The 56,275-nt window shown below is 58.8% G+C and carries 59 protein-coding genes (2 of these 59 only partly in view); 33 read left to right on the top strand and 26 right to left on the bottom strand.

Annotation, left to right across the window (positions count from 1 at the left end; all coding sequences use genetic code 11):
• The 3 genes from IEX75_RS08595 to IEX75_RS08605 form a co-directional block, all read right to left on the bottom strand.
• Window positions 1-153, bottom strand: partial view of a DNA topoisomerase I gene (locus IEX75_RS08595; protein WP_188793801.1) — the start only. The gene continues 2,316 nt to the left of window position 1, outside the view; 153 of the gene's 2,469 nt are visible here — the first part of the coding sequence; the start codon lies at window positions 151-153; the stop codon falls past the left edge of the window.
• A gap of 124 nt (window positions 154-277) precedes the next feature.
• Entirely contained in the window at window positions 278-1,423 is a 1,146-nt protein-coding gene (gene dprA, locus IEX75_RS08600) for a DNA-processing protein DprA (RefSeq protein ID WP_188793802.1), read from the bottom strand.
• Window positions 1,424-1,505: 82 nt separating this feature from the next.
• Entirely contained in the window at window positions 1,506-2,654 is a 1,149-nt protein-coding gene (locus IEX75_RS08605) for a LysM peptidoglycan-binding domain-containing protein (RefSeq protein ID WP_188793803.1), read from the bottom strand.
• Window positions 2,655-2,843: 189 nt separating this feature from the next.
• Here IEX75_RS08605 and def point away from each other — a divergent pair, with 189 nt between their 5' ends.
• The 5 genes from def (at window position 2,844) to IEX75_RS08630 (ending at window position 8,350) form a co-directional block, all read left to right on the top strand.
• Entirely contained in the window at window positions 2,844-3,353 is a 510-nt protein-coding gene (gene def / locus IEX75_RS08610; RefSeq protein ID WP_188793804.1) for a peptide deformylase, read from the top strand.
• A complete protein-coding gene (gene fmt / locus IEX75_RS08615; protein WP_188793805.1) occupies window positions 3,350-4,276 on the top strand; it encodes a methionyl-tRNA formyltransferase in 927 nt (308 codons plus the stop codon). Before def ends, fmt begins: the two co-directional genes overlap by 4 nt.
• Entirely contained in the window at window positions 4,273-5,568 is a 1,296-nt protein-coding gene (gene rsmB / locus IEX75_RS08620; RefSeq protein ID WP_188793806.1) for a 16S rRNA (cytosine(967)-C(5))-methyltransferase RsmB, read from the top strand. Before fmt ends, rsmB begins: the two co-directional genes overlap by 4 nt.
• Window positions 5,569-5,640: 72 nt before the next feature.
• Window positions 5,641-7,401: an ArnT family glycosyltransferase gene (locus tag IEX75_RS08625; protein WP_188793807.1), complete on the top strand. Its 1,761-nt coding sequence runs from the start codon at window positions 5,641-5,643 to the stop codon at window positions 7,399-7,401.
• Window positions 7,388-8,350, top strand: coding sequence for a glycosyltransferase (locus IEX75_RS08630; RefSeq protein ID WP_188793808.1), 963 nt, complete (start codon window positions 7,388-7,390; stop codon window positions 8,348-8,350). Before IEX75_RS08625 ends, IEX75_RS08630 begins: the two co-directional genes overlap by 14 nt.
• Window positions 8,351-8,422: 72 nt before the next feature.
• Here IEX75_RS08630 and IEX75_RS08635 read toward each other — a convergent pair whose 3' ends face one another.
• Genes IEX75_RS08635 through IEX75_RS08645 form a run of 3 tightly spaced genes read right to left on the bottom strand, consistent with a single transcriptional unit; the run spans window position 8,423 to window position 11,354 of the window.
• Window positions 8,423-9,253: a glycosyltransferase family 2 protein gene (locus IEX75_RS08635; RefSeq protein ID WP_188793809.1), complete on the bottom strand. Its 831-nt coding sequence runs from the start codon at window positions 9,251-9,253 to the stop codon at window positions 8,423-8,425.
• On the bottom strand, window positions 9,250-10,458 hold the full coding sequence (locus IEX75_RS08640; RefSeq protein ID WP_188793810.1) for an O-antigen ligase family protein: 1,209 nt from the start codon (window positions 10,456-10,458) through the stop codon (window positions 9,250-9,252). Before IEX75_RS08640 ends, IEX75_RS08635 begins: the two co-directional genes overlap by 4 nt.
• Window positions 10,455-11,354 carry a glycosyltransferase family 2 protein gene (locus IEX75_RS08645; protein ID WP_188793811.1) on the bottom strand — a complete coding sequence of 300 codons (900 nt, stop codon included), beginning with the start codon at window positions 11,352-11,354 and terminating at the stop codon, window positions 10,455-10,457. Before IEX75_RS08645 ends, IEX75_RS08640 begins: the two co-directional genes overlap by 4 nt.
• A gap of 230 nt (window positions 11,355-11,584) precedes the next feature.
• On the opposite strand from IEX75_RS08645, the gene IEX75_RS08650 reads away from it, so the two are divergent.
• The 4 genes from IEX75_RS08650 to IEX75_RS08665 all read left to right on the top strand — a co-directional run bounded on the left by IEX75_RS08650 (window position 11,585) and on the right by IEX75_RS08665 (window position 15,663).
• Window positions 11,585-12,403: a glycosyltransferase family 2 protein gene (locus IEX75_RS08650; RefSeq protein ID WP_188793812.1), complete on the top strand. Its 819-nt coding sequence runs from the start codon at window positions 11,585-11,587 to the stop codon at window positions 12,401-12,403.
• Between the two features lies 1 nt (window position 12,404).
• Window positions 12,405-13,430 (top strand): CDP-glycerol glycerophosphotransferase family protein, encoded by a 1,026-nt coding sequence (locus IEX75_RS08655; protein WP_188793813.1) that lies wholly within the window; start codon window positions 12,405-12,407, stop codon window positions 13,428-13,430.
• A 173-nt stretch (window positions 13,431-13,603) separates the two neighbouring features.
• Window positions 13,604-15,337 carry an ArnT family glycosyltransferase gene (locus IEX75_RS08660; protein WP_188793814.1) on the top strand — a complete coding sequence of 578 codons (1,734 nt, stop codon included), beginning with the start codon at window positions 13,604-13,606 and terminating at the stop codon, window positions 15,335-15,337.
• A complete protein-coding gene (locus IEX75_RS08665) occupies window positions 15,334-15,663 on the top strand; it encodes a tetratricopeptide repeat protein (protein ID WP_188793815.1) in 330 nt (109 codons plus the stop codon). Before IEX75_RS08660 ends, IEX75_RS08665 begins: the two co-directional genes overlap by 4 nt.
• 181 nt (window positions 15,664-15,844) lie before the next feature.
• Here the strand turns inward: IEX75_RS08665 and IEX75_RS08670 are convergent, their stop codons facing one another.
• Window positions 15,845-16,723: an LpxL/LpxP family acyltransferase gene (locus tag IEX75_RS08670; RefSeq protein WP_188794389.1), complete on the bottom strand. Its 879-nt coding sequence runs from the start codon at window positions 16,721-16,723 to the stop codon at window positions 15,845-15,847.
• Window positions 16,724-16,945: 222 nt separating this feature from the next.
• Here IEX75_RS08670 and dtd point away from each other — a divergent pair, with 222 nt between their 5' ends.
• Both dtd and rpoD read left to right on the top strand, forming a co-directional pair.
• Complete coding sequence (gene dtd / locus IEX75_RS08675; protein ID WP_188793816.1) at window positions 16,946-17,386, top strand: D-aminoacyl-tRNA deacylase; 441 nt, start codon at window positions 16,946-16,948, stop codon at window positions 17,384-17,386.
• Window positions 17,387-17,549: 163 nt separating this feature from the next.
• Complete coding sequence (gene rpoD / locus IEX75_RS08680; protein WP_188793817.1) at window positions 17,550-19,415, top strand: RNA polymerase sigma factor RpoD; 1,866 nt, start codon at window positions 17,550-17,552, stop codon at window positions 19,413-19,415.
• Window positions 19,416-20,004: 589 nt separating this feature from the next.
• On the opposite strand, the gene IEX75_RS08685 is transcribed toward rpoD, so the two are convergent.
• Window positions 20,005-20,376: a SnoaL-like domain-containing protein gene (locus IEX75_RS08685; RefSeq protein ID WP_188793818.1), complete on the bottom strand. Its 372-nt coding sequence runs from the start codon at window positions 20,374-20,376 to the stop codon at window positions 20,005-20,007.
• Between the two features lie 660 nt (window positions 20,377-21,036).
• Here IEX75_RS08685 and IEX75_RS08690 point away from each other — a divergent pair.
• Window positions 21,037-21,657, top strand: coding sequence for an MrcB family domain-containing protein (locus IEX75_RS08690; RefSeq protein WP_229720700.1), 621 nt, complete (start codon window positions 21,037-21,039; stop codon window positions 21,655-21,657).
• Between the two features lie 391 nt (window positions 21,658-22,048).
• Entirely contained in the window at window positions 22,049-23,125 is a 1,077-nt protein-coding gene (locus tag IEX75_RS08695; RefSeq protein ID WP_188793819.1) for a hypothetical protein, read from the top strand.
• 151 nt (window positions 23,126-23,276) lie between these two features.
• Here the strand turns inward: IEX75_RS08695 and IEX75_RS08700 are convergent, their stop codons facing one another.
• Complete coding sequence (locus IEX75_RS08700) at window positions 23,277-24,002, bottom strand: DUF4365 domain-containing protein (protein WP_188793820.1); 726 nt, start codon at window positions 24,000-24,002, stop codon at window positions 23,277-23,279.
• 677 nt (window positions 24,003-24,679) lie between these two features.
• Here IEX75_RS08700 and IEX75_RS08705 point away from each other — a divergent pair.
• From IEX75_RS08705 to IEX75_RS08715, 3 genes are all read left to right on the top strand, one after another.
• Window positions 24,680-25,789 carry a ComEC/Rec2 family competence protein gene (locus IEX75_RS08705; protein ID WP_188793821.1) on the top strand — a complete coding sequence of 370 codons (1,110 nt, stop codon included), beginning with the start codon at window positions 24,680-24,682 and terminating at the stop codon, window positions 25,787-25,789.
• Between the two features lie 70 nt (window positions 25,790-25,859).
• Window positions 25,860-26,600 (top strand): hypothetical protein, encoded by a 741-nt coding sequence (locus IEX75_RS08710; protein ID WP_188793822.1) that lies wholly within the window; start codon window positions 25,860-25,862, stop codon window positions 26,598-26,600.
• A 25-nt stretch (window positions 26,601-26,625) separates the two neighbouring features.
• Window positions 26,626-26,895 (top strand): hypothetical protein, encoded by a 270-nt coding sequence (locus IEX75_RS08715; RefSeq protein WP_188793823.1) that lies wholly within the window; start codon window positions 26,626-26,628, stop codon window positions 26,893-26,895.
• A 21-nt stretch (window positions 26,896-26,916) separates the two neighbouring features.
• Here IEX75_RS08715 and IEX75_RS08720 read toward each other — a convergent pair whose 3' ends face one another.
• The 3 genes from IEX75_RS08720 to IEX75_RS08730 form a co-directional block, all read right to left on the bottom strand.
• Window positions 26,917-27,201, bottom strand: a complete 285-nt coding sequence (locus IEX75_RS08720) for a hypothetical protein (protein WP_188793824.1) — start codon at window positions 27,199-27,201, stop codon at window positions 26,917-26,919.
• 515 nt (window positions 27,202-27,716) lie between these two features.
• Window positions 27,717-28,073, bottom strand: a complete 357-nt coding sequence (locus IEX75_RS08725) for a DUF1428 domain-containing protein (RefSeq protein WP_188793825.1) — start codon at window positions 28,071-28,073, stop codon at window positions 27,717-27,719.
• 309 nt (window positions 28,074-28,382) lie between these two features.
• Window positions 28,383-29,453 (bottom strand): twin-arginine translocation signal domain-containing protein, encoded by a 1,071-nt coding sequence (locus IEX75_RS08730; RefSeq protein ID WP_188793826.1) that lies wholly within the window; start codon window positions 29,451-29,453, stop codon window positions 28,383-28,385.
• A gap of 146 nt (window positions 29,454-29,599) precedes the next feature.
• Between IEX75_RS08730 and IEX75_RS08735 the strand changes: the two genes are divergently transcribed.
• Window positions 29,600-30,400, top strand: coding sequence for an AraC family transcriptional regulator (locus tag IEX75_RS08735; protein ID WP_188793827.1), 801 nt, complete (start codon window positions 29,600-29,602; stop codon window positions 30,398-30,400).
• A gap of 161 nt (window positions 30,401-30,561) precedes the next feature.
• On the opposite strand, the gene IEX75_RS08740 is transcribed toward IEX75_RS08735, so the two are convergent.
• Window positions 30,562-31,305 (bottom strand): hypothetical protein, encoded by a 744-nt coding sequence (locus IEX75_RS08740; protein WP_229720702.1) that lies wholly within the window; start codon window positions 31,303-31,305, stop codon window positions 30,562-30,564.
• 130 nt (window positions 31,306-31,435) lie between these two features.
• Here IEX75_RS08740 and IEX75_RS08745 point away from each other — a divergent pair, with 130 nt between their 5' ends.
• Window positions 31,436-32,005 carry a TetR/AcrR family transcriptional regulator gene (locus IEX75_RS08745; RefSeq protein WP_188793828.1) on the top strand — a complete coding sequence of 190 codons (570 nt, stop codon included), beginning with the start codon at window positions 31,436-31,438 and terminating at the stop codon, window positions 32,003-32,005.
• A 123-nt stretch (window positions 32,006-32,128) separates the two neighbouring features.
• Here IEX75_RS08745 and IEX75_RS08750 read toward each other — a convergent pair whose 3' ends face one another.
• From IEX75_RS08750 to IEX75_RS08760, 3 genes are all read right to left on the bottom strand, one after another.
• Window positions 32,129-33,181, bottom strand: coding sequence for a hypothetical protein (locus IEX75_RS08750; protein ID WP_188793829.1), 1,053 nt, complete (start codon window positions 33,179-33,181; stop codon window positions 32,129-32,131).
• A gap of 366 nt (window positions 33,182-33,547) precedes the next feature.
• Window positions 33,548-34,735, bottom strand: coding sequence for a zinc-ribbon domain-containing protein (locus tag IEX75_RS08755; RefSeq protein WP_188793830.1), 1,188 nt, complete (start codon window positions 34,733-34,735; stop codon window positions 33,548-33,550).
• Between the two features lie 10 nt (window positions 34,736-34,745).
• On the bottom strand, window positions 34,746-35,399 hold the full coding sequence (locus IEX75_RS08760; protein ID WP_188793831.1) for a helix-turn-helix domain-containing protein: 654 nt from the start codon (window positions 35,397-35,399) through the stop codon (window positions 34,746-34,748).
• Window positions 35,400-35,852: 453 nt separating this feature from the next.
• Between IEX75_RS08760 and IEX75_RS08765 the strand changes: the two genes are divergently transcribed.
• From IEX75_RS08765 to IEX75_RS08780, 4 genes are all read left to right on the top strand, one after another.
• Window positions 35,853-36,227, top strand: a complete 375-nt coding sequence (locus IEX75_RS08765) for a DUF2946 domain-containing protein (protein ID WP_268236465.1) — start codon at window positions 35,853-35,855, stop codon at window positions 36,225-36,227.
• A 360-nt stretch (window positions 36,228-36,587) separates the two neighbouring features.
• Window positions 36,588-37,502, top strand: coding sequence for a transporter (locus IEX75_RS08770; RefSeq protein ID WP_229720703.1), 915 nt, complete (start codon window positions 36,588-36,590; stop codon window positions 37,500-37,502).
• Window positions 37,503-37,579: 77 nt separating this feature from the next.
• The gene (locus tag IEX75_RS08775; RefSeq protein ID WP_188793834.1) at window positions 37,580-38,107 is read left to right on the top strand and encodes a peroxiredoxin family protein; all 528 of its coding nucleotides are present in this window, start codon (window positions 37,580-37,582) and stop codon (window positions 38,105-38,107) included.
• 428 nt (window positions 38,108-38,535) lie between these two features.
• On the top strand, window positions 38,536-39,204 hold the full coding sequence (locus tag IEX75_RS08780; RefSeq protein ID WP_188793835.1) for a hypothetical protein: 669 nt from the start codon (window positions 38,536-38,538) through the stop codon (window positions 39,202-39,204).
• Window positions 39,205-39,452: 248 nt separating this feature from the next.
• Here IEX75_RS08780 and IEX75_RS08785 read toward each other — a convergent pair whose 3' ends face one another.
• From IEX75_RS08785 to IEX75_RS08805, 5 genes are all read right to left on the bottom strand, one after another.
• On the bottom strand, window positions 39,453-39,725 hold the full coding sequence (locus IEX75_RS08785) for an XAC0095 family protein (RefSeq protein ID WP_188793836.1): 273 nt from the start codon (window positions 39,723-39,725) through the stop codon (window positions 39,453-39,455).
• A 442-nt stretch (window positions 39,726-40,167) separates the two neighbouring features.
• Window positions 40,168-40,896 carry a carbonic anhydrase gene (locus tag IEX75_RS08790; RefSeq protein ID WP_188793837.1) on the bottom strand — a complete coding sequence of 243 codons (729 nt, stop codon included), beginning with the start codon at window positions 40,894-40,896 and terminating at the stop codon, window positions 40,168-40,170.
• A gap of 385 nt (window positions 40,897-41,281) precedes the next feature.
• Window positions 41,282-41,947 (bottom strand): DUF3313 domain-containing protein, encoded by a 666-nt coding sequence (locus IEX75_RS08795; RefSeq protein ID WP_188793838.1) that lies wholly within the window; start codon window positions 41,945-41,947, stop codon window positions 41,282-41,284.
• 19 nt (window positions 41,948-41,966) lie between these two features.
• A complete protein-coding gene (locus IEX75_RS08800; protein ID WP_188793839.1) occupies window positions 41,967-42,281 on the bottom strand; it encodes a hypothetical protein in 315 nt (104 codons plus the stop codon).
• Window positions 42,282-42,347: 66 nt separating this feature from the next.
• Window positions 42,348-43,181, bottom strand: a complete 834-nt coding sequence (locus IEX75_RS08805) for a sterol desaturase family protein (RefSeq protein ID WP_229720704.1) — start codon at window positions 43,179-43,181, stop codon at window positions 42,348-42,350.
• Window positions 43,182-43,420: 239 nt separating this feature from the next.
• On the opposite strand from IEX75_RS08805, the gene IEX75_RS08810 reads away from it, so the two are divergent.
• The 4 genes from IEX75_RS08810 (at window position 43,421) to IEX75_RS08825 (ending at window position 47,107) form a co-directional block, all read left to right on the top strand.
• A complete protein-coding gene (locus IEX75_RS08810) occupies window positions 43,421-44,143 on the top strand; it encodes a response regulator (protein WP_479725504.1) in 723 nt (240 codons plus the stop codon).
• Entirely contained in the window at window positions 44,136-45,470 is a 1,335-nt protein-coding gene (locus IEX75_RS08815) for an ATP-binding protein (protein WP_188793841.1), read from the top strand. The genes IEX75_RS08810 and IEX75_RS08815 overlap by 8 nt, the downstream gene beginning before the upstream one ends.
• Window positions 45,471-45,598: 128 nt before the next feature.
• Window positions 45,599-45,886: an EF-hand domain-containing protein gene (locus tag IEX75_RS08820; protein ID WP_188793842.1), complete on the top strand. Its 288-nt coding sequence runs from the start codon at window positions 45,599-45,601 to the stop codon at window positions 45,884-45,886.
• Window positions 45,887-46,402: 516 nt separating this feature from the next.
• Window positions 46,403-47,107 (top strand): hypothetical protein, encoded by a 705-nt coding sequence (locus IEX75_RS08825; protein WP_188793843.1) that lies wholly within the window; start codon window positions 46,403-46,405, stop codon window positions 47,105-47,107.
• Between the two features lie 79 nt (window positions 47,108-47,186).
• Here IEX75_RS08825 and IEX75_RS08830 read toward each other — a convergent pair whose 3' ends face one another.
• The 3 genes from IEX75_RS08830 to IEX75_RS08840 form a co-directional block, all read right to left on the bottom strand.
• Complete coding sequence (locus IEX75_RS08830) at window positions 47,187-48,017, bottom strand: alpha/beta fold hydrolase (protein WP_188793844.1); 831 nt, start codon at window positions 48,015-48,017, stop codon at window positions 47,187-47,189.
• A 246-nt stretch (window positions 48,018-48,263) separates the two neighbouring features.
• Window positions 48,264-48,905: a DUF6348 family protein gene (locus IEX75_RS08835; RefSeq protein WP_188793845.1), complete on the bottom strand. Its 642-nt coding sequence runs from the start codon at window positions 48,903-48,905 to the stop codon at window positions 48,264-48,266.
• A 61-nt stretch (window positions 48,906-48,966) separates the two neighbouring features.
• Window positions 48,967-49,854 (bottom strand): LysR family transcriptional regulator, encoded by an 888-nt coding sequence (locus IEX75_RS08840; RefSeq protein WP_188793846.1) that lies wholly within the window; start codon window positions 49,852-49,854, stop codon window positions 48,967-48,969.
• A 195-nt stretch (window positions 49,855-50,049) separates the two neighbouring features.
• On the opposite strand from IEX75_RS08840, the gene IEX75_RS08845 reads away from it, so the two are divergent.
• Complete coding sequence (locus IEX75_RS08845) at window positions 50,050-50,445, top strand: DOPA 4,5-dioxygenase family protein (protein WP_188793847.1); 396 nt, start codon at window positions 50,050-50,052, stop codon at window positions 50,443-50,445.
• Window positions 50,446-50,619: 174 nt separating this feature from the next.
• On the opposite strand, the gene IEX75_RS08850 is transcribed toward IEX75_RS08845, so the two are convergent.
• Complete coding sequence (locus IEX75_RS08850; protein WP_188793848.1) at window positions 50,620-50,808, bottom strand: hypothetical protein; 189 nt, start codon at window positions 50,806-50,808, stop codon at window positions 50,620-50,622.
• Between the two features lie 150 nt (window positions 50,809-50,958).
• On the opposite strand from IEX75_RS08850, the gene IEX75_RS08855 reads away from it, so the two are divergent.
• The 6 genes from IEX75_RS08855 (at window position 50,959) to IEX75_RS08880 (ending at window position 55,889) form a co-directional block, all read left to right on the top strand.
• A complete protein-coding gene (locus tag IEX75_RS08855) occupies window positions 50,959-51,411 on the top strand; it encodes a YkgJ family cysteine cluster protein (protein WP_308422115.1) in 453 nt (150 codons plus the stop codon).
• 12 nt (window positions 51,412-51,423) lie between these two features.
• Window positions 51,424-51,657, top strand: a complete 234-nt coding sequence (locus IEX75_RS08860) for a hypothetical protein (protein ID WP_188794423.1) — start codon at window positions 51,424-51,426, stop codon at window positions 51,655-51,657.
• A 218-nt stretch (window positions 51,658-51,875) separates the two neighbouring features.
• Window positions 51,876-52,364: a YaiI/YqxD family protein gene (locus tag IEX75_RS08865; protein WP_188793849.1), complete on the top strand. Its 489-nt coding sequence runs from the start codon at window positions 51,876-51,878 to the stop codon at window positions 52,362-52,364.
• 66 nt (window positions 52,365-52,430) lie between these two features.
• Window positions 52,431-53,810 (top strand): ATP-dependent RNA helicase DbpA, encoded by a 1,380-nt coding sequence (gene dbpA / locus IEX75_RS08870; RefSeq protein ID WP_188793850.1) that lies wholly within the window; start codon window positions 52,431-52,433, stop codon window positions 53,808-53,810.
• Between the two features lie 373 nt (window positions 53,811-54,183).
• A complete protein-coding gene (locus IEX75_RS08875; RefSeq protein WP_188793851.1) occupies window positions 54,184-55,131 on the top strand; it encodes an ABC transporter ATP-binding protein in 948 nt (315 codons plus the stop codon).
• Window positions 55,128-55,889 carry an ABC transporter permease gene (locus IEX75_RS08880; RefSeq protein ID WP_188793852.1) on the top strand — a complete coding sequence of 254 codons (762 nt, stop codon included), beginning with the start codon at window positions 55,128-55,130 and terminating at the stop codon, window positions 55,887-55,889. Before IEX75_RS08875 ends, IEX75_RS08880 begins: the two co-directional genes overlap by 4 nt.
• A gap of 74 nt (window positions 55,890-55,963) precedes the next feature.
• Here IEX75_RS08880 and IEX75_RS08885 read toward each other — a convergent pair whose 3' ends face one another.
• Window positions 55,964-56,275: the 3' portion of a GNAT family N-acetyltransferase gene (locus IEX75_RS08885; RefSeq protein WP_188793853.1), read on the bottom strand. 159 nt of this gene lie beyond the right edge of the window; only the last 312 of its 471 coding nucleotides appear in the window; the start codon falls outside the window, past its right edge — the gene reads right to left on this strand; the stop codon is at window positions 55,964-55,966.

Below are 56,275 nucleotides of genomic sequence, written 5' to 3' on the forward strand. Positions count from 1 at the left end.
GGCGAAGTTGTGCTCGGTGTCGACCGCGCCCTCTTTGGGCAGCAGGTCGCGCACATGGCCGTAGGAGGCCAGGACCTGGAAGTCCTTGCCGAGGTATTTGTTGATCGTCTTGGCCTTGGCCGGCGACTCGACGATGAGCAGATTCTTTGCCATGTGGCGTGGGGTTCCCAAGTTCCTTCTGCAGCCGTTCCTGAACGGCCGCCTTTTTATAGTTGGAAGCACGCCGGCTTGATGGCTGTCAAGCTGGCGTGCGTGAAAACGCGGCGTAGCCCGCCTTTCAGATGCCCGGCAGCCGTTGATAACGGCCCCCCGGCAGCCCCTCCACGCAGCCCTCCAGCTCCAGCATGAGCAGCATGGATGACAACTCGGCGGCACTTTGCCCAGTACGTTCCGCCAGCTCATCCAGCGCCAGGGGATCGTGGCCGAGCACCTGCAGCAGCTGCCGGTACTCCGGATCGTCGCGCCAGCCGCCTGCCGCCGCCCTGGCGGTTCCGGTGGCGGCCGGCGGCGACCGTTCCAGGCGTTGAGCCAGTTCGGCACCAAGCGCCCGGGCGGCGGGAACCAGGGTTTCAGCAACTTCAACGGCGCTCTCGACCAGCCGCGCACCATCCCGGATCAGGCGGTGGCAGCCTCGGGCGAGCGGATTATGGATGGAACCGGGCACGGCGAACACCTCCCGCCCCTGCTCGCCAGCCAACCGGGCAGTGATCAGGGAGCCCGACTGCATCCCCGCCTCGATCACCAGCGTGCCCAGCGACAAACCGGCGATGATGCGGTTGCGGCGCGGAAAATGGTCCGCCCGCGCCGCCGTGCCAGGTGGAAACTCGCTGACCAACACGCCTTGCGCCTCTATGCGGGCAGACAATTCGCGATGCTTGCGCGGATAGACCAGATCCGGTCCCGTGCCAATCACGGCAACGGTAGGCTGAGCGGCCGCCAGCGCTGCCTCATGCGCCGCGCCGTCGATGCCATCGGCCAGGCCGCTGGTCACCACGAACCCGGCTTGCGCCAAATAACGAGCGAAGGCCTGGGCGTTGGTTTTACCCGCCGTGCTCGCGCTACGTGCGCCTACGATCGCGACCTGCGGGTGCAGCAGCAGGCTGGTATCACCGGCGACGAACAGCGCAGCTGGCGGCTGCGGGATGGTTTCCAGCTGGGGCGGGAAGTCCGCCTCCGTGCAACGCAGCAGCCGATGATTCGATTCTCTCAGCCAAGCCAGGTCCGCCGCGATGCGCACTTCATCGGGCCGCTCCAACCACGCCTGCGCTTTGGGATCCAGCACCGAGGAGTGACGCCTCAGTTGCGCCACCACGTCGTCGATACGCCCGTTCGCGGCGACTAGACGCTCACGCAATCCACCCGGCCCCAATCCCGGCGTACGCAGGGCCACCAACCAGTCGCGCAGTTCCGCTTGCTCGTTCATGCGGCGAGTCTACGCGAGGCCGAAAACAACGACGGCGCGGGATATCCGCGCCGTCGTGTGAGCTTAGTCGGGAACGTCTGCCTTACTCGGGCAACTGGATCCGCGCGCCCTTCTGCACGGGCTTGAGCCCATCCATCACCAGACCGTAGCTCACGCGATCGAAGGTACGGAACACCATCACGTGGCCGACGTACTCGTCGGGCAATTTCACCCACGTGTGGCTGTCGCGCATCCAGCTGCTGTGGTTCACATCGTCCGGTACTTTTTCGCCCGGCTGCCACAACGAGAAGGTCATGCCGTTGTCCACGCCATCCTTCGAGCCAACCGACAGCACCACCACGTCGTACGGGCCGACCTGGCTCAGACGCTCCTGCGCAAAGGCGATCACACGACCGTTTTCCGGCAGCGTTTTGGGCGGATGCGGGTAGTAATACGGATCGTACGGATTGTCGTCGACCGGCATCAGGCGATCGCCGGCGCGAACTTCCATGGTTGAGTTCAGCAGCAGCAGCGTGGCCGGATCGCCGCTGCGCAAGACCTCAGCCTCGCCGATGACGGTCACTTCCATCCCCAGCGTCTTGCCACGGAACGTGTGATTGGGCGTGACGTTGCCAAGGTCGGTGGCCCATTCCTCCATCCACGGCGTATCCGTGGTGGCCACGTCGGCATCGGCGATGTTGGCCGCCATCTCGTCGCTTTGCTTGGCCTCGTCACCACCATAGGTGCGGAACACATGGGTGGGGCGCACGATCGCCCAGCGCTGGCCGGGCTGCGCATTGAGCTTGCGCACGTAGATATTCTGACCCGCCGTGCCGGTGAGATCGGCTTGCTCGAAGCCCATCACGTACGGCGCATCCTTCACTTGGCTCGGATCGACCACGCGCGAGTCTTTCAGGAACTGCTTGATCGCATCGAGCGGCAGAGCGGGAATCGCCTCGCCTTCGTGATGCACCGACGGCTCCAGACGCAGCGACGGTCCGCCGTTGACGAAGGAGAGATCGAGCACGTCACCCGGATAGATCAGGTGCGGGTTGTGAACCTGCGGATTGGCCTGCCAGATTTCCGGCCACAGCCACGGCTTGGACAGGAAGCGAGCGGAAATGCTCCAGAGGGTGTCACCACGACGTACGGTGTAGCTGTCGGGGTGATCGGCACGAAGCTGTGCGCCGGCCGCATATACGGCCACAGTGACCAGCATGCCGGCCAGCAGCCCGATGGACTTTCTGATCATAAACGGGAATCCCCCTCCCCCTACGCTCGGGCGAGTGTAACCGAAGCATTAACCCAAGCAACACGTGTTAGTTGGCAAATTCGCGCACCGGCAACAACTTGGAACGCGTACAATATCCATATTCTAGACCGCGGCCGGGCTGGCTTTTTACCAATTCGCCCGCATTTCCGGCGTCTGAGGTAAGTATCCATGTCCGTCCTGACCATTCTTGAATTTCCCGACCCGCGACTGCGCACCAAGGCCGCGCCGGTCACCGAGTTCGACGCTTCATTGAAGCAGTTCATCGATGACATGTTCGAGACGATGTACGACGCCAACGGCGTAGGCCTGGCCGCCACCCAGGTGAACGTGCACAAGCGCGTACTGGTAGCCGACATGAGCGATGAGCGCAACCAGCCGCTCGCACTGATCAATCCGGAGATCCTGGAAAAGGATGGCACCCAGGTCTACCAGGAAGGCTGCCTGTCCTTCCCCGGTATTTTTGCCGACGTCACTCGCGCGTTGAAGGTGAAAGTGCGTGCGCATGACGTGGAAGGCAAAACCTTCGAGCTGGAAGTGGAGGGTCCGTTGGCCGTGTGCATCCAGCATGAGATGGATCATCTGGCCGGCAAGGTGTTCGTCGACTATCTGTCGCCGCTGAAGCGCTCGATCCTGCTCAAGCGCCTGGAGAAACAGCGCAAGCAGGCTGCGACTGCGTGAGAGTCGTTTTTGCGGGTACCCCCGAATTTTCCGTCCTTTGCCTCGAAGCCTGCCGCGCCAGCGGCGTCGAGGTGGTCGCTGTCTATACGCAACCTGATCGTCCTGCCGGCCGTGGGCGCAAGCTCACACCCAGCCCCGTGAAACAGGCGGCGCTGGCCGCGAACATTCCGGTTGAACAGCCTGAATCACTGAAGACCGTGGAAGCGCGCGCCACGCTGGAAGCCTATCGGCCGGACCTGATGGTGGTCGTGGCCTACGGCTTGATTCTTTCGCGCAAGGTGCTGGCCATACCACGCCTTGGCTGCTGGAACGTACACGCGAGCCTCTTGCCGCGCTGGCGTGGTGCCGCGCCGATTCAACGCGCGATTCTTGCCGGCGACAGCGAATCCGGCGTCGACCTGATGCAGATGGAAGCCGGCCTCGATACCGGTCCGGTGCTGCTCGAACGCCGCACCCCGATCACGCGCGAGGACACCGGTGGTTCGCTGCACGATCGGTTGTCTTTATTAGGTGCCGACGTGCTTGCCGAAGGTCTGCGTCGCACGCTCGCCGGTGAAACCTTGCAAGTCACGCCACAGTCGGACGACGGCGTGATGTATGCGCACAAGTTGGAAAAGGCCGAAGCGCGGCTCGATTTCTCGCGTTCGGCATTGGCACTCGAACGACAAGTGCATGCGTTCGATCCCTGGCCCGTGGCGGAAGGCGACATCGCTGGCGAGAACGTGCGTATCTGGGTAGCACACGCTCTCGACCAACCACATCACACCGCATCCGGCAGCGTGATCGCCGCGCAACGCGACGGCATCGACGTTGCCTGCGGCGAAGGCGTATTGCGCATCACCGCCCTGCAACGCGCCGGCGGCAAACGCATCACCGCCGCCGATTACCTCAACGCCCGCCCCGAACTGCGCAGCAACCGATGAACGACACGCGTGCCCTCGCCGCGCAGGCGCTGGCGGATATTGCATTGCGTGGCGTATCGCTGCGAGAGGCGTTGGATCGACGCGCACCGAAGCTTCACGATCCACGTGATCGAGCCTTGTTGACGGCACTATTGAGCGACGGCGCGCGCTGGTGGCTGCGCTTCGACGCCGCGCTCGATCGCCTGCTCGATAAGTCGTTGCGCCGCAAGGAACCCGAAGTCCATGCGCTGCTGGTGGTCGGTCTGGTGCAGCTGGAAGTCCTCCAATTACAGGATTACGCCGCCGTCGCCGCCACCGTGGAAGCAGCACGCGCGCTCAATCGCCCGCGTCTGGCTGGACTCGTCAACGCGGTACTGCGCCGCTGGCAACGTGAGCGAACCACACTGCTCGCCGACCTGGATGCGCAACCGCACACCCGCTACGCCATACCCCCGTGGCTGGTGCAAGCCATCACCACCGATTGGCCCACGCAAGCCGATGCCGTGTTTGCCGATAGCGATCGCGAGCCGCCGTTGATGCTGCGCGCGAATCGCCGCCGCACATCACGCGATGCACTGATCGAACAACTTCGCGCCGCCGGCTACACCGCTGATGCGCATTCCTGGCTGGCCGATGGCATCGTGCTGCCGCATAGCAGCGACGTCACGCGCATGCCTGGTTTTGCGCAAGGTCTGTTTGCGGTGCAGGATGGCGCCGCGCAGGTGTCGGCGGATCTGGTCGACGTGCACGATGGCCAACGCGTGCTGGATGCGTGCGCGGCACCGGGTGGCAAAGCCTGTCATCTGCTGGAACGTGCCGACATTGCATTGACCGCAGTGGAATTCGACGGCACGCGTGCCGCGCGCATTCGCCAGAATTTCGAAAGACTCGGCCTGCAGGCGGAGCTGTGCATTGGCGACGCAGCCGATCCTGCCGCATGGTGGGACGGTAAGCCGTTCGACCGCATCCTGATCGACGCCCCGTGTTCTGCCACCGGCGTACTGCGCCGCCGCCCGGACGTGCGCCTGCATCGACGCGCCAGCGATATCGAGGCCTTGGTCGCGCAACAACAACGCATGCTTGCTGCACTGTGGCCGTTGCTTGCGCCGGGAGGGCGGCTCGTTTACGTCACCTGTTCGTTGTTGCGCGCGGAGAATGAAGCGGTGATCGCGTCATTCCTGGCGGGTCGCGATGACGCGCATGTCGTGCCGGTGTCATTGCCCGTCGGTCAAACTGCTGCAGTCGGCTGGCAGATCCTGCCCGGCGATGGCGATCTCGACGGCATGTACTATGCCGTGCTTGAACGTCGCTGACCTTCGCCTTTCTCGCGGCAAGCTCACGCTCCAACGAGCCTTTTAAAAAAGTCACGCAGGTATATGGGATCTATGGCCAGTGCAGCCCCTCACCCCGCCCCTCCCTCCAGAGGGGAGAGGGAGCAGAGTTCGGACCGCCGAAACTTCTGGCTCCTTGCCTTCTTCGCCATTCTCATCCTCAGCGTCGGCATCGGCCTGCGCGATCCCTGGCCATCCGACGAACCCCGCTACACCCTCGCCGCCAAACAAATGGTGGAAAGCGGCGACTGGCTGTTTCCCCACCGCGGCGTCGAACTCTACGCCGACAAGCCACCGATGCTGATGTGGCTGGAGGCCGCCAGCTTCGAAGTGGTACGCAGCTGGCGCGTCGCCTTCATCCTGCCGTCGATTCTCGCTGCGCTAGGTACGCTGTGGTGCATCTACGACCTAGGCCAACGCTTGTGGAACCCCAGGGTCGGCCGATATGCGGCGTTGGGTGCATTGATGTGCATCCAGTTCGTGTTCCAGGCCAAGCGCGCGCAGATCGATCCGCTCGTGGTGTTCTTCATCACCGCGGCGAACTGGGGACTGCTGCGCCATCTTTTGTGCGGCCCGGACTGGCGGCTGTATTGGTTCGGTTGCTTCTGCGCGGGCCTTGGCGTGATCACCAAAGGCGTCGGCTTTCTCGCTGTGCTGATGCTGTTGCCTTACGTGTGGGCGGTGTTGCGTCGCTGGGACGGCATCGCCGCGATCGATAACGGCAAGTGGTGGCGCTGGCTGCTCGGTCTGGTGTTCTTGCTGTTGGCCATCGATCTCTGGTTGATCCCCATGCTGCTGGCAGCACGTGCCCACGCCAGCGATCCGGTTTACGCAGCATACGTCCACAACATTCTGTTCAAGCAAACCGCGCACCGCTACGCCAACGCCTGGCATCACATCCATGGACCGTTCTTCTATTTGCCATTGATGGTCTACAACTGGCTCCCGCTGTCGCTCACTTACCCCGGCACGCTGCCGCGTTGGTGGCAAGCGTTGAAGGCGAAAGACGCGCGCATCCTGCTACCGCTGGGCTGGATCGTGCTGGTGTTCCTGTTCTTCAGCGCTTCGGGCGGCAAGCGCGATGTGTATATCTTGCCGATCGTGCCGATGCTGGCGCTGATCACGGCACCGTATCTGGACGAGATGCTCGCGAAACGCTGGCTGCGCTGGCTCGGCGCGATCTTCTTGTTGCTGATCGGCAGCTGCATGCTAGGCCTTGGCATCTATGCGCTGGCCACACATCCCGCGTTCGCCACCAAGCTTGCCTACGACCGCGGCTTCGAAGGCCCGGCGGATAGCCTGTGGTGGATGTGTATCGTGATTGGTGCTGCGCAATGGTTGGCGCTCGCGATCTTCCGTCTGCGCCGCGTGCACTGTGCCGTGGCCGGCGGCATGTTCGCGTTGTGGATGGTGTGGGGTTTGTGGGGCTATCCCTTGCTCAACGACAGCAGTTCGTCGGTCGGATTGATGGATCGCGTCGCCGCGCACGTGGGTCCGCACGATGACATCGGCCTGGTCGATTGGAAAGAGCAGAACATGCTGATGCTCGATCGCCATGCCACCGACTTCGGCTTCAGCACACCGACTTCGCAGCAATTCATGCTCGGCGTGCAATGGCAAGCCGCAGCGCCAGCCACGCGCTGGCTGTTCGTGCAGGAACCGGCCATGGGCCAGTGCGTGGATCGCAGCAAGGCCATCGACGTCGGCCATGCAAATCGGCGCGACTGGTGGCTGTTCAAGGCCGACGCCGTGATTCCGAACTGCATCCCGAAGAATTCCGACGAAGCGCCGGAGCCGGAAGATGCCGCATCCTGATCGCTGCCAGCTGATCGCACGCGACAACGGCGCCGGCCTCAGCCGTGACCTGCCGCTATTGGCCCATGCGTTGCAACGCGCAGGATGCTCGACGCATATCACCGGCCTGCCGCACCGCGGACGTTTCGCCGAGTGGCTGACACGCATGCAACTCGCGCGCAAGCCGCATGCGTTTGATGTGAACGTGATGCTGGAACGCATTCGTCCGGAATTTCTTCGCGCCGCCAAACGCAGCGTGCTGATTCCGAACCCGGAATATTTCCGGCCGCAAGACAAAGCTGCACTGCCGCTGATGGATGCCGTGTGGGTGAAAACGCGGCATGCGGAACGTCTATTCCAGGCCCTCGGTGCGAACACCCGCTATATCGGCTTCACCAGCGCGGATCGCTACGATGCGAACGTCTTGCGCCAGCATGCTTTTTTTCATGGCCCCGGACGCAGCGGCAACAAAGGCACGCAGGCGTTGCTGGCGCTATGGCGCAAGCATCCGGAGTGGCCGATGCTGACCGTGGCATGGCGCCGCAAGCGGGTGGAAATCGAGCCATTGCCCGCGAACGTGACGCTGATTCGCGAACATCTGAGTGATGCCGAATACCGTCGCCTGCAGAACGAGCATCGGTTTCATCTGTGCCCATCGCAAACCGAAGGGTTTGGCCATTACGTGGTAGAAGCCATGAGCTGCCACGCGGTGGTGGTGACGCTGGATGCCGAGCCGATGAACGAATTGGTGACCGGCGCGCGCGGCGTACTGGTCGCTGCACATGTGATCGGCACGCAGGATCTGGCGACGACTTATGGTTTTACGGAAGTAGCGATGGAAGCGGCGATTGAGCGTTGCCTGAGCATGGATGTGGCGACGGCCGAGCATGTGGGTCATGCGGCGCGGGCCTGGTATGAGCGCAATCATGCGGGGTTTGCGGATCGTTTGCGGGAAGCATTGCACTCGTAGGTTGGGGTGCAAACCCCAACATCTCCCATGCACACGTCTATCCCCATGTTGGGGTTTTCACCCCAACCTACATCAGTGCTCAGCAAACTCCGCCAAATGCCGATCAATCCCCAACTCACACCGCACCAGCTTCCGCTCGATGCTCTCATGCAGCAGGCGATTGTTCGGCAAGCTCGGATCGTTCACATCTTCCTGCGCCCGCGAGTTGTGCTCGAAATGCATCGCTAACGCGCACCATTTCAATGCGCGACGACGCAAACCGGCATTCTCCAATCGCACCGCCAGATCACGATCTTCCGCACCATAGCCTTCCATGCGCTCATCGAAACCGTTGACGCGCAGCAGGTCCTCGCGCCAGAAACTCATATTGCAGCTCATCACGCGGCCGCCGCTGCGCGAACGCGACTTCCAACGCGCAAGCAACAGGGAACGAAACGCATACAATCGCTTGGTCCCATCGAACTCGTGGAAATTCGCCTTCACCCATGGGGCGTATACCGGCTTGCCGCCCGCGAGCAGGCGCTGGCTTTCAGCGTGATTGGCCTTCAAGCGTCCGCCCTGCAGGAAGAAGCCGCGCTCAGCCAGCATCAGATGGTCCGCGATGAAATCCGGATGGATCATCATGTCGCCATCAAGCAGCACGATGTACTCGCCCTTGCTCGCGGCGATGCCACGATTGCGCGCACGCGCGGCACGAAATCCCAAGTCTTCTTGCCAGATGTGCTTCAACGGCACGGGAAAAGTCTCGCGCGCCCGCGCGATTACTGCCGCCGTCTCGGGGCCGGAACCATCATCGGCAATCAACACCTCATCCGGCAGCCGCGTTTGCGCAGCGACGCTTTCCAGCGTGCGCGCGAGCGCTGTCGGCCAGTTGTAAGTGATGATGATCAGCGAGACTTTCATGCATCGCGTGCCGCACGTCGGCCCAGCATGGTACTCAAGGCCAGCGGCAGCCAGGTGATCAGCCAGCCCGGGCGCGGGCTGTCGAGCAGATGCGGCAGATCGAATTGCACCGCCACCGAGCCGAACACCCATAAGCCGAGCACGAGCAGGCCAAACGTTTCATGTCGATGGCGCCAGGCGCGCCAGCCCACCGCCAGCCAGATGCCTGCCCACAGCAGCAACGCCGGTGCGCCCAGTTCGATCGCAATCTGCGCAAACATGTTGTGCGCGTGATCCAGCGTTTCATCGCCCGCCTGGATGGAGAAAGCCGTGCCCTGTCCCAGCCCGCGCAAAGGATGTTGCAGGAACAGCTCCAGCGACTTGGCGAAAATCTGTGGCCGCAGCGACCAGCCGCGTTCCATCAACACTTCAAAGCCCAGCGCCACGCCGAGCGCGCCCATCAGGCAGATCACGCCGGCATAGATCCATGCACGGCGCCCACCCTGGCATACCACCATCACCATCAGCGCCACGAACAGCGCCGCCCACGCACTGCGCGTAAAGGTAAGCAGCACGAACAAGGCCAGCACGCCCACCGCCATCCACTTCGCGACCAGCCAGCCCCAATGTTCGATACGCCAGGCCCACAACCAGATCAGCGCAGCCCCCATGCCGGCTGCGGCAAGGTTCGCATTGGCCATCACGCCCATACCGATCAGGCGTCCGTCAGTGGGTGGATGCAACGCAAAATCCACCATATTCACGATCGCCATGGCCGCCAGCACGAAACCGCAGCCGGTCAGCAACCAGCGCGTGCGCTGTTCGTTGCCGCCGAATACCCATTGGCACGCGATCAGGAACAACAGCAGACTGAGGTTGCGTGCCGCCTCGTCGCCGCGATGCGGCGCGTGGCTCCATGACAAGGAAATCCAACCCCAGGCCAGCAGTGCGATCACCCAGGGCATCAGTGGCAAGCGGCAAAACTCGATCAGGCGCCGCGGGCGCATGGCGACCAACACCAGCGTGGGCAGCCACAGCGTCAGCGCCAGTACCGCCTGATAGGTCTTGCTGGGGTTGTAGGAAACACCAGCCGGCATCACCGCCATGCCGATGATCAGCCAGGCCATTCCCACGACCAGCAGGTGCCGGATCCAGCCCACAGCCTTGCTGTCACCCGCTTCGCTCCATGCCTCCAGCCACACGGCGTCGCGCGAGGGAGCCGTCATGCGTGTTCGCTCCGCGGCGCGCGTAGATCCATCGCCGGCGAGCGGACGAAATCTGCCAAATGAGCGTCGAGACCGAATTCACTGCGCACGAGGTGCTGTTCCTTGCTGGCAAACAAAAGCTTGTTATTGGGTAATTCTGGATCGGCCGGGTCCATGGTCGACACCGACTTGTGTTCCAGGTGCAGCGCCAGGGCCGCGAACTTGATCTGCGATCGACGCAAGCCCGCGTTGCGCAGCCGGATGTCGATCTCCAGATCTTCGCTGCCGTAGCCGTGCATGCGTTCGTCGTAGCCGTTGACGCGGACCAGGTCTTCGCGCCAGAAGCTCACGTTGCAGCCCATCGGATGACCGGTGGAGCGCGACTTGATCTTCGCCAGCCACGGCAGGCGCAAGGTATGGTGACGGCGGCCGAAGTGCCACGTGCTGCGATCTTTCTCATCCCGGAAATACGCATCAACGAACCAGCCGAAACGCGGTTGACCACCGCCAATCAGGCGTGCCGTCTCCGCCACCGTGGTACGAATGCGCGTGCCCTGCAGAAAACGTCCTGGCTGCGCCAGGCTCAGGTGATCTTCCACAAAGCGTGGATGCGCCAGCATGTCGCCATCGAGCTGGATGATGTAGTCGCTGCGCGCGGCGGCAATGGCGCGATTGAGGATGCGTGACTTGCGGAATCCTTCGTCCGGTTGCCACACATGGCGCAGCGGCACGGGAAATGTCTTGGCAATCGCATGCATCACCTCGGCGGTGTCTTCGCGCGAGCCGTCGTCAGCGACGATCACTTCATCCGGCAGGCGGCTTTGCCCGGCCAGGCTCCGCAGCGAGAGGGCCAGGGCCTCCTTCCAGTTATAGGTGGAGACCATGACGGTCACGCTGGCCACGGCTGATTTGGGCATGACGATCTACTATCCAAAGAAGAATCACGAACGCCGATGCATCATTTCGCCATGCGGCCCGGCACATTTCGAGCGCACAGGAGGCCATGTTGATCCGCCGTTCGCGTGGCGCGCATCTTAACGTACCCCGCCGCACCGGAACGAAACGTGTGCGGAACGTGGCGGCCCTGGCCGTGATGCTCTTCACGTCCCCGGCCCTGGACGGTGCAGATGCCCGCTAGAATGCGCCGATGGCGTCCCTACTCCCGTTCACGCTCGTTGTGATCACCCGCAACGAGGCGCAAAAAATCGCGCGCTGCCTCGACAGCGTGCCCTTCGCCGCGGAAAAGCTGGTGGTCGACAGCGGCAGCACCGACGACACGGTGGCGATCGCCCGCGCCCACGGCGCGCGCGTGGTGCACCAGGACTGGCTGGGCTTCGGCCCGCAGCGCAACCTCGCCGCCACGCAGTGCAGCCACCCTTGGATTCTTGCGCTGGATGCCGACGAGTACCTCACGCCGGAACTGGCCGACGAACTGCAACGCCGCCTCCCTGCCTTGATGGAAAGCGACGCAGCCGCGGTAATCCTGCGCCGGCACCTGATCTACATGGGCAAGCCGATGCGCTGGTACCGCCCGGCCGTCGGCGAAAAGATGGCGCGCGTCTATCATCGCGACCGCGCCCGCTGGAGTGACGTGCGCGTGCACGAATCGCTGCAGTTCACAGGTGCATCGGTCACCTTCCAGGCACCATTCCTGCACGACAACAACCCCAGCCTGGTGGAGAAGCAGCTCAAGGTGCTGCTGTACTCCGAACTGAAATGCCGCGACTGGATGGACAAGAACAAATCCACCCGCATGTGGCAGACACCGTTCGTGTTCGCGCTGGCGTTCTTCAAGGATTACGTGCTGCGCCTGGGGTTCCTCGACGGCTGGCGCGGCTATGCGATTGCGCAAACCGCCGCCAGCTACGCCGCATATAAACGTATGCGCTACTACGAAATGCGCATGAACCCTGAATCCCGCGACACCGCTGCGGCTGCTCTTACCCGCAGCGGACTGGATCACTGAGATGCCCAAGCATTACTTGCTCTACGGCTCGGAACGCTACGCGCTGGCCATCCTGCGCCCGGTGCAAGATGCGATCCGCGCGCGCGGTGACGAAGCCGCCTGGTTTTTCGACGGCCCTGGCGCGGAAGATCTGGTCGCGGGCGAGCGTCTGCTGAGCGTGCAGGAAGTGCGTCAATGGAAACCGATCGCGGTGATCACTCCAGGCAATCATCTGCCGCACTTCTTTCCAGGCGCGAAGGTGGAAGTGTTCCACGGCTTCAACGCCGGCAAGCCCAGGCACATCTATATCCGCGGCTTCTTCGACCTGTATTGCACCACCGGTCCGCGCGACACCCAGGCATTCGGCGCACTGGCGCAAAAGCTCGGCCACTTCGCCGTGATCGAAACCGGCTGGCCCAAGCTCGATCCTTTCATGAAAGAAATGAGCGGCCCGGTACCACCGGTGCGCACGCCGCCGGTGATTCTCTATCACTCGACCTTCTCGCCTTCCTGGAGCGCGGCGGAAACCTTGTACGAAGAAGTGAAGCGTCTGTCGCGCGACGGTCGCTGGCACTGGATCGTGTCCTTCCATCCCAAGATGGATCCGAACACGGTGGCAAAGTACAAGGCGCTGCAGAACGAGTACCTGACGTTCGCCGAAAACGACAACATCCTCGAGCTGTTCCCGCAGGTCGACATGATGTGCTCGGATACCTCCTCTGCATTGAGCGAATTTCTGCTGACCGGCAAGCCGGTGGTGACGTTCAACAACCGCGCGCCAGGCCCGCAGTTGATCGACATCCACGATGCCGCCGAATTCGAGCCGGCTGTCGAACGCGCCTTGTCGCGTCCGCCGGCATTGATGCAGGCGATCCAGGCCTTCGGTGAAGCGATCCATCCGTATCACGATGGGCGCTCCAGTGAACGTGTACTGGATGCGATTGATGCGTTCGTTGCCAAGGGTGGGCGCAATCGCAAACGGAAGCCGCGCAACTGGTGGCGGAAGTTCAAGCTGCGCAAGCGGATTGGTTATTGGGGACCGGCCTGACTCTCCGATGTAGGTTGGGGTGAGGCGCAGCCGAACCCCAACAGCACCATGCTTGATCGCGCTGGAAGTTGGGGTTCGGCTGCGCCTCACCCCAACCTACACAGCCTTCGGATAAGGGCTGCGAAACCCGATCCGGCTAGAATCCAGCCCACCATCAAGCAAAGTCACCTACCGTGCCAACACCCAACACCTACCGCCGCTCCGAAGCCCTGCGCAGCCTGTGGCCCTGGCTGCCGCTCTGGACCGTGGTGGCGCTGGTGGCGATCTTCTCGCACGGACCGATGCCGCTGTTCTCCACCCGCACCCTCGCCGTGGCATGGGAGATGTGGCAGGGACATCAATGGCTGGTACCGCACATCAACGGCGAGCCCTACAGCGAAAAAGTGCCGCTGCTGTTCTGGCTGATCCATGCCGGCTGGTTTGTGTTCGGCGTAAACGACGTTTGGCCGCGCGTACTGGAAGTGATTTTCGGCGGCGTGCAATTGGTGCAGTTGTCGATCCTCGCACGCCGCCTGTTTCCCACTCGTCCGTGGGTGGAAAAAGCCGCGCCGTGGATGCTGCTGGCGTTGTCTTATGCCTTCCTGTTCGGCCTGCAGATCATGTACGAGGTGCTGCTGGCCAACTGCGTGCTGGGCGCCTTGCTATGCCTGACACCCACGCTACGCCGCGCCGAACCGCGCTGGCTGCTGTTTGGCCTGCTGACCGGTGCAGGCCTGCTCACCAAGGGCCCGGTGATGCTGCTGCATATCGTATTTCCGTGGCTGCTCGGACCGCTGTGGAACGATTGGGCGCGTGAGCATCGCGCGCGCTGGTACGGGCGCGGCGTGCTGGCCGTGCTGCTTGGTTTCGCCATGTTGGTGGCGTGGGCGATTCCTGCGGGCTTTGCGGGCGGCGAGGCCTACCAGCATCGCCTGTTCTTCACTCAGACTGCCGGGCGCGTCGTAAATGGCACGCAGCAGTCGCAATCGTTGCAAAGCCACCCGCACTGGTTCGGCTGGTACGTGGTATGGCTGCCGATGCTGTTGTTCCCGTTCACCGGCTGGCCGCGCGCATGGGTAGCAATCGGTACCTTGCGCAAGCCGTTCGACAGCGGCATCCGCTTTGCACTGTGCTGGTTGCTGCCGTCGTTCGTGTTGTTTTCGGTGATCAGCGGCAAGCAGTGGTACTACCTGCTGCCGGAGTTTGGCGGCTGGATGCTGTTGCTCGCCGGCGCCATCGCCATCCTGCGCGACCAGCGCGTGAAACTGGCTGAAAATAACTGGCTGGGCAGCTGGCCGCTCGGGGTGGGCAGCATCCTGTTTGCCGGCGCGCTGTTTGCGCTGCCATACATCACATCTAGCCACTCGTTCCATAACGAATGGGTAGACGGTGCCGCGCCATACAGCCGTACCTTCAGCGTGGCCTTCCTGCTGCTTGGTTGCCTGCTGCTGGTGCGCGGACGTGGCGAAATGCGTCGCGTAGCGGTTGCCGGCCTGCTCGGCGCACTCGCGCTCAACACCTTGTTCACGCTGACGCTGTGGCACAAGTACGACCTGAGTCCTACCACTGCGTTGATTTCATCCGCACAAGCTCAAGGCCATATCGTCGCTTACGAAGGCAACTACGAAGGCCAGTTCCACTTCGCCGGGCGACTGGCCCAGCCGATCAAGGAACTGCACGATGGCATGGCGTTGCAGGCGTTTGCCAAGCAACACCCGGATGGCCTGATCATCACTCACCCCGACAAACTGGACGCCGCAGCACTGCGCTATGCACTGCTGGCGCAACCGTTCCGTTCGGCCTGGGTCGTCGTGTGGTCGGCACCGACGGTGGCCATGCTGCAGGCGGGCCGCACACCACCAGAACCGGCACAGCCACCACGTGTTTTCCCGGCGCCCACGCCATTGCAATACGTCCCGCAGTCGTGAATGCCTCGCTGATCGATAGCTTGCGTGCGCAGTGTGGTGGCCCTCGTGATGGGGCGTTGTTGCGGTTTTCCTTAGGTAATGCATTGCTCGGTGCGGGGGATCACGCTGCGGCGATTGAGGAATTTCGGCGCGCGGTGTCGTTCGATCCCAACTATTCCGCTGCGTGGAAATTACTGGGCAAGGCTTGCCTGGCCTTGCACGATGAAGCAGGTGCTGTTGAAGCATGGCGGCAAGGCATTGGCGTTGCGCAGCAGCGGGGCGACAAGCAGGCTGAGAAAGAAATGACCGTGTTTCTGCGCCGTGTTGAGCAAAAAGGCAAAGGCTAGCCGGAAGCCTGTTATCGCCTCACCGTCATTCCGGCGAAAGCCGGAATCCAGTCGAAACATGACGTGCGCAGCACACAACACAAAGGTTTTGTGTGCTTCGCACTGTGTATTCAAACTGGATTCCGGCTTTCGCCGGAATGACGGTGGGGCGGAAAAATGGCAGCGCCCCGAACAACCACCCTCAATACGGACTCGGCCGGTTATCCGCCGAATACCGCTTGTAATGCCACTGATACTGCGCGAACGCGAGATTCACACAGTTCTCCACGCCACGATTGAGCGCTGCGCACGCGCACGGCAAATCCGCATCATCCAAACCTGCCGGCGCCGGCAGAAAGTGGATGCGATACCCCTCGCCACGCGGCAGGCGTTCCGCAAACGCAAACAACACCGTGGCGCCGGTACGCGCCGCCAGGCGCGGCAACAGCACCATCGTCATCGCCTCGCGTCCGAAGAACGGAGCAAATTCGCCTTCCCCTGCGCGCGGCTTCTGATCCGGCAAGATGCCTACCGTGCCGCCGGCCGCCAGCCGCTTGTACAGCGCACGCACACCGGCCCCCTCCGCCCGCACCTGCTCCGGCGCCAAGGCACCACGCACTTTGCGCAACAGCGCCTCCACCGCGGCAATGCGCGGCGGGCGATACAGGATGGCCATCGAGGTCTTGCGACACAGCCAGTAATTGAGCAGTTCCCAGCAACCCAGGTGCGGCGCGGCGATGATCACGCCTTTACCGGATGCCAGCGCCGCATCGAACAGCGCCTCCCCGCGCACCTCCTTCACCAGGCCAAGCGCACGTTCCGCACCCGCGCCCCAGATCTTCACGATCTCAGTGATCGACTTGCCACCCTCCACCAACGCCTCACGCACCAACGCAGTCCGCGCCTGCTCGTCGAGCTCCGGCTTCACGATGCCCAGATTCACTGCCGTGTAGCGCGCCATCTTCCCGCCGCGACGCAACGCCAGCCGCCCGAGCAGCGCACCCAACCTCTGCAGCCAGCGCAACGGCAGCAGGCCGAACAGGCGCAGTAGCAGATAGACGAGGTAAATGTCGGGACGCATGGAAGTGGTGTGCATGGCGGGCGAACGCGTAAGGGTAAAGGGCAAGCCGCGATTCAGCGACAGAAATTCCTCAAGCATCCACGCCCCTGCCGTTGACCACTCAACGGCAACCACTTTCAAGCGCGCCGGAACTCACCTCCCAGCCACTCGCCGCCCGCCTCTTTACCCGACGCTGACCGCCCTGCAGAGTTACCGCCTTCTTTCGTGCCGCTGTTCTTATCCATGATCGCCCTTATCCAACGCGTGCTCTCCGCCCGCGTCGATGTCGACAATGAAACCGTAGGCGCCATCGGCGCCGGCCTGCTGGCCTTGGTAGCCGTGCAACCCGACGATGGCGAAGCCCAGGCAAAACGGATGGTGGAGCGGCTACTCGGCTACCGCGTGTTTTCCGACGACGCCGGCAAGATGAACCGTTCACTGGCCGACACCGGTGGCGAGCTGCTGCTGGTAAGCCAATTCACCCTGGCCGCCGACACACGTTCCGGCATGCGTCCCAGCTTCACCAGCGCTGCCTCGCCCGAGCATGGCCGAACGTGGTTTGAACGGTTGGTCGAATTGGCACGCGCAGCGCACTCAAGGGTGGAAATCGGCCGTTTCGGCGCCCATATGCAAGTGCATCTGATCAACGATGGCCCCGTCACCTTTTGGCTCGAGGTGCGTTAGGTGCCAGGTAAACGGGTAACCCGTACGAACGCTTCCATTTATGCCGAAAACCGCGATTTGGCGCGATTTTTGCGTGCCGATGGCAGCGAATTTTTCTCTTGAAAACTGGTCAAAAAAGCATCACATCGCTATACTGATTGGTTCCTATCCCGCGGCGGACGGTATGAACAACAAAGCCCACGAGCAACAGTCGGAAATCAAAGCCCTCATCTCCAAAGGTCTGGAGCAGGGCTATCTGACTTACGCCGAAATCAACGATCACCTTCCTGACGACATTGTCGATCCGGAGCAGATCGAAGACATCATGGCGGTGCTCAAAGGCGTCGGCATTGACGTGCACGATGCCGCCCCCGACGCCGACCCGCTCGCCGACAACGCGCCGGGCGTCGCCACCGACGACGAAACCGCCGCCGAAGAAGCCGTAGCGCTGCTCTCCGCCGTTGACTCCGAAGTCGGCCGCACCACCGACCCCGTGCGCATGTACATGCGCGAAATGGGTACGGTCGAACTGCTCACCCGCGAAGGCGAAATCGCCATCGCCAAGCGCATCGAAGAAGGCCTCACCCAGGTGCAGACCGCCCTGGCCAGCTTCCCGCTGACCATCGAGCTGCTGCTGGAGGAATACGACCAGCACCTGGACGGCAAGCGCCGCCTCAGCGAAATCCTGGCCGGCTTCGCCGACCTGGAGCAGGCTGCCGACGCCGCCCTGGCCGAAGCCGAACTCGCCGCCGCCGACAGCGATGCCGAGGTGGACGAGGATGAGGATGAAGCAGCCGCCGGCGACGGTGAAGACGAAGAAACCGGCCCGAGCGGTCCCGACCCGGAAGAAGTGAAGCGCCGCATGGAACTGCTGCGCGACCACTACGGCAAGTTCCAGAAAGCTGCCTCCAAAGCCACCGACATCAACGACAAGAAGGTGACCAAGCTGCGCGACCAGATGGCCGAGGAGTTCTTGAAGCTCAAGCTCCCGTCCGCGCTGATCGACAGCTTCGTGCGCCGCCTGCGTGAAGTGGTCGGCCACATCCGCCATCACGAGCGCGTGCTGATGGACATCTTCGTCAAGCACGTGAAGATGCCCAAGGGCGAATTCCTGAAAGCCTTCCCCAGCAACGAGGGCAACCTCGCGTGGGCGGAAGAGCTCGGCCGCAAGCGCCAGAAGTGGTCGCCGAACATCAAGAGCCATCGCGAACAGATCGATGCCGAGCAACAGAAGCTGCTGGACATCGAAAAGAAGCTGTTCCTGCCGCTGACCGACATCAAGGAAATCAATCGCAGCATGTCGGTGGGCGAAGCCAAGGCTCGCCGCGCCAAGAAGGAAATGGTGGAGGCCAACCTGCGTCTGGTGATCTCCATCGCCAAGAAGTACACCAACCGCGGCCTCCAGTTCCTCGACCTCATCCAGGAAGGCAACATCGGCCTGATGAAGGCGGTGGACAAGTTCGAATACCGCCGCGGCTACAAGTTCTCCACCTACGCCACGTGGTGGATTCGCCAGGCCATCACCCGTTCGATCGCCGACCAGGCGCGCACCATCCGCATTCCGGTGCACATGATCGAAACGATCAACAAGCTCAACCGCATCTCGCGCCAGATGCTGCAGCAGTTCGGCCGTGAGCCCACGCCGGAAGAGCTGTCCAAGGAAATGGAGATGCCGGAGGACAAGATCCGCAAGGTGCTGAAGATCGCGAAGGAACCGATCTCGATGGAAACCCCCATCGGCGATGACGAAGATTCGCATCTGGGCGACTTCATCGAGGACTCCAACGCAGCCTCGCCGATCGACTCGGCCACGGAAACCGGCCTGGTGGAAACCGTGCGCGACGTCCTCGCCGGCCTCACTCCGCGGGAAGCGAAGGTGCTGCGCATGCGCTTCGGCATCGACATGAACACCGACCACACCCTGGAAGAAGTCGGCAAGCAGTTCGACGTCACCCGCGAACGCATCCGCCAGATCGAAGCCAAGGCACTGCGCAAGCTGCGTCACCCGAGCCGCTCGGAGCAGCTGCGTTCTTTCCTCGACATCGACTAAGCAGCACGCCGTTAGCAACACACCAAAAGCCCCGCAATCGCGGGGCTTTTTCTTTGCTTTGTGCTGGCCGCCATCCTCAGCCGACCCGCACCGTCATTCCTGCGCAGGCCCACTGCTGTCCCGGGAAATTTTGCGAAAAAAGTAACGAGCACTTGAGGGACAACACGTTTGCATGATTCGCACAGCAAGCGACTTAAAAAAAGCTTGCTCAACGCGATATCGACGAGTGAACCGGAAACGGCCACCTCCCCTGCGTGCAGGGGAGGGTTGGGGTGGGGTAAGGCGAGCAAAGCTCGCTTCCGGCTACGCGGGAATGAGCGTGAGACATCAACGGAACCTCTCGCGAGGTTGCTTCACCCCACCCCAACCCTCCCCTACTACACGTAGGGGAGGGGGTGATCCGGCAAGCTAAAAGTTTCCCGGACAGCAGTGGGCGAAGGCCGAAATCCAGTCCAAACACGTCGTGCGAAGCACACAACACAAAAAGCACGTCGCTTCACCAACCCACGCCGACCAAATTCCGGCCCCAAAACAACCATCCAGCAAACCGCCAATCAGGAAGGCGCATCAAGCCCCTCCCCCAAGCGGCTCAATGCACGTCGTAAAAAAACTGCTCCTGCACAATCTTGTCGCCCTTCACGTGATACACGCAGATCTCGCGCATATCCGTCCTGCCACGTCCTTTCATCGTGGCATCCAGATGCATCGCCACGCTAAACCAGCCATCCGCCACCACCGGATCGCTGACTTCGTTCTTGTGAATCGCCTCCACCGCGTCCTGGAACTGATGCCCCTTCTCCAGAATCGCCTTCAATCCCTTCGCATTTCCCATCGGGCCATTCGCCATCTCCTGCGGCTCGATGCTGATCGCATCCTTGGCATAAAGCTCTTGCTGCGCCTGCTCATACCTGCCCTCGCGACACAGCGACACCAACCGCTTCGCTACCGTTTCAGTGCTCATGGTTCCACCTCCGCGAACAAAGGGGCCAATAATTTAAGCCCGGCAACGTTAAAGAAACGAACAGGTGACAATGGCCCGACCATTTTTTGCGGCGCGCAACGACACCAACAACCACGGTCATGCTGATATCATGTCGCGCGAGATAGGGCCTATAGCTCAACGGTTAGAGCAGGGGACTCATCGAAAGGTGCCGTCGCGCAGTAATGCGCGAACGGGAACGGGATGAATTCAGGGAACCCGCAGCGACGCCAGTGCGGATCGGCGGCAACCCTGAGCCAAGCCGGCGGTACACCGCCGGAAGGTGCAGAGACTACCTGAGGACTTCAGCGTCCTTCATAACAGGCTCGAGCGTCCCGCACCCCACCCAACGCAACACACCGCGTCGGAGGGTGAAGAGATAGTCCGCGCCAGAGGGAAACCTTTGGACCACGCGAATCCCTTGGTTCCAGGTTCGAATCCTGGTGGGCCCACCACCTACTCTCTCTCAAGCATTTTTTGCGCGCGAAACCATAGTTTGGCCGCTTTGGCCAAACTATGAGATCTCTGAAGCAAAGTTTGGCCAACTAGAGCTAAGGCTGACAGCCCCAGTCGCGTCCACTGCCGACGTCTTTCGCAACAAAAAACGGCCTACGGCTTAGCATTCGACCCGATGAAGAAGTCATGGGGCGCCAATTGAAAACGACAATCAACCGAATCTGCGAGCTCCAGCCACTGTATTCATCCTCGAATACGCCGGAAATGCAGGAACGCGGCAATCTCATTCGTACCGATCTGGCGCAAGAGCTTCGGGATCGGCTACGCGATCTTGGCCGAGCGTTTGACCCGCTGTTCGATGATCTGGCCGTAGAAGGCTCAGACGGCATCGGCAGAAAGACCGAAGCGCCGTGGGTTCGCCTTTATTCAAAGGCGATGTCTCCGACTCCGCGTGAGGGGTTCTACATCGTCATCCACTTTTCTGCTAACGGTTCGGCCTTCTTCGTCACCATAGGTTGCGGCAGTACGATCTGGAGCGGCGGCGACCTCCGACCGATATCTGATGGGCAATTGAAGGCAAAGACAACGTGGGCACGATCGGTGGTTGAACAACGCTGGGGAACGCTCGAACCATTCTCGGACGCCATCGCTCTTGGTGCACGCGCGTCATTCCTGTTTGTACACCTTGCAGAGAACAGGCTCCCGGTAGCCAAGGAAGCCCTTCGACACACCGAGCGAATTCGCGAATTCGGTGAACGCGATCAAAGGCTTCTCGGGATATTCGGAGATCGCTTCTATAAGGCGTGAGCGGACCTGCTTCAGCATCTCTGGAGAGCGACGCGGCTTGTGGTTACAAGGGAGCGTTTGGCGATCAATTAATAGCTGGCCCGCGGCACCCGCTGCGCCGCGAGGGTCTACGAGCACAGGGTGCTGCGATTGCTGCTCGCCCAGCGGGCGGCTGACGCGGCTGTTGCGGCAAGCGTTCGGACGGTTCCCGGCGGCTTCGTCCAAATGGATAAGGACCGTTCGCTGGAGGACACGGTACAGAGGTGTTCCGAACTAAGACCCGCGGAGAAGTGGCCTACCTGGAGCAGCTTTGTACCTTCGGCAGCGCCGATCGTGATTCGCGTGGCTGGTCGCTACCTTGATGCTGGGATCGATTGACGTCCTCGATTAATTTCACGCCTGGAGCACCAAGTTGCCAGCCCTTGAAACTATCTTCGGCAATGCGGTGGACGCCTCTTCACCAGAGCAGGCGGCGAAGACGGTAAGCAAGGTTTTGGGCGTGAAGAGCACCTGGATCAGCGCAGACACCGGCTTTTCAAACTTCTACAACGCGTACAGAAATAGTTCGCTACCCTGGGTGAAGCAGCACCGAGCGAAGATCGAACGCCTGGTGCGTGACGCACGGACTCTCAATATCGACGTTCAAGCCCGAGCCCTGGTTGAGATCATCGAACGCATGCCTGGGGTTCCCAAGCCCAACCCAGAAGATCCGAGCATCCATGCTGAGCAACTGCTGACGCCGCTTCTCTTCGCGCTGGATCCACGCTTGCGCTTCCCCGTCATCAATGGCCGAAAGCCTATCAAGGACCTCCTGCGGATGCGCGGAGTGAGCAAGGCCTCTCTGGCGATTCGCTTCGACACGATGGTGGAGCTGATCGGCACGAATGGCTGGAAAGACGCGGCGGAACTGGATTCGTCGCTCAATGAAGATGCTGATATCGCCGTGCTTGCCACTTCCGGGCAGGCGGCCACCTTGGTCAAGGTGAGTCAGCCTCTGACTCCGAAGCCCACGGATGGAAAAGACCTCAAGGTGAAAGATGAAGCCGACCAAACAGCCATCTCGGCGGAGCGGACGGATACCAAAAGGCGCCTGCACAACAAGATGACGAATCGTCTTTTGGAGCTGTTCGGCACGAACTACCTGTGCAAGGAAGGTTGCACCCAGGATGCTCTCTATGATGCCATGGTCGTTGCATATGGCGAGGACGAGGATGGCTATCCCGATGACTTGCTCATCGAAGTGAAAAGCTGCAGCGAAGAGGCACATGTCCGCATGGCTATTGGCCAGTTGTACGCATACGGTCACCGATTGCGACCAAAAGGCGAGTTCACGTCTGCAGTCCTGCTCCCTGATGAGCCCGGAGAGCAGGTGAAGTCCCTTCTAAAGTCTCGAGGCTTTGGGTGTCTGTGGTACATCGATAACAAGCTTTCAGCCATCAAAACCAATACGCCGTGGCTAAAAGATTGGGTAGCTAGCCAGAACACCTAAAGACACTACCGCCGATCCGGTCAGGAGCATCGGCTGCGGATGATTTTCAGACTTTCGCCGACAGCCTTACAAGAGAGCAATTGCCAAAACATGCTGCATAGCTGGCCCGACGCACTTCGTGGTGGCTTAGCGCTCTACAATTGCATAGGACCTACATACCATTGACGCCGTTGTTATAGCTCACTTCCGCATCGTTCAAGTGTCTCCACATCGAGCTTTTCATTCGATCAAGCTCGCGACCGGAGAATTCACTTATCCGCCATGGGTAATGGCGGCGGACCTCATCGATTCGCACAACAATTGAATCGAAGTCCCTCTTTTCCTCGTAGATCTTATCCAGATCTTCATCGTCAATGGCGTAGGCAGCCGAAGCGGTCACTCTATCGTGTATCGCTTTGGCTTGTGCAATAAATTCCACGACGTCCTTGAACTGATCGGGCGAGGAAAGCTGTGCTAATGCATCCTTTGATGCGAGCACCAGTTCATCTTTCACTAGATCAAAAGAGATTTTGTAGGACTTGCCGCCGGTTGCGTAGGATTCGGTCGCGTGGATTGGCTTCCAGTAAACCTTTTGTTTTGTCAAATCAACGCACACCACGATGGTCGGAACGGAAAACTTCCGCCAGTACGCTATGTCGGCCTCATCGACGTAGACATCGTGCTTGCCTGTCGCCGTAATGTGATCGAACGACTTTATCTGCAACTTGACTACGTTACCGGTGGCGCCGCCTTCTTCGACAATCTCGATTTCCGCATCAATTCCGATATCGACATCTTGTAGTCGGCATGGCCAACCGAGCACCCGAGTGAACTTGAAGGAGGCGAAATGTTCGCCTGCATCGCCATTGATGGACCTTTTAGGGTACTGCTTCGACATAACTATCCTGACGCCTTGTTTAAGTGCTTCCGTTTCAAAAGCACCCAGGACGGCATTCGCCCCAGGGCTGCGGAGCCTATCTTACTGAAAGCTATTCTAGCTAGCTGCCAAGGAAGCTCATTTTATGGATCGTATTTGATAATTCGCGATGGCCAGGGAAGTGAGAAGGTCGAGCTAATGCGGTGGCCAAACTATGCGAGATGGTCGTGGCCAAACTATGGGAGATCGCGCATTTTTGGTGGTACCAGCGATAACTGTCAGTTTTGACACTTTTCGCTGGTAGCCGCAGTGACAGTTTTCACTGGTAACGGCTGCGCGACCCGACATAATTTGGCCACGCGCCTCACAACTCGGGTCCAGCTACGTCAGCGCCATAGCTACAGAACCAAGCTGTGAGGCGAGTAGGCCAGTAGTGCCTTTGGGCTGGTATTGGTAGCCGCTTTTATCAGGATTACCTCTGGAGCAGGGGATATACCCTGCTTGGGGGCCGAAATTATTTGCTCATATTCAGTCCTTGAATAATCTGTATTCGATCCCCAGAACGCACAACATATGGCCAATCGCGTTTCTGGGTCGGTAGGGGCAGTAAGAAACGGAAACCCTTGGCTATCGAGATGGCTTCGGTACTGACTGATTAATCAGTGCCGGAGCGCGCGCCAAAAGCCCGGGGGATAACCATGTTGTGCGAGATCGAATTCCTAGCGGTAGGGGAAGCAAGCAGAGCTGGCGACGCCATTGTCATTCGCTACGGCAAAGTCGATGACTTTAAGCTGATGGTGGTCGATGGAGGCACTGCTGATACGGGCAAAGAGTTGGTGACCCACCTAAAAAAACAATTCGGCGACAATGTCCAATTGGAACATGTCGTGTTGACCCATTCTGATAGTGATCACGCGTCAGGCTTGCGCGAGGTACTTCGAGAGATCCCGGTCGCCAATTTATGGCTCCACGTTCCATGGATCTTGTCGAAGGACGCCATACACTTGTTCAAGGATAAGCGCTGGACCGAACAAGGACTAGCGAATGCGATTAAGAAAGAATATGACATAGTCGCTGAAATAGTAGATTTGGCGGAAGAAAATGGATGCACAATCCAAGAACCCTTTCAGGGCGTCCAGATCGGACCGTTTGTTGTACTTTCGCCCAGACGTTCCACTTATCTACATCTGCTTCCTCAATTCGACAAAACGCCAGACCCCGATCAAGATTTACTCGAAAACGCTGACTTGTGGCTTGGAAAGCAGAGTGCGATTGCCTCGTTTCTCCAAGAAGCGTTGGCCAAAGTGCGTAGCTGGACCACCGAGACTTGGGACGAAGAGCGCCTCAAAGATGGCGGCCAAACCTCTGCCAGTAATGAGAGCAGCGTTGTGCTCTACGCCAACCTTAGCGAAGAGCGCAGGGTACTGTTGACCGGGGACGCTGGAATCAGTGCTCTTACCTGGGCTGCTAATTATGCAGACGCTAAACAGCTCCCCTTGCAATCTTTCAGTTTCGTCCAAATTCCACATCACGGTAGCCGTCGTAACGTCGGGCCGACGATACTGAATCGGCTATTGGGGCCAATTCGTAAAAAGGGGAGCTCCTCTTCATTCAGCGCCTACGTGTCCGCCCCAGTTAATGACGAAAAGCATCCACGCAAGATTGTCCTCAATGCGTTTATGCGCCGCGGCGGAGAAGTTATAGCAACTCAAGGGATAAACAAAGTTCACAAAGGTGGCTTTCCATCGCGGCCAGGATATACCTCCGCCACACCTCTAGAATTCTCGGCTAGCGTCGAAGAGTATTGAGGCCAGCAATGTCTGACTCTCTGAAAAACTGTTCCTTGATGCCTACGATCGACCGGCAAGGCTTGTGCCAATGCTGCTTGTTCTGGCCCCGATACCGGTGCTGGTTGTATGTCTTTTTGGCACCGCAAAGATTGTTGCAACCAGCATCCTATCGATAGTTACGTATTGTGGCGCAGGCTATGCAATGGTCAGAGTAGCGCGCGATGCGGGTAAGCGTCAGCAAGATCGTTTGTTTAATAAATGGGGGGGCGCCCCAACCACACAGCTCCTTCGTCATCGGAATACCCACTTTGATGCTCACACAAAAGAACGGTTTCATGCCGTAGCTGAGCGTGGGATTGGTAAAGTAATGCCTACCCCACAAGCCGAAGCGGCCGATCCTACTGCGGCGGACGAGCTCTATCGGGCCGCAACAAAGTGGTTAATTAATCAGACTCGAGGTGACACCAAGCGTTTCGGGCTGGTATTCAAGGAGAACATTGCTTTTGGCTTTCACCGCAATGCCTTCGGCGTCAGATGGCTCGGTGCATCCGTGGCATTTCTCTGCCTTCTCATTATTGCGCTTAAAATCAAGATCATCTCGCTATCGCCTCCTTATGCTTCATTGACCTCCTTCTCTCAGCTCGACCCGATGGCAGCGTTAGCGCTCGGAGTGTCGGGAATGATGCTGATTGCTTGGTTATTTTGGTTTACCGAAGCTGCAGCAAAACGTGCTGGTTTCGCATATGCGGAACGTCTCTTGGAGAGCTGCTATGACTTAGAGAGCCCACGCAAGACGACGTCAAAGAAAGAAGCAGAAAGCCAACAGTAAAGATAGGGAGCTTCCGATCGCACCTATGATCTTACGCATATTCAATGTTGAGCATGGCGCCTGTGCGATTCTCGCAGGGCCAAGCAACGCCATTGCCATGATCGATTGCGGGCATAACAGCACCTCTGGCTGGCGACCCAGCAATTTCCTAGCCGAAGACACCCCAGATGGTAAAAAGGCGAATGTTGCCTACTTTGGTCCGGGTATGCACGCCCACGGCGTCATTGTCGACGGCGACAACATTGTTCTATTCAAAGGCAAGTTTCCCAAGGAAGAACGCCTAACAGTGATCTAAGATCTTACTGGAGGACATCGACTAGGGTTTATTAGCCCGGCCCTGATTTTTGCCGCCACCATGACCGAAGTGCTCTGACAGCGGCTCTTCAACGTGTCGAATGAGCTCACCGGTGCTAAGCACACGAATAGTCTCGACGTAGCGGTCGTTCTCACGATCAATGACGCGAATAAGATGATGCCATTGATCGCCTTTGCGATAGTAGCTTGCCCCACTGCGGGTATCGATGTAGAACTTTGAACTGCCAGGTTTGTACGCTTTGGCACGGATTCCGTCGTGAACGACAAAACTATCGTGAAGTCGCATCGTAACGACACGGCCCAAGTTGCCACATGCCGGACACGGAGTGGATGGCTCGCCACTTGGCTCGTGTAACTCGGCACCACATTTAACGCAGCGGGATTCTTGCATGTGAGCCCTAACGCCTGAATTGAGCGGCACTGAAGGCACCCGCTTGGACGAATAGTTAGATTACACGCTCCCAAAGCTCTGTAGGTTTATAGGTAAACGTTACCTCTACACGGCCAGCGACTCGGGAAGGAATGAGGCTGTATTTGGTGAAACGGCCTGTCGTCGGCCAACCGATTGACTTCGTGTAACTCTATCGACTCGACACCCCGTTAACAGCCCGCCGGAAAGGTAGCCTGCTGGCCACGCTGTGGACTGGCCAAACTATGGCTTAAGGCGTGGCCAAACTATGGTTTAAAGCGCATTTTTTGCGCGATGAATCATAGTTTGACCGGCACGACCAAACTATGAGATTCCACAAGCAAAATTTGACCAGCAGACGTTTTGCCTTTACGGGCAAAATCAGGCCTTCCTTAGTCCGGCAAGCTGACCACCGGTGCGAAGCCGCCGAAGATCATGCGCTTGCCATCGAAGGGCATGTCGGTGGCGGCGTCCATGCGCGGATCTTTCATAATTTTCTCCATGCCAGCATCGCGGGTGGCCTTGTCGGGCCATTCCACCCAGGAGAACACCACGGATTCATCTTCCTTCGCCTGCACGGCGCGGCGAAAATCGGTGAGCTTGCCATCGGGCACGTCGACACCCCAGCACTCCACCACTCGGATGGCGCCAAACTCTATGAAAATGACGTCGAACGTACGGGCGTATCCGATGAATTTCTCGCGGTTGGCATTGGGTACGGCGATCACGAAACCATCGATGTAGGACATGGCAGTTTCCTTAGCGGGAAGGAGCGACCGACATGGTCGCCTTCATGCATGCGACGAACGGGCGTGCGCGGGATCGACACAGGACCGCTCTTCGACCAGTCGCCGCAAGAAAGAGGCTAACGGATTCTTCTTTGAAGTGAAGGCTCGCTTCACAGCTGCGCGCCCTATCAAGCGGTTACCCGCCGATTCTTGATCACGACCTTGCAGCTGCGTTTGCCTTGAGCGGCCAAACTGTGCGCGACGTTCCCCGCTTTCTGTAGCGGAAGGGCCTTTTTTAGACCTGATTTGGCTCGACTTTCGCTCCCGCATTCATGCGACGACGGCCGTTTCAAAGGCACTCTGTGCCAGCATGCCAGGATGTGGGTTAATCCCAAACGGTGTGGTTTCGCCCAAGCGTAAAGCCGATGCTACGAAGGCCCACAGGGCTTCGGGTGGAGGAGCATCCGCGGGTGGCGATCCATCCGATTGCTGGCGTCCGGCAGCACCAGTCTTTACATATTTGCCGATAACCGTAGCGGTACCGCCTTTGGCGTGATCTGCACCTGGTAGCGTGCGGCTGAATTCGCCCGTCAACAGCGTTACGACATTGCGGCCCGGCATGGCCATGACACGACTGAGAAACGTTGCAAGCATCGGTGTAATGGGCGCCATGATCTCGCGCGCTACCTTTCCCGTGTCGTCGCGATGGGTATCAAACTGGCGATCTTGTCGGCCGGTGTATGCCGGTTGCGCATAAATCACACTGGCGCCTTCATGCACCAGGGCTTCTACGGCGGCGAAGGTTGCTCGCTGACTATCAATGGCAGGGTTGGTACCGAATGCACCATAGGCTTCACGGATGTCGTTAAATTGAGCGATGGAGAGTGTGCGACGTGCATCGTCGAGCCTTTCCAAGCGCTCGAAACCGATGCCTTGTTCAGTCGGTGGATTTGCCGCGACACCCACCGGCAAGCCCAAGTTGTTGACGATGGCGCAAGAAACCGCACTGCGTGGCATCGCTGCCGCCATGCGTAACAGCTGGCTGCGCGGACCTGACTGCAGTACCGCAACGCGCGAATCGTTGTGCGAATAAAGACCATGGCGGAAGTGCACCGATGCCATGTGGCTCAGGGCTACGGCGGGAAGTGCGCCCAGCGAGCCGGCATCGACATAAAGTCCATTGCCCAGACCGCGTACGTTGTTGCGCGTCACGCCGAATGCGCCGTTGGCAAGGAAAGCGTCTGTACTGTTGAACAGACCAGCAGGTCCACCGTTTAGCCACCACACAACCAAGGTAGGACGTTCAGAACGGTGACCTGATTTGGCCAACAGATGCCAATCGCCGAGGGCTAGCGTGCTAGTCAAAACCGCACCTGCCTTGAGGAAGCCGCGTCGTGTCATGCCGGGTGCATACATGTTGACCTACCTCATTCGACGTGGCGGCCGGCTAAGTCACCGGCCGCATTCCGTAAGCTGCTGGCTTGTTGCCTTTGCCGCGGATTCAGACGTAGCCTAAGTCCGTCCGTCTTTCGAAAGGTGGCCATCTTGTGTCGCGTTTCAGACAGCAGCCTACGCGTGGGAAAGCGTGGCCAATTACGGCCCTGGCCAAGGACTATCCGCGCGGATGGCACGTGCCGACGCATCGGCATCGTCGTGGTCAGTTGATCTACGCCAAATCGGGCGTGATGCACGTGACCACGCGCGAAGGTATCTGGATCGTTCCACCACAACGTGCCTTATGGATACCGCCAGGTATGGAACACGAGATTCAAATGAACGGCCATGTGGCTGTGCGAATGCTGTATTTGGATCGCGCTAGCAGCGTATTGTTCGGTTTGCATTGCAAGGTATTGTCCGTGTCCACGCTATTGCGGGAACTGATCCTGGCGGCGGTGCAGGCGCATGCAGCGATGCGCAGGGAGCGCATGACTATCCTGGCGCCTCTGTTGTTGCATGAACTGCAGGGAGCAAAGGAAGAGGCCTTGCACATACCTGTACCATCAGATCCTCGACTCAAAAACGTATGTCAGCGTTTGCTTGTTGGAGCATCACGCGTTGAAACACTGGAACAGCTGGCGGCGCATGCCGGTGCAAGCAGTCGGACCTTGGCGCGGTTGTTCGAAAACGAATTGCAGATGTCATTCGTGCACTGGCGGCAGCATGTCCGGCTGGCCAGGGCGCTGAGTCAGATAAGCCAGGGACATGCCATCAAAACAGTGGCTCGTGATGCGGGCTACGCGAGTTGTAGTGCTTTCAGCAGCATGTTTCACCGCGTGCTGGGTATCACGCCTACTCACTATATGAAGCAGGTAATAGAGCCTTCCGTGGCGTCTTCTCGTTCGGCGTAATTCAACTCTATTGTCATCGCTGCCTGGGGGGTAATGGTGCGAGATTCGCGCAGAAACGTTCGATGCAGAACAGGTCCATACGCCTTCTGCGCTTGAACGTACGCCTACAACGACTGCGACACCATCGGCGCTGTTCGATGTCGCTGATTACGACTTTTTCGCTAACGATTCGGAACAATCGTCCCGCTTGATGACGATCCCGCTTGAGATGATCGCGTTTGCTGGTAGTCGTTCCTGGTTTGCTGTGCACCGAATTGCGCAGGTGGCCGAATCAAAAACCAGATGGCGGGGGCGCTGAGTACGGCAGCCCAAATGACAAACCAGAAAATCTTCCGCGCCCGCATCTGCATATTCAAAAGAGGAACGTCACGACATGGCGTGTGCCGCGCGTTTTTTTTGAAGGTCAGCCACAAAGCTGCCGCCAAGAAGTAAAAGGCGCCAAACCCGGCATAGCCAGTCAGCTGAACGAGGCCGGGCGCGACATGGAAGGAGCGGTAAATAAAGGCGATACCCGCGAGCGCCGACTGCGCGCCGCTGATCATCATGAAAGCCTGACCACCGAGTTTCCGGCGCGAGATGCCCACGGCCAGCTGAAAGATACCCGCAAGTAGCGCCCAGCTACCAAACACCAGAACGCCACCCGCATTGCCGTGCAGACCCACTGCAATGCCCATGCAAATCGCGGTCACTGCACTGACGATCATGTTGAATGTTTGGCCTTTGTTGAACGCAAGGCCGCCGCTTTTCTGTGCGTCCAGCCAGTTCGCGTAGGCGTCCCACGCCGGATAGAGCACAAGCAAGGCGCCTGCGAGCGGCAATGACGCGGGCGCCGTGATCACGACCAGCGAAATCCATGCGACGGCTACGCCGGCCCGAAGAAAATAGAACTGCTGTAACCAAGTCATGAAGAGCGCTCCTAGTCAATAACGGTTGCCAGCCTACTAGTAGGTAGACACGACGTCAACTCGGAATTTGAGGCCCTAACTGGATTCGCTGGCCGTCTTCGGTATACCTACCTAGTGATAGGATGGCCCTATGACGACACAACAGAAGCTCATCGATTCGGCTCGTTACCTCATCCAGACGCGGGGCTACAACGGATTCAGCTACGCCGACGTCGCCGACCAGGTCCAGGTGCGCAAGGCGAGCATTCACCACCACTTTCCCGCCAAGGCCGACCTGGCTCGGGCCGTCGTGGACGAGTCACGAGCGCAAATCGAGCAACATGCACGAGCACTCGCTGAGGCTGGCGTCAATCCCCAGCAACAACTTCTCACCTACACCCGTTATTGGGAAAAATGCATCGCTGACGCGTCGGCGCCTTTTTGTGTCGCGGGTATGCTTGCGGCTGAGATGCCGACACTACCCAGCGACTTGGCCGATGCCGTGCGCGCGCATTTTCGCTCGCTGACAAACTGGCTTGAGGCCGTCTTGAGCACGGGCTCGCAACTCGGCGTCTTTCAATTGCGCCATTCGGTCCGGCAAGAAGCCGAGGCCTTCATGGCGATGGTCTATGGCGCGATGTTAGTCGCTCGCGCCTATGCAACACCGACTACGTTCGCCGATATCGTGGACTTGGCGTTCAAGCGGCTCTTAGCGAAGTAGCCGCACCAGCTCGTCATGCTTTGCAGTTTTGGCCAAACGATGATTCAAGGCCGGTCAATCTATGGTTCAAAGCGCACGCGATCCGACATAGTTTGGCCGACATGGCCGCAAGGTGCACATGCATCACCAAGTGTCGATGGTTATGGACGGATAAATTTCTCTAAACCGTGCGATCACACCGCGTGAGACATCAGGGAGAATCAGTATTGCCTTCGGGTTCCCCTTCTGGAGGTTTCTGGCAATACCCGCAAAATGTGGGATATCGCTGTAGGAAACGGGCCCTTGTGCGACGATAAAAATACGATCGCAATGAAGCAAATTGCTGAAGTTCACATGCCCAAAAATTGCATCTTGACGACTCAAAGATATCGCGCATGGATTAGCTTTCGGTAGATCCAAAGGGTTCGTTACAAATGGGATGTGCAAATGATTTTTTTTGTCGCCAGTACGACGAGAGCTAGCGTACCCAAGCTGCTTTGTAGCTAGTAATGCACGAAATGCCATCCCACCGCCACAAGAGTCTTCGCTTAGAAGTGATACTACTTGAAATTCGCCACCGTCATCTTCGACGGTAATGGAGTCCTGATTGAAATCAACGCGCAAGGTTGTGGCGGCGCCGTGCATAAAGGCATTTCTAGCGTACTCAATTACGAAATCTCGAAGCGTGCGAGCGACTTCTTCTCCGCAGATATCGGATATCCAAGAATTCTTAACGGCAATTCCAATTTTTTCGTTGATATCTGGTGTGTGTTCCAAGGCAACTGAGTCTTCGGCTAATCCGGTAGACAGCAATTCGCCATGATTCTTGATCGCATTGTCACCATACGCTTGGCGAAGTTGTGCCCGCTTTTCCGCCAGTACTCGCCATTGTTTGAGCATTTTAACAGTGTATGTAACTTCGTCTTTGTCGATCAATTTGGCATGGGTGCTGCAGCACCAAATGCCGTTGTCGATTGAAGCTCTCTGAGCTGGAGTCAAGCTAGGATCATAGCGTCGAGATCCCTTCCCACTGGAGGCAGCAGAGATGTGTGCGGCCTCTCCGGTGTTTGCTGTCGCCGTTTTACTTTCTTTGCTCGGACCTGCAGTGATAGCTCCGCACTCCGGAAAAGAGCACCGATGTCCAGCGCGTTGGGCGAGAACTTTTTTTGTGCTTAAACTAAAATCGTCCCGAGCCATTGAAAAGCATGCCTGCTAGTTTAGGTGAACAAGCCTCCGAAGGGCATCGAATGTTCGAGCGTATTCACGGAGGTTATATGGATCTTAAAGGGCGCTGGTGTCCCTTCTCCGAAGGCGCGGTTATCTTAGAGCCGAGGGCAGGCGCATCTCTAACAAGAAAACCATACCTTTACAATCTGTTACTTACATCTGCAAGCGCGGCAATGGTACTTACCCACGTAGCTTACGAGCCCGTATAAAGCGAAGCTACCAATGATCACAGCGCCAATGATTTTGCAAACAGTACCTTCCATATCAACCTCTTCATGTTGATGTGGTGGTGTAGCCACGCAGTCCTGGCTACACCACCTTCACAATGCAATGAATCTAACGCTTGACAGCTTTCTTGCTGGCCGGCTTACGGCCAGCAGCAGCCGGTTTCTTCGAGACTTTCGTAGTCGGCTTCTTGATTGCGGTTGTCTTACCGATAGCTTTCTTCGTCGTAGATTTCTTGACCGTTGCCCGCTTGGCCACAGCTTTCTTGACGGAATCCTTCCTGACGGCAACTTTCTTTGCCTTGGTTTTCCGTGCTGGCGTTTTTTTGGAAGGCGTCTTTTTCACTGACGATTTGCGTACGAAATTCTTGCTCTCAGACTTGCCCCTTTTGGGAACGGCCTTGCCTTCTTCAGCTCTCGGCGAAATCGAGCCATCCTCCACGCTCTGGGCGAGTGTGAGAAGGTTTTTGGCACGTGTAGCCAGCGCCTCGGATGAGATGGCGTCGGTAGCGATGGCCGAACCACAGGACGAGCAGAATTTGGTGCCCTTGTCGTTGGCCGCGCTGCAGCTTGGGCAGAACACGGTATGGGCTTTTGCTTCAGCTTTCCTGCGCATGTAAGCCATCTGGATAACGCAGGGAACAGTCACACGGTATGCGGGACTTGCGAGGTCGGCCACCGTCCACAAGCCGGTGATTACCCAACCAACCGGACCGATGGCGATGTTGATGACTTTCGTAAGGGTGCTGTAGTAGACGAACGGAATGGCGCGTCCCAATAGTGCCTTGGCGATGCCATTGGCGACAATCACGGCCATCTTATAGGTCGCGAATCCGCCCATGCGAGCCGCCGTAATGGCTGCGGCTACCGCGGCGGGGCTTGCGCCAGAAGCTTCGCCGATTCCCAGTTCCTTGAACACTTGTTCCCGTTCGGCCGGAGACATTTTGGCTACTGATTCCGCGAAGATCTTTTGAAGGACCAACATTTCTACGTCTTCGGCGGACGCGCTCTTAGAGAAGTTGACTTTCAGATGAGTGGCAACGTCATGAACTAGCGTTTTGTAGTCGACTCCGCGGCCACGGAACAGATTCACCAGGCTATTGCCACCAAACGCGCGGACCTCAGCACCAATAAGTTCACGGTCAGCCAATTCGTAGCGGCCAGCGACCTTGCAAGCAACAAGGCGCTTGCAAACGTCGCTATCCAGCGAGATACGACCTTCGCCTTTATCGGTGATGTAGTCGGTGAGGACATCGAGGTCTTCCACATCTGCGTGCTTGAGGACGTAATCGAAGCTCATGATTGGTTCCTTAGTGGGAAGTGGCACCGAAAGTGGCGCAAAGGCACAACAATGCGGCGTGATAATTGGGATCCAGACGTGCCAACGGTGGGAGTGCGCAGGTGGTCATCAATCCCAAGCGCCAGCGTTCATGGATAGACTGGACCTCGCGAGCCAATGGATCGGACGCATCGCAATCGGCCACAGACGGGTCGACGCCCAACCGCTTGGCAACTTTCATGGCTACGTCGGCACGCTCATCGGGGCCGTGCTTACCAGAGATGATGGAGCGTGTTGCAGCCTTGATCTCTGGGTCATTAATCGCACCCGCCATATAGAGCGCGGCCATGACCAGGCGTTGCCAATCCTCGGGGCGCATCACCAGAAAGGCCGGCGGCACATTGAGCGCCTCTCCCAATCGGCAAAGCGAACGAAGATCCGGGTTCGCGAGATCGCCCTGCCCTCGACTGCCCGCCAGATATTTGGCAATGCTGGAGCGACCCACGCCTGAACGTGCAGCGAGATCATGCTGAGAAATAGGCTGAGCCTGCCCATCCTCGCTGGTGCCAGCTACATGCATAGCGCGGCGAAGGGATTCGCCGAAGCTGTCACGTACTTGGGTAAATGGCAGGTCGGTCGCTTCCTTAGCGACTAACGGTTCCTGCAGGCGATTGGAAGCCTTCATGATGTCCCCCTGATGTGTGGGACATACTTTAAATACGATATACCGTCCTGTCTGGATGGCTTGTGCTTTTAAATGGACAGAAGAGGTCAGCTTTGTCCAGCGTAATGGACAAACATGGCGCTAGGGATCGTCGCCAACTTCGATAAACTCGCTTCTACTTCGCCGCCACCACCTGATGCCCCTTGCTACGCAGGTCCTAGAAGACCAACCTCGATAGAAGGATAGTTAGGCCAGATCCATGATCTCGCTGGAGGCGCTCATCCATCCGAAATCAGACGCCACCAGCGACCATAAAGACTGGATTTGGCGATATGAAGCAGGCATTCGATACCGGCTTTTTTCTTAACTCCTCTTCTTGAAAAAAATGTGGCCCTTTGCCACGTGAGGTCCATCAGCCGCTGTGACACAATACGCTGAGCCTGCTCCAGGCTTAGGTGAATCAGGGATCTTTGCGTGTTCAGGCGCACCGCACATCGTCGATTTGTAGCATGGCTCGGCATTGCCGCCATGCTACTTGTCGTTGTGATGCCGCTGGTGTCGCGTTCGATGCCCAACCATGCCGGCATGGACATGGGTTGCCATATGGGCATGATGCATGGCGCGCATCATCACCATGCTCCGTGCAGCCCTGAAGATCCGGACGATCCCACCGCGCATTGCGGTTATTGCACGCTGCTCTCGCATACGCCGGTCGCCGCATTCGATGTACCTGTTGTTCCGATAGCCGCACTTCTTCCGGCTTTATCGCCACAGACGACGACGCTCCGAAGCGAACCCACCACGCTGTGGCTGAGCGCGCGTCCACGCGGGCCGCCGCGCACGGTTTGACCGACGATCAGGCGGAACGTTTGGCACGTTGCCATGCGTGTCTGCCGCCATGGAATGATCCGCATTGAGCATGACGCGACCAAGGCGCAACAGTGCCTTGGTGTTGTTGCTTGGTGAAGATCCGTCATCGATCACTTCGTGTGCACGCCATCGCGGGCGCTGTCACGCATGGAATGCTTTCTCATGTCCTCTACAAACCTTCACACGTTCTCTCGATATTCGCTCGCCAAACCACTCGCAGCCGTCGCCAGTCTTTTGGCGTTGGGTGTACTTCCCGGGGCTGCACATGCTTGCGCTACGTGCGGCTGCACCCTCAGCACAGATGCCGCCACGGGTTATTCGACCGCGTCAGGATGGCGCGTGAATGTCGACTACACCTTCATCGACCAGAATCAACTACGGCACAACAGCGGCAAGGCCAGCCCCGAACAAGTCGTCAATCAGCCATCCGATCCGTCGCTCGGCGGTGGAGAAATCGAGCGAGGCACGATCAACCGTTACATCAATGTCTCGGCCACCTACCGCTTCAATGCCGACTGGGGCCTTACGTTTCTGCTGCCCTACGTGATTCGCGATCACTCTACCTACGGCACGCAGTTGGCTCCGTATACATCCAGCGAAACCGCGCCCAATCAGATCAGCGATGCGCACGTATCGGGCCTTGGTGACGGCAAGATCATCGCCAGTTATCAGGGGTTTTTGCCTACGCACAATCTGGGTGTGCAATTCGGCGTCAAGCTGCCTACCGGCAACTACGGTGGCCAGGACATCGACGGCAATCTGGTCAGTCATCCGGTGACGTTCAAATCCGGCCCCAATCTGGGGCAATCGCTCGACACCAGTCTGCAAGCCGGCACCGGCAGTACGGATCTGATCATCGGCGGCTACTACTTCCAGCCGGTGAGCCAAAATTTCGATGCGTTCGTGAATGGCCAGTTTCAAGCCGCTGTCAAAGAAAACCTGGATCACCCCGGCGCGGATTTTCGTCCCGGTAACACCACTACGATCAGCGTTGGCCTGCGTTACGAAGCGCATGCCAACTGGGTACCGCAATTGCAAATCAACTGGCTGCACAAGATGGCCGATCAAGGATTTCTATCCGATCACCCGGATACGGAAGGCACGGTCGCGTATCTCAGTCCCGGCATCAGTGGCAGCCTGAGCAAGAATCTTCAGGTGTACGCCTTTGTGCAGGTGCCGATTTATAGCCATCTGCAGGGATATCAGCTTTTCCCCGGGTGGACGGGAACCGTGGGCATCAGCATGAAGCTTTGAATGGCGAGGATGGCCTTCGACAAGGCGTTGCCGCGCCCATGCGGCAACGCTTCGGAAAACATTTTGGAACTGGAACGATGTTTGGACGTATCAACCCTTACATGCGATGCATCGCGGCGGCGATGATGTTGATGACTGTTGCGTTGCCCTTGCGCGCTAACGACCTGGTCGTGGGGAAATCTGCCCCGCCGATAACGCTGAGCACGCTCGACGGAAAGCACATTGCGCTCAGCGATCTGCGAGGAAAGGTGGTGATCCTGACCTTCTGGGCAACATGGTGCGCCCCATGCCAACAGGAGCTGCCGCTGTTATCCGAGTACGCACGCGAGCATACGAAGGATGGCTTGGTCGTACTCGGCTTCAGCCTCGATGACGCGGACAACATGAAGCAGGTTCGCGCTGTGGCTGACCGTTTGAGTTTCCCCATCGGCTTACTGGGCGACCCGCATGTACCGGGTTATGGACGCATCTGGCATCTGCCGGTGAGCTTCATCATCGATCGCAACGGACTGCTCGTTGACGATGGATGGAAAGACAAGGATCCAAGCTGGACGCAAGCGCGGCTCGACAACGTCGTAACGCCATTACTAAGCGCAGCGGATTAACCGCCTTGTTGGTGCTGTTTCAGCGCAGTCCGATAGGCTGGGTCATGAGTGACGAAATGATGGTGGGTTCGATGTCGCCAACGCCATCAGCCAGAGCGTCGATGGCCGCGGATCGGTGGGTCAAAAATCCTTTGCCATATGCGAGCCAAAGAAAAGGGCATCCGGTTTGTGCCAAGCACCTGATTCACCATCCAACCAGCGATCAAGCCCACTCCCGAACGGCTAGGACAAGTACGAAGTTGCCATATACTGGCAAGTCTTAAGGGGGTGGTTGAATCGGTTATCCCCTTACAACCAGGGAGAAATATTTCATGAAGTCACGTTTCGCTAGGATTGCCGTTACCGGGCTGATGCTCACGATGAGTGCAGTGCCGCTCCAGTTGCTTACCTCCTCTACGGCTTTCGCACAGGCCTCTGGCACTGCTGCGATGACCAATGCCGATGTCGTCAAGCTGTCCAAGCTGGGTTTCGGCTCAGACGTCATCAAGGCAAAAATTGACGGAGCATCCGCCGTCAATTTCAAGCTGGAGGTCGATGACCTCGTGAATCTGAAGAGTGCTGGCGTTTCACAAGACGTGATTTCTGAAATGCTGAAACGCGCCAACGGTGGCGCGGCGGCAGGCTCGGGCACGCCGCCTATGGGCGCCATGATGGGAAATCCCAACGATGTCACGATGGTCACGACGGACGGGGGCAATCTTCACCTGCGTGGCATATCCGGCACCATCAGCACGACGAATGCCTTTGTCACCGTGCTGGAGCATTACAACTTCCCGGGTGTTGCGGCCGCCACACGCACGCACGACGCGCGACCGTCGTTCATCGTCAACTCGCCTGACCAGCCGAAGGGGCGCATCTACATCGTGTCGGTCGAGGTGGACAGCCACGACCAGGATCGCTCGCTGAAGCTGGGTAATTCACGCTTTTGGGGCGGCATGAAGAACGTAGGCGCTCCCGACAAAGATAACCAGATCGCCTATGACGCGGTCGCGGTCGGCAACAGCAACCAGTGGAAACTGACGCCAACCAAAGATCTGAAGCCTGGCGAGTATGGCCTGTACATGGGAGAGCTGTTCGACTTCGGTGTCGACAGATAATGCCACTGGCTGAGTAAATAGCTGGCCGGGTGCTATCAAACAGGGAGCCATAACAGGCTCCCTTTCACCGGAACCCTTATCGGATGCCATTCGGTGACATTCGGGTCATGGCAACAGGTGCGGATTGACCGCCATGTCGGCACCGGTTGAGCAGCTTTGCTGTTGTAAAACGCCTCGGCCTTCGTCGGAATGGCGAGCCGAGGTATCAGGCTCCTGCGTTCGCACTGATAAGAAAAATGATTGCTCCATCACTGCCACAGCTGGCTTTGTTCCCCAAGCCAGTTCTCATCGCCTAACCGCTCCAATACCTCATCAATCTTCATGTTGATCGCCTCAAAGATGAAGTAAAGCTCGGCGCGACCGATGGTTATCGTGGTGTCGCCGTTCTCTGCGTTGTCGTCGTTATAGGTGATGTGCGCCATAAGGGTCAGCATGTCCTGCAGTTGTTTAAGCATTTCGTAGCCGTCTCGGGACAATAGATAGAGGTGCGGGCCGCTGGGCTCGCCTTGCATGTCTTCCATGTTGTTCTCCACACGCTTAGGTCACGCCGCGTATTGCGCGCGGCGTGAAGGGCTTCAGGAAAAATCCTGCTCGTTATGTCGGAATCAGCTGCTTCCGTTTCGACGAGTGCCCACTTCGGCTCGACGTCGCGCAGTGTGCGCGGCGGAGAAGTAGGGGGAATGCACCAGGGTGGGAGCACGAAAACGTGTCGGTGCCGTATGATCGAGGATAACCATGGTCAACTGTCCTATGTAGTTGGTTGTGGCCAGCGGATCGTTTGGGGTCCTATGCCCAGGCGATCCGCGCTACTTCTCTCATGTCGGGCGTGTCGTAATCATCTCGCTGGATGGGCACGCCCGACTGCCGCACCTTCGCATAAAACAAGTCCCATCATCTGTCGGGGACGAGTGCTTTGAGGTGTTGGCAAATGCCTACGCAGCGCAGGCGAAAACGATGCGCGACTCATGCCGATGCGCGCAGCAGCACCTTGCCGGTAGCCAGCTCATACACCGCACCAACCACCTTGACGCTGCCACTGCGCACCGCTTCGGATATCACCGGTTGCGCGGACGCGATGCGCGATACGTTGTAGTCCACATTGGCGCCAATCGCATTGGCAAGCACATGATCGCCACCGGCTTCCACCGCCTTGGTGACTCCCGGCCGTACCGCATCGACGATATCCCAGATGTGTCCGGGTAGTGGCGCGGGTTGTTCCATCTCGTGGATCGTCGCCTTGACCGCGCCGCATTCGGCATGCCCCAACACCATGATCAGCGGTGTCTTGAGTACGCCCACCGCGTATTCGAGGCTGGCCAAGCCGTCGCCGCTCAAATAATTGCCGGCGATGCGTATGACGAAAATGTCACCGGGCCCCTGATCGAACACCAACTCCGGCGCCACGCGCGAATCGGCACAGCCCAGGATGGCGGCGATAGGGTATTGCGCCTTCGCGCGTGCGGCGCGCCCGGAAGAAAAATCCTTGGCGTCGAGCTGATTGGCAGCGTAGCGCGCGTTACCTTGCATCAGCCGGCGTAATGCGGCATCGGGTGTGATGGCGTTTTGCGGTGGGGAAGCATCTGCATACGCGCGTAAGTTCGGAAGCGCACTCAAAGCGAGCAGTCCCAGGCCGGCTCCCAGAAATTGACGGCGCGATGGCAAGACATGATCGTGGTTAAGGTGATCGCACATGGACAATCTCCACTTGGTTGCAATATGAAGTGGCACGCCCCTGGTCGTGCCGCGCCATGGGCGGTGCTTGGCGACGACGCTGGCGCCGGTATAGACGCAAGCAGAGCCGTTTGCAAGAGGTATCCCCACGTTTTTCGAGCTATTCAAGGAAGGACTTTTTCACGGCCAATACTTAGCATTTTTACCTCACCGTCATTCCGGCGAAGGCCGGAATGACGGTGAGGTATTGCGAAACTTCCCAGGACAGCAGTGGGTCTTCGCCGGAACGACGGCTCGGTCATTTAATAGACCTTGGCTAGCTTGCTGATTTTGTTCAGATCAACAAGCGGAAAACGCAGGGATACCTCAGGATATGCATGCGTTTCTCATTTAGGCGCTCACAACATCACTGAAGCTGCGTCAGCAACGCCTTGGCACCTTTCTTGATACCGGTTTCCGCAGCACTCAAAGCACCCAGGCTGGCGGGAATATTTTCAGCCGCCGGGTACTGCTTCGCGACAAACGCCCGCAGCAATCGATTGCTTAGGCCGTCGTAAATTTCCACCGCGTACGTGACCGATCCCAACGTTCTGGAGGGCTTGTCGGCAGCACTTTTCAACGTGCCAAGCACTGCACCAACCGGCATGATTTGCTTGACCGTGCTCAACACCGGCGTGCTGGCTGAAGCACCGGTCAAGGTGAGATGGATGCGCAAGGTGTCCGGGCCGGGCACCGATGTCAACACATACTTCTGCCCGAGAGCCTGACTGAATTGTGTCTGCATGTAATCGGCGAGCTGCTGCCGTTCGACGGCGCTCAACTTTCCGAACTGCTGATCTTCACCGCCGTAAACCGTTACGGTATCGAGCATGACCTCGGTGTAGCTGGCCAGCTGCGCATCCGGTGACGAGTAATAGAGCGGGATGTGTCCGTTCTGGTTCTGTGGGTTGGGAGTCAACTGGGTGCTGGAATCCAGGCTTCTATAGTGAGCCGGCGTGGTGGCTGCACAGCCAGCCACACCCATCATCAAAAGCACAGGCAACAAACACCGCAATACACTTCGCTTGTTCATTGACGACTCCATCCTTGGCTTACGGCGCGGTGGATACGTAGACCGCGCGCGGCGGATAGACGGTTACCGGTGGCATGACATACACCACTCGCGGCGGCGGCACCGAGGTAGTCACAACAACGCTTGCGCTCGACGTAACACCTTTCGTCACGACCTTGGTGTAGCAACAAGGTGCTGGGTAGATACCCCAGTAAGGGCCGGTTGTACGCACGGTGGTGACGGCGTAACCCGGCGTGGCCGAATGCGTAACGACCGTGGCGGCGTAGATGGGAGCCAATTGCACGCTGATTCCAACGGCAAATACGGCGGCAAGCAAGCAACGTTTTGTGTTCATGGTGACGATCTCTTTTTGGGGAAAGGGGAAACACGGCGCGGCATCACCGCGGTGGATAAGAAGGATTTACGGACGACCCAGCGCGATGCGTGCGGCGGCATACCAGTTGGGCGCACGCCGAAGATCACTCAGCAGGCGGCGCCATTCGCCAAACACCAGCCCAAGCGGGTTATGCGTGCCAAGCGGGTGATCGAGGCCATAGCGCAAGGGCTCGTCTTCGCGTTCGGCGGCGAACGTGCCGAACATGCGGTCGAAAATGATCAGGGCGCCGCCGTAGTTTTTGTCGATATACGGCGCGTTCGATGCGTGATGCACACGGTGATGCGCCGGCGTGTTGAGAATCCATTCCAACGGACCGAGGTTGACCCGCGCTTCGGTATGCAGGAAGAACTGAAAACGCAGATCCAGCGCCAGCAAGACGATGACCATGCGCGGATCGAAACCCAGAAACATCACGGGCAGATACACCAGCCAACCGGCGGAGATCAGGTTCGTCCAGCCCAAACGGATGGCCGAAAGCAGGTTCATTTCTTCCGGTGAGTGATGCACCGCATGGCTGGCCCACAACCAGCGCACTTCGTGGCTGAAGCGGTGGTACCAGTAGTAGGCAAACTCCACGACGAAAAAGCCGATGACCCAGACGCGCCAGTCGTGCATCGAGAAATGCCACGGCGCAAAATGCCATACCAACGCAAACACTGGCGCGAGAATCAGCGCAGACAAAGCATCGACAACGGAGTGGCCCAGGGCAATGACCAAGGTGCTCCCTGCGCTGAGAAAGTTGTAACCCTTGTTGGCCACCAGCAGACGCCACACCATTTCGACCAGCACGGTGATCATGGCAAGCGGTAGAAATCCCGGAATGTGGACCGAGTGAAAGTGATGAAGGATGTTTTGCATGACAGGACCCAGAGTGAGGACAGTTGAGCGCCGGAGGTCTTGCGCCTGGTAAACAGCTTGGTCCCGACTCGTAACCTGGAAATGTCCGCGGCCGCCAACTTTGTAACAAGCTGTTACATCGGCCAGGCAACTGTTATGGCTGGGAAAAATGGCGCTTCCCGTGGCGGCGCATGTGATCGCGGCGCCTCGAACGGGTGGCATAATGGCCGCGCCGTAACACTGACGAGGAGACTATGTCCGTGAACGAGCGCCCTCCGCGCGTCATCGTGCTGGACGATGATGCTGAATTGCGTAACATGCTGCGCCGCTATCTGACGGATAACGGCTTCCAGGTTCAGGCCATCGATAGCGCCGAGCAGTTGGACCGTCTCTTGCAGCGCGAACCGTTCGACGCCCTGGTGTTGGATTTGATGATGCCGGGCGAAGATGGCCTGTCGATCTGCCGCCGCTTGCGCGCGAGCGGACAGACCATTCCCATTCTTATGCTGACTGCTCGTGGCGATTCCGTCGATCGCATCATCGGCTTGGAAATGGGTGCGGACGATTACCTGCCGAAAACATCCGAACCGCGCGAGCTGGTCGCCCGGCTGAATGCGATGCGCCGCCGCCAGCACATGCTGCACAGCACGCAGGTGTGGGGTAACGACGAGGTCACTGAATTCGGCCCCTTCACACTCAACATCTCGCGCATGGAGCTGCAGCGCGATGGTGCATCCATCCCGCTCACCAGCATGGAATTTCAATTGCTGCGTGTGTTTGCTGCCAATCCGCGCCGCCCGATGAGCCGTGATCATCTGCAGGACAAGGTAAAAGGCCGCGATCACGAAGCCATGGATCGCAGCCTGGATGTGCAGATCTCGCGTCTGCGGCGCAAGATCGAAGACGATCCGGCCGCGCCGCGTTATATACGAACCGTGTGGGGTGTCGGCTACATGTTCACGCCGGACGGTGGCCATGCTTAAGCTGCGCGTGTGGCCGCGTTCGCTGTTCGGCCGCAACCTGCTGTTGCTGCTTGCGCTTATCGCGATCGCACAGATGTCGACGGTCGTGCTCTATCTATTGCTTCAGCGCCCCCGTGTGCTGGAAGTGGCGCACTTGGTTGCCACGCAGGTGAACATCCTCGATGCAGCGCTATCACAAGTCCCAGCAGCTGACCGCGACGCTTACGTGGCGCGATTGAACCGGGTCGGCCCGCTCAGCGTTCAGCTCGCCGAACCACCACCCGACGAAATGGGTTACGGCACGCCTTTGGCAAGGCTGTTTATTGGTGAAGTGCGGCGCAATCTGGCCAAGGGCATCACCATGCACCTGGCAAGCTCGCCGCAGCTGGGTATCTGGCTGCACGTCAATATCAGCGGCGAGCGTTACTGGATCAAGCTGCCGGTCGACGCCTTGCTTCCTTATCGATGGCTTACGTCGGCGCTGCTCCTGTGGTTTTGCCTGGCGCTTTCTGCCGCGCTCGGTGCGCTGTTGATCCAGCGGCGCATCAATCGTCCGCTGCGCGACCTCGCCGAGGCGGCGCAAAATGTCGGGTCCGGTGGACGGACAGCGCGCTTGCCGACTTACCACGCATCCGAACTGGCGATCGTGGCGAAACAGTTCAACGCCATGATGGATAACCTGGATGAGATGGAAGCAAGCCGCTCCATCATGCTCGCCGGCATTTCGCACGACATCCGCTCGCCACTGGCCAAGTTGCGGCTTATGTTGGCGATCGACAAGCACACCCGGGAACTGCCTGTAGGCCAGTACATCGACCAGATCGATGCCATCATCGGCCAATTCATCGACTTCGGCCGGGTGAGCAGCGACGAACCCATCGTCGACGGCGACTTGAATATCCTGGTGGAACAGCTCGCGCTCGAATTTACCGAGCGCGGCCACGTGTTTGAATTACGGCTCAATCCGCTGCCCGCGTGGCCATTCCGGCCGATTGCCATGATGCGCATGGTGCAGAATCTGATGGAGAACGCCGTGAAGTACGCTGGCGTCGGCCTGGAGGTACACACCTATAAGGAGCACGACACGATGGTGCTGGCGGTGCTCGACGGTGGACCCGGCCTGCCGGCAGGCGATGAGACGCGCTTGCTGCAGCCATTCACGCGGGGTGATATCGGGCGCTCCAACGTCAGCGGTTCGGGGCTTGGGTTGGCCATCGTCGATCGTGTCGCACGCCTGCATGGCGGCCGGCTGCAATTGATTCGCCGGCAACCGAACGGCGTCGAGGCACGCGTGGTGTTGCCGCTCGCCACATCCGCTGCAGGCATGGCGCGCCCGGCGCTGTCATAACCTGAAACATTTTCGCTCGCGCAAGCAATAGTCGCCCAACATCTCGCACTTAGCATGATCTTCGTCGGCCGACCTTCATGGCCGGCGCGGCCCCTCCGCGGCCGCTTCTTCTCTACAGGACCATTTTCATGCGCAAAACGTATTCCCTTTTTCTGGCGGCATTACTGCTGCCTGCCATCGCGGTAGCCTCGCCGCAAGCCAACATCAATTCGCCGCGCGCGCAGCGCATGATGCAGATGCTGGAGCAGAAGTTCGATGCCGCCAATACCAATCATGACGGCAAACTCACCCTGGCCGAGGCCCAGGCCGGCATGCCGCGCATCGCGCAGCATTTCGATGACATCGACACTCATCACCAGGGCTACATCACGCTTGACCAGATCAAGGCCTTCGTGGCCAGCCGCGCTGGTGGCTGAGCGCAGCGTGCGCGTTTTTTAGCCCTTTTTTGGCAAGACAACGCCAGTGCCCCTGCCCTTGTGGAGCTTGTTCTCACCATAGTCTTCAATCTTGCCTCACCGTCATTCCGGCGAAGGCCGGAATCCATCGCCAGCACGAAGCATGGATTCCGGCCTTCGCCGGAATGACGGTGAGGTACTACGAAACTTCCCAGGACAGCAGTGGGCCTTCGCCGGAACGACGACTCGCTCTGAAACAGTATTAACGTGAACTTGGGTTCTCGCTGGAGTGCCGGAAAAACGTGGGGATACCTCAGCCCCTGCCCCCGCCTGGCGTCGTCTTGTCTCCTTTCATGTCCATTCGAACACCACGCAAGTGGTGTTTTTTTATGCGCTGAAACCGAGACAAAGTCGTCTGTAACAGGTTCTTACATTTGTCGCCGTTTCCTACATAGCTCAGTTAGATCCGCCATCCAGAATGGCTCCTCGTCGGGACTGATCACATCGATGTCCCATTTTTTGACTGAGGATTCAAGCATGCGTGTATTACCCATTTTGAAATCGCTATCGGCTGTCGCTGTGTTGATGGCAGCCTTGTGTATGGCCACCAGCGCTTCGGCACAAACCCGCTTCCATGGGATGGGTGCCGCCGGCGCGCGCGGTAACGCGGGCGGTGGCGGCTACACCAACTGGTCGGGCGGCAGCACGACGCATCAAGGCCGCCACTGGGCCAATGGTGTGAATGGCGGCAGTTTCAGTGGCCACAACAGCTACAGTGGCAACCCGGATGGTTCGGCCCAGGCCAATTTTTCCAATGCCGGCCATACCGCCGCCGGCGGCAACTTCTCAAGTGATGGCGCGTACTCGCGCAACGCCAACGGCAACTGGTCGGGCAATAGCCAGTCCAGCGGCAGCGGTCCGCATGGCAGCTATCAGACCTCGACCAGCACGGCCAACGGGGTAACCACCCACACCGCAACCGCCACCAACGCGAACGGCCAGACGTATGAGCACAGCGGTACCTATACGCAAGGCCAAGGCTACAGTCGCAGCGGTAGCGGGCCGAACGGCAGCTATAACACAGCGGTGAACCAAACCAATGGCACCACGACGCGCAACACCCAAGTGAGCCATGCCAGTGGCGCCTCCTATAACGGCAACACCAGCTATACGCCAGGGCAAGGCATCACACACAACGCTAACTGCACTAATGCCAGCGGTGCAGCGGTCAGCTGCAACTGAAAAACAACCGTGATGCATGGCCTGGCGATGCGGCGACAGAGCCGCGCGGTGGAGAAAACCGCGCGGCTCCCGCGTGAGATCAGCTCTTGATAAAGGCCAGGAGGTCTTGATTGAGCACATCGGCATGGACCGTCAGCATGCCGTGTGGATAGCCCTCGTAGGTTTTCAGCGTGCCGTTCTTCAACAGCTTGGCCGAAAGCGGCCCCGCATCGTGATAAGGCACGATCTGGTCGTCGGTACCGTGCATGACGAGCGTCGGCACATCAATGATTTTCAAATCTTCCGTGAAGTCGGTTTCCGAAAAGGCCTTGATACCTTCGTAGTGCGCCTTCGTGCCACCCATCATTCCCTGTCTCCACCAGTTCTGAATGACACCCTCAATCGGCTTTACGCCAGGACGATTGAAGTTGTAGAACGGGCCGCTCGGAAGGTCGAGGAAGAACTGCGCTCGATTGTCGGCAAGCGCTTTGCGCAAACCATCGAACACTTCGATCGGCAGGCCGTCGGGATTGGCCGGCGTCTTGACCATGATCGGCGGTACGGCAGCAACAAGAACCAGCTTGGCCACACGCCCTTGCGGCTGGCCGTGCTTGGCAACGTAACGTGCCGCCTCGCCGCCACCGGTGGAATGGCCGATATGTATGGCGTCCTTCAGGTTGAGATGCTCGACCACTGCTGCTGCATCGGCGGCGTAATGATCGATGTCGTGGCCTTCACTGACCTGGGCCGATCGCCCATGACCGCGACGATCATGCGCAATGACGCGATAGCCGTGCTGAAGAAAGAACAACATCTGTGCGTCCCAATCGTCCGCACTGAGCGGCCACCCGTGGTGGAACACGATGGGCTGACCGTGGCCCCAATCCTTGTAGAAGATCTCGGTTCCATCTTTCGTCATGACAAAAGGCATGTCGCTCTCCTCGATTTTCGGGTGACGTGGGTGGGCAGCCCGGAGTGATTACAGATTTGAAGTGCCGCGTCTCGAACTTATTGGATGAACGATGAAATAAATTTGACAAAGTGGCGTCTCGTCCGTGTTAGCGATTCGTCGCCCCGGCGAACGCCGGGGCCCAGTGTCTTTGACGATCTGCAAGTCGCCAGGTCCCGGCTTTCGCCGGAATGACGGAACACGCTGAATCGGCATCAAGGTAAAACGTCAGTAATCGCGAATATCCAACGCGATAAAGCAACGCGCGCTATACCCTTGCTCCGTTGCCGGCCAATGCAATTGGCTTAGCAGATGATCGCCGCCTGGCCACGGCTGGTTATCCAGCAAGGCCTCGGCAACGACCGAGCCATCATCGGCGCGGCGATAGAACAGTCGCACCCAGTGCAATTCACCGCTCAATGATTCGTTGCGCAGGGCCTCCTGCAAGCCTGACAACAAACCTTCGGGCGCAGCAACGTCGTCACGACTGAACGCAAGCGGGCCGACGAATACATCCCAGTTCCGCACGCCCAGCTCCCAGCTTTGCAGTTGCATGCGCCGATCATCGGTGACGTACCAGCATGCCGCCAACAACACATACAGGGCATTGCGCTCGAACGCCTTCAGCGCATCGCGTATGCCGGCATCACCACGTCCATGGCCGGCAAAGCTTTCTTCGATATGGCGCTCTTCACTGATCACGACATCGATGTCCAGCCGACCAGGCTCGCCCTCGGCGCCGTCATGCCAACTGCCGCGCACAGCAGGAAAGTCGCCGTCCGTTACCAGCCAATCCTCATCCAGTTCCAGCTCCACATCGTGGCGCTCGAACAGACGCAGCAGGTCGGCTTGTACGGTGTTGTCGTTCATGGGGTTGCTCCTGATTTCATGCCGCGACAGCCTCTCATAAATAGATTGCTGCTTGCTTAAATCAGGTATTGATTCGAGCCAGCAAAAAATCGATCGCACTGCGGAGCTTGGCGGTGGGGCGCGCATCTTGCGCATAGATCAGATACATCGGCGAAGGCAAAAGCGACCATTCGGGAAGCACGGGAAGCAGCCGGCCCGCGTCGAGATCATCGGCAAGCACCGCTTCGGGTTGCAGTACGATGCCGGCGCCATTCAACGCGGCGATACGCAACGCATTGCCTTGATTTGCGGTGAAGCGGCCTCGCACCGTGACCTGGCATGTGGCCCCGCCGGGCCCAACCAGCAGCCATTGGTCAAATCGCCGCCAATACGATAGGCCGAGACAGTCGTGCGCACTCAATTGCTCTGGATGCTCGGGCCGGCCACGGCGATCCAGATAGCTTGCCGATGCGGCAAGCATTCGACGATAGGGGCGCAATGGGCGTGCGACGATGCCAGGCTCATTGATGTCGCCAATGTAGATGCCCAGGTCAAAACCTCCGTCGACAAGATTGGGCCGGCGATTGTCCAGGGTGAGTTCGACGCTAATGTCCGGATAGTTCGCCATGTAGTCGCTCAGTGCTGGCGCAAGGATGTGACTTCCGAAGCTGACCGGCGCCACCACACGCAGTTGGCCGCGCGGCGTTGCGTGCAGCTCCGATGCACTGGCTTCGGCGAGTGCCACTTCCGCGAGCACGTGTTTGCAGCGCTCGTAGTACAGCCGCCCCACGTCTGAAAGTTGCTGGCGCCGCGTGGTGCGGTGAAGCAGGCGCGCGCCCAGGCGTTGCTCGATGTCGTTGATGTGCTTGGCGACCATGGTTGCCGAAACCCGGCTTGCCTCGGCCGCGGCGGCGAAACTCCCGCTCTCCACCACCCGAACGAACATCTCCATATTGGCCAGCTTGTTCATGATTAAAAACCCATAGGTTCGGAATGGGTCAAATCATCCCATATTTATCAACCAAACCAGGGCGCGCACCATGGCGCGTTGCCGGCTCCGGCGTGCTTATCCCAGAGGGGTACCGTGCCAAACTTTCACCTCGATCTGCCCTCCGCTGATCTAACGAAGCTTTACAAGCGGCGGTGCCATACAGGAGCGAAAATCGTGAACGACGACCACGCGCCCTACCACGCACATATCTATTACGAGCCGTCGCAGCGGGCATTGGCCAATACGGCACGCACGCTTCTAAGCGATTTCATGGCGTCGCGAAAAATTCCTCAGCTGTTGTTTGTCGGTCAGCTGAAGGACGGCAAGGCGGGGCCGCATCCCATCCCGCAGTTTGAAATTCATTTCACGAAAGAGGCGCTGCCTGCAATTTGCGACTTCATCAGGGCATCAGGATTCAGAGCGCTCGTTCATCCGCTGACCGATGACGACCTGGCCGATCACACGCGCTTGGCCCACTGGATAGGCACGCCATTGGAACTCGATCTGACGACGCTTGATCCGCCGGGCAAAAACCAGGGTGTTGCGCGCTTCGGAAAAGCCGACTTCTGATATTGCTAGCGCGCCTCAAAAATCCACATCCAGCCCGCCATCCATAAAGCCACTGAAACGGCTGTCATGCACGCGCTTCGGCGACAACGTCTATGGCGTGGCTCTTACGTTCCGTTGCGGCATGGCGATGAACAGCTCTGACCCAACCATCGAGAACACCTGACGCCGCTCACGTCACGAGCGGCTGAACCGCTTCTTTTCCACCTTGGCTTTTTCAGGTGCCTGCCCCGTATGCGACGCATCACGTGCAAAGCTGTTGGTTGACTTGAAATCTTTAGCCTGCTCGACCGCAGAAGTAATCTTCTTGCCGGAGTAGACCGAATGAATAGTGGCTGCCGACAAGGGTTTGGGCGTGTCGTTCATTCGGATACCTGGCTGGGCGGTGACTGGATCAATCACCATACTCCTAAATGGTCAGCGGTGCAGTGCCGCCCTTTTTGACATCCAGGTTACGCCGGCAGTACACCATTCCGGCGTGCGCGGGGTGGTGTACCATGGGTTGCAAGCATCGGCTTGTTTTTCGCGTTCCGCGCGGCCATTCAGCGGTTGCCCGCCTCGCTCTTCATCTCACGCGCGAACCACGTCACCAGCCCGGTGACGCCTTCGGAAGCACTGATGCAACGCCCATCCACCCCCGCAGACATGATCCAGCCCAGTCGCCACGCGAAAGGCAAGCCACATTGCACACGTTGTGATGCCGTGTGCTGCCGACTGGTGGTTGTTTTGGAGCCCGGGGACAACATCCCCGATCACCTCACCACGCATCTTCCCCAGGGGCATCGCGTGATGGCCCATGGTGATGATGGGTGGTGCGTCGCGCTGGACCGCACCCACATGAACTGCGGTATTTATGAAAATCGCCCTGCTGTCTGCCGACGATTCTTCATGGGCGGCCCTTATTGCAAGGCCATTCGCGCCGAATACGCCAAACAAGGGCCTCGCAGCATTGAGATCACCCTGAAATAAGAGGACTCCATCATGACTAGCTCTCGCCTACCTGGCCCCCATGGGTCGCCATACACCGGCTCGGCCTCCCCCAAGACTCTATCCAGCGAACGCATTGCCGCGGATATCGCTGCATTCAACAAGGCTGGCGGACGCATTGAGGTCTTGGGCAACACGCCGCTTCACCGCAAATCTCCAGAAGCGGAAACATCCACGAACGCGAACAACGCCACGAACGCGCCGGTGCAATCCCCTGCCGGAAAATAAGCCTCGATATGCGGTGACGAAAACGGTATTGATCGCTCCCCCCTGTTGCATCCATTGAACGAGATATTCCACTTGGCAAAGACAAACTATTCATTTGAAAAACGTCAGCGCGAGCTGGCCAAGAAGAAACAACAGGACGCCAAGCAGGCAAAGAAGAAAGCGACACGCGAGAGCACAAAGCCTGGCGATACGCGACCGGATCCATCCGAAAACCAGGCATGAACGCGCCCGAGATCAAAGGGCCGCAGATATGGGTCGACGCCGATGCCTGCCCGGCGGTGATCAAGGAGATTCTGTTCCGTGCAGCTGACCGCGCAAAAATCCATGTCACGCTCATAGCGAATCGTCCGCTGTCGCGTCCTCCATCGCGCTATATCCGCGCGCTCACCGTAAACGGCGGGCTGGACGAAGCCGATAACGAAATCGTGCTGCGTCTGCAGGCCGGGGACCTTGTCGTTACCCAGGACATACCGCTGGCCGCGCGCGTGATCGACAAAGGGGGCGTGGCCATTCATCCGCGCGGCGAGCGCTACACGCCGGAGAACATGGCTGAGCGATTGTCGATGCGCAATTTCATGGAAGAACTACGCGGTGCCGGCGTGCAGACAGGCGGACCGTCCGCGTTTCATCCGCGTGACCGGCAAGCCTTTGCCAATCAGCTCGATCGCTGGTTGGCACAACACGCCAACGCAGCGCCAACTCGATGAGCGAATTCATGGGCGAATAGCCTGTGACGCGGCGACCCCAATGTGGCGATCATGCGATCATGTCGCATGACCGACTTCAACACACTTGCTCTCAAACCCGCCTTGCTCGCCAGCGTCGAAACGCTTGGCTATGGCGCGATGACACCGATCCAGGCACAAAGCCTTCCGGCCATGCTGGAAGGGCGTGACGTCATCGCCCAAGCACAAACCGGCAGCGGCAAGACCGCCGCCTTCGGCTTGAGCTTGCTGCAATCGCTGAGCGTGGAGACCATCCGCCTGCAGGCCTTGGTGCTGTGCCCCACACGCGAGCTGGCCGACCAGGTGAGCAAGGCTATTCGCAAGCTCGCCGCGAACATCCCCAACGTCAAGCTGCTGACCTTGTGCGGCGGCATGCCGTTAGGGCCGCAACTGGCCTCGCTGACGCATGATCCGCATATCGTGGTGGGCACGCCCGGACGCGTCCAGGAACACCTCAAGCGCGGCAGCCTGCACGGCGGCGGCATCAAGGTGCTGGTGCTGGACGAGGCGGACCGCATGCTGGATATGGGCTTCAGCGAAGCCATCGACGACATCGTCGGACGTATCGCCAAGCATCACCAGACACTGCTCTTCTCGGCCACCTATCCGGACGATATCCGCGAGGCGAGTCGCCGCATGCAGCGCAACCCCGTCGAAATCATCATCGAGGCGCCGGTTGATACAAAACCTGCGATCGAACAGCAATTCATCGACGTGGAGCCTGCCCGCAAGCTCGACGCGCTCGCCCAACTGCTTACCGGCGAACGTGGGCAGCACGCGCTGGTTTTCTGCAATATGCGACGCGATGTGGACGCCGTGGCGGAAGAGTTGGACCGCCGCGGCTTTTCCGCGCTGGCACTGCACGGCGACATGGAACAACGCGATCGCGATGAAGTGCTGGTGCAGTTCGCCAACCGCAGTTGCGCGGTACTGATAGCGACCGACGTCGCGGCGCGCGGACTCGACATCACTGCATTGCCGTTGGTGATCAGCTACGACGTCGCCCACGATCCCGATACGCACACCCATCGCATCGGCCGCACGGGCCGCGCCGGACAAACGGGCCTGGCGATAACGTTGTGCACGCCACGGGAAAAGCCCAAGGCCGAAAACATCGAACAGATACTCGGCAGACCGCTGCCGTGGCATCCCTTGAAGGTCTCATCGCCACGCGGCAAAACGCTGAACCTGGCACCGATGAAAACGCTGGTCATCGACGCCGGGCGCCAGGACAAGCTGCGTCCTGGCGACATCCTCGGTGCACTTACCGGCGACGCCGGACTCAAGGCGGACGACGTCGGCAAGATCGACGTTTTTGCTACGCGTGCCTACGTGGCGATTACCCGCTCGCTGGCGAACAAGGCCTTGGAACGCTTGCGAGCCGGGAAGATCAAAGGGCGCAATCTTCGAGTTCGGGCATTGCATTGATTGCGTGAGTAGATGCGTTGGAGGGATGAAACGTCGATCAGCAATGATCGTCTTAAGGAGGCTCTGATTTATTCCGCGCGGCCGGATGTCCGTGTAGGCTGGGATGAAATCCCAGCACCTGAAACCACAAGAAAGCTGGGATTTCATCCCAGCACGCGTTTGGATTGACCCTGATTGAATAAATCAGAGGCTCCCTAAATCACCGAGTCGTCATTCCGGCGAAGGCCGGAATGACGATTCGCTTCGAATTTGCATTGATGTGAACGGCGGATCTCGCTGGCATGGCAGGCGAAAAAACCTTGGGAAAACCCGTATTTCCCCATGTCGTCGCTAGCGTAAACTGAAATACATCGAATCCAGACCTCGGTATGCCATGAACGATCAGGCCACTTCGATATCGCACGCCGTTTCCGTTCGTGCTGTGAGCAAGACCTACAAGGGAGGCTTCCAGGCACTGAAGTCGATCGACCTCGATATCCGGCACGGCGAGATCTTTGCGCTGCTTGGCCCGAACGGCGCGGGCAAGACCACGCTGATCAGCATCATTTGCGGCATCGTCAAACCTAGCGGCGGCACCATAACGGCAGATGGCTACGACGTGTTGCGCGATTACCGGATCACGCGCGCGAAGATCGGCCTTGTGCCGCAAGAGCTGTCGACCGATGCGTTCGAAACGGTATGGGCAGCGGTCAGGTTCAGTCGAGGCTTGTATGGGCGGCCTCGAAATGACAAGCATATCGAAAAGGTGCTGCGCGATCTGTCGCTCTGGGACAAGAAAGACGCGAAGATCATGACCCTTTCGGGCGGCATGAAACGCCGCGTATTGATTGCCAAGGCACTGGCCCACGAGCCAAGCATTCTGTTTCTGGATGAGCCCACGGCAGGCGTGGACGTTGAGCTTCGACACGATATGTGGCGCATGGTGCGTGGACTGCGTGAAACCGGCGTTACCGTGATTCTGACCACGCACTATATCGACGAGGCGGAAGAAATGGCCGATCGCGTCGGCGTCATCACGCGTGGCGAATTGATCCTGGTGGAAGAGAAGCGGGCGCTGATGCGCAAGCTTGGGAAGAAGCAGCTGGTCATCAATCTCCAAACGCCCATGCAGGCGCTCCCTGAAGCGCTTAACGGGTATGCGCTGGAGCTTGCCGACGATGGCACGACACTGACTTACACGTTTGATGCCCAAAGCGACGATACGGGCATTACGGTGTTGTTGCGCAAGCTGGACGATCTAGGGCTTGGCTTCAAAGATCTACATACCTTGGAAAGTTCACTCGAAGACATCTTCGTCAGTCTGGTACGGGGTACGCCATGAACATTCCTGCGATCCACGCCATTTATCGCTTCGAGATGGCCCGTACGTTCCGCACGCTGACACAGAGCATTGTTTCGCCGGTGCTGTCGACGTCGCTGTACTTCATCGTGTTCGGCACGGCGATTGGTTCGCGCATGGGTCATATCGGTGGCACGAGTTATGGCGCCTTTATCATTCCCGGGCTGATCATGCTGTCGCTTCTCAACGAGAGCATCTCCAACGCCTCGTTCGGCATTTACCTGCCCAAATGGTCCGGCACCATCTACGAGCTGCTTTCCGCGCCGGTTTCACCGCTTGAGGCGGTACTGGGCTATGTCGGGGCTGCGTCTACCAAATCGGTCATGCTGGGTTTGCTTATTCTTCTTACCGCACGCTTCTTCGTGCCTTACAGCATTTTGCACCCGGTATGGATGCTAGCCTTTTTGCTGCTGACTGCCGTCACCTTTTGCTCGTTCGGTTTCATCATCGGGCTGTGGGCCGACGACTTCCAGAAACTCCAGGTGATACCGTTGATGATCGTCACGCCGCTGACGTTTCTCGGCGGAGCCTTTTATTCGATCGACATGCTGCCACCGTTCTGGCAGAAGCTCGCGCTGTTCAATCCCGTGGTGTATCTCATTAGCGGATTTCGATGGAGCTTCTATGGCCAATCCGACGTCAACGTCACATTGAGTGCGAGCATGACGATGGCGTTTCTTCTGCTATGCGCCGTGGTTATCGCGTGGATCTTCCGTACTGGCTACAAGCTGCGCTCATAGACGGTTGCTTGCGCATCACCGGTCATGACTTGGCTATACGCAGAGCCTACGTTTTGTCGGCAGGCAGACTTTGTCTACTTCAGTGACTTGGCCATGATGAACGTCTTTTGCTTGTGGAAATTCCTGGCTTCAATGGTCTCGTAGCCAAGCTTTTGGTAATACGCCTCATGCTCATGCGTGCAAAGGTGCAGTGTTTCGTAGCCTGCGACGGACGCAGCGTTTTCAACCTCCCGAATAAGCAGTGAAGCGATGCCGCGGGAGCGGTGCTCGGGCTCGACGTAGACACCGGCCAGCCAGGGTGTCCGCTCGATATCCGGGAAAAGACGCGTTTTTTCCTGCAAGGTTGCGGCACCAAGCAGCAAGCCCGACTCCATTGCAATAAATGT

The organism is Dyella nitratireducens (genome assembly GCF_014642835.1).
In the GTDB taxonomy this organism is placed as follows: Bacteria; Pseudomonadota; Gammaproteobacteria; order Xanthomonadales; family Rhodanobacteraceae; genus Dyella_B; species Dyella_B nitratireducens.

Coding starts and splice junctions, on each gene's coding strand:
- IEX75_RS08790 (WP_188793837.1), bottom strand. CDS start 40,896: ATGTGCGATCACCTTAACCACGATCATGTCTTGCCATCGCGCCGTCAA.
- IEX75_RS08785 (WP_188793836.1), bottom strand. CDS start 39,725: ATGGAAGACATGCAAGGCGAGCCCAGCGGCCCGCACCTCTATCTATTG.
- dprA (WP_188793802.1), bottom strand. CDS start 1,423: ATGAACGAGCAAGCGGAACTGCGCGACTGGTTGGTGGCCCTGCGTACG.
- IEX75_RS08875 (WP_188793851.1), top strand. CDS start 54,184: ATGAACGATCAGGCCACTTCGATATCGCACGCCGTTTCCGTTCGTGCT.
- IEX75_RS08630 (WP_188793808.1), top strand. CDS start 7,388: ATGCCGCATCCTGATCGCTGCCAGCTGATCGCACGCGACAACGGCGCC.
- IEX75_RS08880 (WP_188793852.1), top strand. CDS start 55,128: ATGAACATTCCTGCGATCCACGCCATTTATCGCTTCGAGATGGCCCGT.
- IEX75_RS08730 (WP_188793826.1), bottom strand. CDS start 29,453: ATGACACGACGCGGCTTCCTCAAGGCAGGTGCGGTTTTGACTAGCACG.
- IEX75_RS08725 (WP_188793825.1), bottom strand. CDS start 28,073: ATGTCCTACATCGATGGTTTCGTGATCGCCGTACCCAATGCCAACCGC.
- IEX75_RS08605 (WP_188793803.1), bottom strand. CDS start 2,654: ATGATCAGAAAGTCCATCGGGCTGCTGGCCGGCATGCTGGTCACTGTG.
- def (WP_188793804.1), top strand. CDS start 2,844: ATGTCCGTCCTGACCATTCTTGAATTTCCCGACCCGCGACTGCGCACC.
- IEX75_RS08635 (WP_188793809.1), bottom strand. CDS start 9,253: ATGAAAGTCTCGCTGATCATCATCACTTACAACTGGCCGACAGCGCTC.
- IEX75_RS08645 (WP_188793811.1), bottom strand. CDS start 11,354: ATGCCCAAATCAGCCGTGGCCAGCGTGACCGTCATGGTCTCCACCTAT.
- IEX75_RS08805 (WP_229720704.1), bottom strand. CDS start 43,181: ATGCAAAACATCCTTCATCACTTTCACTCGGTCCACATTCCGGGATTT.
- IEX75_RS08830 (WP_188793844.1), bottom strand. CDS start 48,017: ATGCCTTTTGTCATGACGAAAGATGGAACCGAGATCTTCTACAAGGAT.
- dtd (WP_188793816.1), top strand. CDS start 16,946: ATGATCGCCCTTATCCAACGCGTGCTCTCCGCCCGCGTCGATGTCGAC.
- rsmB (WP_188793806.1), top strand. CDS start 4,273: ATGAACGACACGCGTGCCCTCGCCGCGCAGGCGCTGGCGGATATTGCA.
- IEX75_RS08640 (WP_188793810.1), bottom strand. CDS start 10,458: ATGACGGCTCCCTCGCGCGACGCCGTGTGGCTGGAGGCATGGAGCGAA.
- IEX75_RS08815 (WP_188793841.1), top strand. CDS start 44,136: ATGCTTAAGCTGCGCGTGTGGCCGCGTTCGCTGTTCGGCCGCAACCTG.
- IEX75_RS08760 (WP_188793831.1), bottom strand. CDS start 35,399: ATGAAGGCTTCCAATCGCCTGCAGGAACCGTTAGTCGCTAAGGAAGCG.
- IEX75_RS08745 (WP_188793828.1), top strand. CDS start 31,436: ATGACGACACAACAGAAGCTCATCGATTCGGCTCGTTACCTCATCCAG.
- IEX75_RS08840 (WP_188793846.1), bottom strand. CDS start 49,854: ATGAACAAGCTGGCCAATATGGAGATGTTCGTTCGGGTGGTGGAGAGC.
- IEX75_RS08655 (WP_188793813.1), top strand. CDS start 12,405: ATGCCCAAGCATTACTTGCTCTACGGCTCGGAACGCTACGCGCTGGCC.
- rpoD (WP_188793817.1), top strand. CDS start 17,550: ATGAACAACAAAGCCCACGAGCAACAGTCGGAAATCAAAGCCCTCATC.
- IEX75_RS08860 (WP_188794423.1), top strand. CDS start 51,424: ATGACTAGCTCTCGCCTACCTGGCCCCCATGGGTCGCCATACACCGGC.
- IEX75_RS08700 (WP_188793820.1), bottom strand. CDS start 24,002: ATGTCGAAGCAGTACCCTAAAAGGTCCATCAATGGCGATGCAGGCGAA.
- IEX75_RS08670 (WP_188794389.1), bottom strand. CDS start 16,723: ATGCGTCCCGACATTTACCTCGTCTATCTGCTACTGCGCCTGTTCGGC.
- IEX75_RS08850 (WP_188793848.1), bottom strand. CDS start 50,808: ATGAACGACACGCCCAAACCCTTGTCGGCAGCCACTATTCATTCGGTC.
- IEX75_RS08775 (WP_188793834.1), top strand. CDS start 37,580: ATGTTTGGACGTATCAACCCTTACATGCGATGCATCGCGGCGGCGATG.
- IEX75_RS08755 (WP_188793830.1), bottom strand. CDS start 34,735: ATGAGCTTCGATTACGTCCTCAAGCACGCAGATGTGGAAGACCTCGAT.
- IEX75_RS08865 (WP_188793849.1), top strand. CDS start 51,876: ATGAACGCGCCCGAGATCAAAGGGCCGCAGATATGGGTCGACGCCGAT.
- IEX75_RS08710 (WP_188793822.1), top strand. CDS start 25,860: ATGCTGCTTGTTCTGGCCCCGATACCGGTGCTGGTTGTATGTCTTTTT.
- IEX75_RS08825 (WP_188793843.1), top strand. CDS start 46,403: ATGCGTGTATTACCCATTTTGAAATCGCTATCGGCTGTCGCTGTGTTG.
- IEX75_RS08800 (WP_188793839.1), bottom strand. CDS start 42,281: ATGAACACAAAACGTTGCTTGCTTGCCGCCGTATTTGCCGTTGGAATC.
- IEX75_RS08780 (WP_188793835.1), top strand. CDS start 38,536: ATGACCAATGCCGATGTCGTCAAGCTGTCCAAGCTGGGTTTCGGCTCA.
- dbpA (WP_188793850.1), top strand. CDS start 52,431: ATGACCGACTTCAACACACTTGCTCTCAAACCCGCCTTGCTCGCCAGC.
- IEX75_RS08795 (WP_188793838.1), bottom strand. CDS start 41,947: ATGAACAAGCGAAGTGTATTGCGGTGTTTGTTGCCTGTGCTTTTGATG.
- IEX75_RS08720 (WP_188793824.1), bottom strand. CDS start 27,201: ATGCGACTTCACGATAGTTTTGTCGTTCACGACGGAATCCGTGCCAAA.
- IEX75_RS08750 (WP_188793829.1), bottom strand. CDS start 33,181: ATGGCTCGGGACGATTTTAGTTTAAGCACAAAAAAAGTTCTCGCCCAA.
- IEX75_RS08705 (WP_188793821.1), top strand. CDS start 24,680: ATGTTGTGCGAGATCGAATTCCTAGCGGTAGGGGAAGCAAGCAGAGCT.
- IEX75_RS08685 (WP_188793818.1), bottom strand. CDS start 20,376: ATGAGCACTGAAACGGTAGCGAAGCGGTTGGTGTCGCTGTGTCGCGAG.
- IEX75_RS08715 (WP_188793823.1), top strand. CDS start 26,626: ATGATCTTACGCATATTCAATGTTGAGCATGGCGCCTGTGCGATTCTC.
- IEX75_RS08835 (WP_188793845.1), bottom strand. CDS start 48,905: ATGAACGACAACACCGTACAAGCCGACCTGCTGCGTCTGTTCGAGCGC.
- IEX75_RS08650 (WP_188793812.1), top strand. CDS start 11,585: ATGGCGTCCCTACTCCCGTTCACGCTCGTTGTGATCACCCGCAACGAG.
- IEX75_RS08740 (WP_229720702.1), bottom strand. CDS start 31,305: ATGACTTGGTTACAGCAGTTCTATTTTCTTCGGGCCGGCGTAGCCGTC.
- IEX75_RS08625 (WP_188793807.1), top strand. CDS start 5,641: ATGGCCAGTGCAGCCCCTCACCCCGCCCCTCCCTCCAGAGGGGAGAGG.
- IEX75_RS08690 (WP_229720700.1), top strand. CDS start 21,037: ATGGGGCGCCAATTGAAAACGACAATCAACCGAATCTGCGAGCTCCAG.
- IEX75_RS08820 (WP_188793842.1), top strand. CDS start 45,599: ATGCGCAAAACGTATTCCCTTTTTCTGGCGGCATTACTGCTGCCTGCC.